The sequence below is a fragment of the Pedobacter sp. 05T44 genome (genome assembly GCF_056395985.1).
The window spans coordinates 1-57,671 of the sequence record NZ_JBFTKO010000007.1 but is presented as its reverse complement, the minus strand read 5'-3'; the positions used below and the strand labels follow the sequence as shown (position 1 = coordinate 57,671).

Annotated in this window: 43 protein-coding genes (1 of these 43 running past the window's edge); 36 read left to right on the top strand and 7 right to left on the bottom strand. The window is 37.4% G+C overall.

Going from position 1 to position 57,671, the window contains the following annotated elements; all coding sequences use genetic code 11:
- Positions 1 to 1,222 carry the 5' portion of an MFS transporter gene (locus AC1DDK_RS13000; protein WP_288881022.1) on the bottom strand. Its footprint begins 77 nt before the window's first position, so only the first 1,222 of its 1,299 coding nucleotides appear in the window; the start codon lies at positions 1,220 to 1,222; its stop codon lies beyond the left edge, outside the window.
- A 282-nt stretch (positions 1,223 to 1,504) separates the two neighbouring features.
- Here AC1DDK_RS13000 and AC1DDK_RS12995 point away from each other — a divergent pair, with 282 nt between their 5' ends.
- Both AC1DDK_RS12995 and AC1DDK_RS12990 read left to right on the top strand, forming a co-directional pair.
- Positions 1,505 to 1,696 (top strand): hypothetical protein, encoded by a 192-nt coding sequence (locus tag AC1DDK_RS12995; protein WP_048906978.1) that lies wholly within the window; start codon positions 1,505 to 1,507, stop codon positions 1,694 to 1,696.
- Complete coding sequence (locus AC1DDK_RS12990; RefSeq protein WP_337716452.1) at positions 1,697 to 2,779, top strand: serine hydrolase domain-containing protein; 1,083 nt, start codon at positions 1,697 to 1,699, stop codon at positions 2,777 to 2,779.
- 14 nt (positions 2,780 to 2,793) lie between these two features.
- Here AC1DDK_RS12990 and trxA read toward each other — a convergent pair whose 3' ends face one another.
- Complete coding sequence (gene trxA / locus AC1DDK_RS12985; protein ID WP_337716454.1) at positions 2,794 to 3,090, bottom strand: thioredoxin; 297 nt, start codon at positions 3,088 to 3,090, stop codon at positions 2,794 to 2,796.
- A 138-nt stretch (positions 3,091 to 3,228) separates the two neighbouring features.
- Between trxA and AC1DDK_RS12980 the strand changes: the two genes are divergently transcribed.
- Positions 3,229 to 3,810 (top strand): DUF1684 domain-containing protein, encoded by a 582-nt coding sequence (locus AC1DDK_RS12980; RefSeq protein ID WP_337716456.1) that lies wholly within the window; start codon positions 3,229 to 3,231, stop codon positions 3,808 to 3,810.
- Between the two features lie 45 nt (positions 3,811 to 3,855).
- Here AC1DDK_RS12980 and AC1DDK_RS12975 read toward each other — a convergent pair whose 3' ends face one another.
- On the bottom strand, positions 3,856 to 4,377 hold the full coding sequence (locus tag AC1DDK_RS12975) for a hypothetical protein (RefSeq protein ID WP_048906975.1): 522 nt from the start codon (positions 4,375 to 4,377) through the stop codon (positions 3,856 to 3,858).
- A 299-nt stretch (positions 4,378 to 4,676) separates the two neighbouring features.
- Here AC1DDK_RS12975 and AC1DDK_RS12970 point away from each other — a divergent pair, with 299 nt between their 5' ends.
- From AC1DDK_RS12970 to AC1DDK_RS12930, 9 genes are all read left to right on the top strand, one after another.
- Positions 4,677 to 5,198 carry a DinB family protein gene (locus tag AC1DDK_RS12970; RefSeq protein WP_172659561.1) on the top strand — a complete coding sequence of 174 codons (522 nt, stop codon included), beginning with the start codon at positions 4,677 to 4,679 and terminating at the stop codon, positions 5,196 to 5,198.
- A gap of 17 nt (positions 5,199 to 5,215) precedes the next feature.
- Positions 5,216 to 5,818: an alpha-ketoglutarate-dependent dioxygenase AlkB family protein gene (locus AC1DDK_RS12965; RefSeq protein ID WP_172659562.1), complete on the top strand. Its 603-nt coding sequence runs from the start codon at positions 5,216 to 5,218 to the stop codon at positions 5,816 to 5,818.
- A 132-nt stretch (positions 5,819 to 5,950) separates the two neighbouring features.
- The gene (locus tag AC1DDK_RS12960) at positions 5,951 to 6,556 is read left to right on the top strand and encodes a TetR/AcrR family transcriptional regulator (RefSeq protein ID WP_048906972.1); all 606 of its coding nucleotides are present in this window, start codon (positions 5,951 to 5,953) and stop codon (positions 6,554 to 6,556) included.
- A 50-nt stretch (positions 6,557 to 6,606) separates the two neighbouring features.
- Positions 6,607 to 7,038: a DoxX family protein gene (locus AC1DDK_RS12955; protein ID WP_172659563.1), complete on the top strand. Its 432-nt coding sequence runs from the start codon at positions 6,607 to 6,609 to the stop codon at positions 7,036 to 7,038.
- Positions 7,039 to 7,085: 47 nt separating this feature from the next.
- Positions 7,086 to 7,685, top strand: a complete 600-nt coding sequence (locus tag AC1DDK_RS12950; RefSeq protein WP_172659564.1) for an LEA/WHy family protein — start codon at positions 7,086 to 7,088, stop codon at positions 7,683 to 7,685.
- A 122-nt stretch (positions 7,686 to 7,807) separates the two neighbouring features.
- The gene (locus AC1DDK_RS12945) at positions 7,808 to 10,246 is read left to right on the top strand and encodes a PIG-L family deacetylase (protein WP_288881006.1); all 2,439 of its coding nucleotides are present in this window, start codon (positions 7,808 to 7,810) and stop codon (positions 10,244 to 10,246) included.
- Positions 10,247 to 10,258: 12 nt separating this feature from the next.
- Positions 10,259 to 10,408, top strand: coding sequence for a hypothetical protein (locus AC1DDK_RS12940; RefSeq protein WP_172659566.1), 150 nt, complete (start codon positions 10,259 to 10,261; stop codon positions 10,406 to 10,408).
- On the top strand, positions 10,405 to 12,117 hold the full coding sequence (locus AC1DDK_RS12935; protein WP_172659567.1) for a sodium:solute symporter family protein: 1,713 nt from the start codon (positions 10,405 to 10,407) through the stop codon (positions 12,115 to 12,117). Before AC1DDK_RS12940 ends, AC1DDK_RS12935 begins: the two co-directional genes overlap by 4 nt.
- A gap of 1 nt (position 12,118) precedes the next feature.
- Positions 12,119 to 13,147: a sialidase family protein gene (locus AC1DDK_RS12930; protein ID WP_337716458.1), complete on the top strand. Its 1,029-nt coding sequence runs from the start codon at positions 12,119 to 12,121 to the stop codon at positions 13,145 to 13,147.
- A 67-nt stretch (positions 13,148 to 13,214) separates the two neighbouring features.
- On the opposite strand, the gene AC1DDK_RS12925 is transcribed toward AC1DDK_RS12930, so the two are convergent.
- Entirely contained in the window at positions 13,215 to 14,063 is an 849-nt protein-coding gene (locus AC1DDK_RS12925; RefSeq protein ID WP_246269407.1) for a DUF2911 domain-containing protein, read from the bottom strand.
- Between the two features lie 117 nt (positions 14,064 to 14,180).
- Here AC1DDK_RS12925 and AC1DDK_RS12920 point away from each other — a divergent pair, with 117 nt between their 5' ends.
- A complete protein-coding gene (locus tag AC1DDK_RS12920; protein ID WP_288881000.1) occupies positions 14,181 to 16,745 on the top strand; it encodes a M1 family metallopeptidase in 2,565 nt (854 codons plus the stop codon).
- A gap of 5 nt (positions 16,746 to 16,750) precedes the next feature.
- Here the strand turns inward: AC1DDK_RS12920 and AC1DDK_RS12915 are convergent, their stop codons facing one another.
- Entirely contained in the window at positions 16,751 to 17,533 is a 783-nt protein-coding gene (locus tag AC1DDK_RS12915) for a hypothetical protein (RefSeq protein WP_288880998.1), read from the bottom strand.
- Positions 17,534 to 17,812: 279 nt separating this feature from the next.
- Here AC1DDK_RS12915 and AC1DDK_RS12910 point away from each other — a divergent pair, with 279 nt between their 5' ends.
- From AC1DDK_RS12910 to AC1DDK_RS12825, 18 genes are all read left to right on the top strand, one after another.
- Positions 17,813 to 19,141, top strand: a complete 1,329-nt coding sequence (locus tag AC1DDK_RS12910; protein ID WP_288880995.1) for a cytochrome ubiquinol oxidase subunit I — start codon at positions 17,813 to 17,815, stop codon at positions 19,139 to 19,141.
- 4 nt (positions 19,142 to 19,145) lie between these two features.
- Positions 19,146 to 20,162 (top strand): cytochrome d ubiquinol oxidase subunit II, encoded by a 1,017-nt coding sequence (locus AC1DDK_RS12905; RefSeq protein ID WP_172659572.1) that lies wholly within the window; start codon positions 19,146 to 19,148, stop codon positions 20,160 to 20,162.
- Between the two features lie 141 nt (positions 20,163 to 20,303).
- Positions 20,304 to 21,164 (top strand): hypothetical protein, encoded by an 861-nt coding sequence (locus AC1DDK_RS12900; protein ID WP_337716460.1) that lies wholly within the window; start codon positions 20,304 to 20,306, stop codon positions 21,162 to 21,164.
- Positions 21,165 to 21,214: 50 nt separating this feature from the next.
- Positions 21,215 to 23,983, top strand: a complete 2,769-nt coding sequence (locus AC1DDK_RS12895) for an outer membrane beta-barrel protein (RefSeq protein WP_337716462.1) — start codon at positions 21,215 to 21,217, stop codon at positions 23,981 to 23,983.
- A gap of 92 nt (positions 23,984 to 24,075) precedes the next feature.
- Positions 24,076 to 26,991 (top strand): ligand-binding sensor domain-containing protein, encoded by a 2,916-nt coding sequence (locus AC1DDK_RS12890; protein WP_337716465.1) that lies wholly within the window; start codon positions 24,076 to 24,078, stop codon positions 26,989 to 26,991.
- A gap of 219 nt (positions 26,992 to 27,210) precedes the next feature.
- A complete protein-coding gene (locus AC1DDK_RS12885) occupies positions 27,211 to 30,342 on the top strand; it encodes a SusC/RagA family TonB-linked outer membrane protein (RefSeq protein WP_172659576.1) in 3,132 nt (1,043 codons plus the stop codon).
- A gap of 11 nt (positions 30,343 to 30,353) precedes the next feature.
- A complete protein-coding gene (locus AC1DDK_RS12880) occupies positions 30,354 to 31,889 on the top strand; it encodes a RagB/SusD family nutrient uptake outer membrane protein (RefSeq protein ID WP_172659577.1) in 1,536 nt (511 codons plus the stop codon).
- 67 nt (positions 31,890 to 31,956) lie between these two features.
- Complete coding sequence (locus tag AC1DDK_RS12875) at positions 31,957 to 33,360, top strand: glycoside hydrolase family 30 protein (protein WP_288880982.1); 1,404 nt, start codon at positions 31,957 to 31,959, stop codon at positions 33,358 to 33,360.
- A 48-nt stretch (positions 33,361 to 33,408) separates the two neighbouring features.
- A complete protein-coding gene (locus AC1DDK_RS12870; RefSeq protein WP_288880980.1) occupies positions 33,409 to 35,178 on the top strand; it encodes a cellulase family glycosylhydrolase in 1,770 nt (589 codons plus the stop codon).
- A 14-nt stretch (positions 35,179 to 35,192) separates the two neighbouring features.
- Positions 35,193 to 36,362: a multiheme c-type cytochrome gene (locus tag AC1DDK_RS12865; RefSeq protein WP_337716467.1), complete on the top strand. Its 1,170-nt coding sequence runs from the start codon at positions 35,193 to 35,195 to the stop codon at positions 36,360 to 36,362.
- Between the two features lie 66 nt (positions 36,363 to 36,428).
- Positions 36,429 to 37,010, top strand: a complete 582-nt coding sequence (locus AC1DDK_RS12860) for a sigma-70 family RNA polymerase sigma factor (RefSeq protein ID WP_172659581.1) — start codon at positions 36,429 to 36,431, stop codon at positions 37,008 to 37,010.
- 72 nt (positions 37,011 to 37,082) lie between these two features.
- Entirely contained in the window at positions 37,083 to 38,135 is a 1,053-nt protein-coding gene (locus tag AC1DDK_RS12855) for a FecR family protein (protein WP_172659582.1), read from the top strand.
- A 159-nt stretch (positions 38,136 to 38,294) separates the two neighbouring features.
- Positions 38,295 to 41,858 carry a SusC/RagA family TonB-linked outer membrane protein gene (locus AC1DDK_RS12850; RefSeq protein WP_288880975.1) on the top strand — a complete coding sequence of 1,188 codons (3,564 nt, stop codon included), beginning with the start codon at positions 38,295 to 38,297 and terminating at the stop codon, positions 41,856 to 41,858.
- Positions 41,859 to 41,878: 20 nt separating this feature from the next.
- Positions 41,879 to 43,669, top strand: a complete 1,791-nt coding sequence (locus tag AC1DDK_RS12845) for a RagB/SusD family nutrient uptake outer membrane protein (protein ID WP_337716469.1) — start codon at positions 41,879 to 41,881, stop codon at positions 43,667 to 43,669.
- A 20-nt stretch (positions 43,670 to 43,689) separates the two neighbouring features.
- Complete coding sequence (locus AC1DDK_RS12840) at positions 43,690 to 44,811, top strand: acyltransferase family protein (protein WP_172659585.1); 1,122 nt, start codon at positions 43,690 to 43,692, stop codon at positions 44,809 to 44,811.
- 12 nt (positions 44,812 to 44,823) lie between these two features.
- The gene (locus tag AC1DDK_RS12835; protein ID WP_337716471.1) at positions 44,824 to 47,349 is read left to right on the top strand and encodes a family 20 glycosylhydrolase; all 2,526 of its coding nucleotides are present in this window, start codon (positions 44,824 to 44,826) and stop codon (positions 47,347 to 47,349) included.
- Between the two features lie 142 nt (positions 47,350 to 47,491).
- A complete protein-coding gene (locus tag AC1DDK_RS12830) occupies positions 47,492 to 49,858 on the top strand; it encodes a DUF1549 domain-containing protein (protein ID WP_337716473.1) in 2,367 nt (788 codons plus the stop codon).
- A gap of 37 nt (positions 49,859 to 49,895) precedes the next feature.
- Positions 49,896 to 51,314, top strand: coding sequence for a DUF1501 domain-containing protein (locus AC1DDK_RS12825; protein ID WP_172659588.1), 1,419 nt, complete (start codon positions 49,896 to 49,898; stop codon positions 51,312 to 51,314).
- A gap of 79 nt (positions 51,315 to 51,393) precedes the next feature.
- Here the strand turns inward: AC1DDK_RS12825 and AC1DDK_RS12820 are convergent, their stop codons facing one another.
- On the bottom strand, positions 51,394 to 51,723 hold the full coding sequence (locus tag AC1DDK_RS12820; protein ID WP_048906949.1) for a DUF3276 family protein: 330 nt from the start codon (positions 51,721 to 51,723) through the stop codon (positions 51,394 to 51,396).
- 69 nt (positions 51,724 to 51,792) lie between these two features.
- Positions 51,793 to 53,583: an ABC transporter ATP-binding protein gene (locus AC1DDK_RS12815; protein ID WP_172659589.1), complete on the bottom strand. Its 1,791-nt coding sequence runs from the start codon at positions 53,581 to 53,583 to the stop codon at positions 51,793 to 51,795.
- A 111-nt stretch (positions 53,584 to 53,694) separates the two neighbouring features.
- Between AC1DDK_RS12815 and AC1DDK_RS12810 the strand changes: the two genes are divergently transcribed.
- The 5 genes from AC1DDK_RS12810 to AC1DDK_RS12790 all read left to right on the top strand — a co-directional run.
- A complete protein-coding gene (locus AC1DDK_RS12810; RefSeq protein WP_048906948.1) occupies positions 53,695 to 54,783 on the top strand; it encodes a Glu/Leu/Phe/Val family dehydrogenase in 1,089 nt (362 codons plus the stop codon).
- A 90-nt stretch (positions 54,784 to 54,873) separates the two neighbouring features.
- Entirely contained in the window at positions 54,874 to 55,767 is an 894-nt protein-coding gene (gene nusB / locus AC1DDK_RS12805) for a transcription antitermination factor NusB (RefSeq protein WP_246269409.1), read from the top strand.
- A 6-nt stretch (positions 55,768 to 55,773) separates the two neighbouring features.
- A complete protein-coding gene (locus AC1DDK_RS12800; RefSeq protein ID WP_172659591.1) occupies positions 55,774 to 56,244 on the top strand; it encodes a DUF1573 domain-containing protein in 471 nt (156 codons plus the stop codon).
- Positions 56,245 to 56,264: 20 nt separating this feature from the next.
- Entirely contained in the window at positions 56,265 to 56,597 is a 333-nt protein-coding gene (gene yajC / locus AC1DDK_RS12795; RefSeq protein WP_172659592.1) for a preprotein translocase subunit YajC, read from the top strand.
- A 242-nt stretch (positions 56,598 to 56,839) separates the two neighbouring features.
- Positions 56,840 to 57,671, top strand: an 832-nt coding sequence (locus AC1DDK_RS12790; RefSeq protein WP_477633944.1) for a YbbR-like domain-containing protein, incomplete at its 3' end; no start/stop codon positions are given.

Sequence of the window (57,671 nt, the reverse complement as noted above, 5' to 3'; positions counted from 1 at the left end):
AGATGGTGATGTACCAGTAGTAATATTCTTCATGGTTCCAATCTTTTAATTGCAAAGCGATATATTCGGCTGATCCCCCGAAGATGGCAACAGTTAGCGCATAGGGTAATCCAACACCAAGGGCTCTAACCTGGGCTGGAAATAGTTCGGCTTTTACTACTGCGTTGATACTGGTATAGCCACTAACAATAATTAATGCAATCATTAAAAGAAAAAACGCCTGCCACTGTGAGGTGGTGTGACTTAGCGTTGTAAGCAATGGAACTGTGCATATGGTGCCTAATACACCAAAAGCAATGAGGAGTGGTCGCCTTCCTATTTTGTCGGACAATGCTCCGAATAAAGGCTGCAAACATGCAAAGATGAGTAGTGTTAAAAACGACATCAATGTAGATTGTTCTTTTGTCATGTGTACAGTATTGACAAGGAACTTTTGCATATAAGTTGTGTAGGTATAGAAGGCGAGGGTACCGCCTAGTGTTAATCCTATTACGGTAATTACTGCTTTGGGATGTTTTAATAATTCTTTTATAGTTCCTTTCTTTTCATTTCCGCGTTGCTTTTGGTTCTCGAATGCTTTTGTCTCATCGAGGTTTTTCCTAAGATAAAGTGCAACAATGGAAAGGATGGCACCGAATACAAATGGAATACGCCAACCCCATTCCTGAAGTTGAGTTTCAGATAGTAGTACTCTTTGCAGGATTAATTGAATAGCGAGGGCTAGTAATTGGCCCCCTATTAAAGTTACATATTGAAAACTTGAGTAAAATCCGCGTCTGTTTTTGGTGGCCATTTCACTTAAATAGGTCGCAGATACGCCATACTCGCCACCAACACTTAAGCCTTGAAGCAATCTTGCGGTTAACAAAAGGATGGGTGCTATAATGCCAATGGTTTTATAGGTCGGCGTTAGGGCGATTAGAAAAGAACCCAGCGACATCAATAATACAGAAAGTGTCATGGATTGTTTACGACCAACGCGATCGGCAACGCGACCAAAAATATAGCCTCCAAGTGGGCGCATTAAAAAACCTAAAGCAAATATCCCTGCGGTATTTATTAACTGTACAGTGGGGTTTCCTTCAGGAAAAAAGGAGGCGGAAAAATAAATTGCAAAAGCAGAGTAGGCATACCAGTCGTACCATTCTACAAGATTACCTATGGAGCCACCAAAAATGGCTTTTAGTCTTCTTGCCGAGATTTTATCATCATTTCCTTCCATAGGTTTTATAGTTAAATGCAATTTATAGAGTTTGATCTTTATATAGGCAAAAATGGATCAACTAAAAATTTTTAAAGGCGTATACAATATTTTGTTTCTAAATGCGTCTTTATATGGAGAGCGTTAATTTAGATATACAGGAATGGTCGGTAGGATCATTCCTGTTTTCTTTTTATAGCCTATCTAGTTGTAATATAATTGTAACTATATTCCATGGTTATTTGATGAACGAATTAATTTGTATCTTGTATTGTTTATTTTTTATCTGTAAAGCAGTACGTTATGAATCAAAAAGAAATCAAAGACGAGTATGTTAACGCAGTTAACAAGATCGAAACCATTCTTAAATTCGATAAACATGTTTATCCTACAGCGACCGATTTTATTGGTCACCTTTTAAAACTATCTAAAAGCCATCATTTTGAAGTTTTAACAAAAGACGGCTCTAAACTGGAAGATGCTATTAATGGGTAAATGCCTTTGACAAGAGCTATAAACCTGGTAATACTTCTGTTCCTTGCAAACTGTGCTTCCGGACAAATTAAAAAAGTTCAGGAGGTAGTTGATTCCTGTGTAAAACAGCGAAACTTTAACGGCGCAGTGCTAATTGCAAGGAGTGGGAAAATTGAGTATTTAAAATATACGGGAATAGCAGATAGGGTTAATGATATCAGGTATTCCGAAAATACAAGATTTCACATTTGGTCGTTAACCAAAACATTCACGGCTGTACTGATCATGCAGCTCTATGAACAAAAAAGAATAAATTTAGATTCAACAATCTCTGTATATTATCCTGAATATAAGGGCGAAGCTGCAAGAAAAGTTACTATCAGGAATTTACTTACCTATAGTAGTGGAAGGTTTCATAGGGATATTAGTTCTCCGGAAATGATACATGAGGCTTATGATAAAACAATCTGGCCTCTGGATACTTTTATAAATAAATTCCTTTCAGAAAAATTAATAGATACGCCAGGTACTAAATTCAATTATAATAATGGCGACTTCATTATCCTGGGTAAAATAATAGAGAATATTTATGGAAAAAGTTACCAGCAGGTGCTAAAAGAAAAAATATTATTGCCTTTAAAAATGTTTCATACAGATTACCTTCATCATGAGGACATCATAAAAGGCATAGATCATGGTTATTCAAATAGAGATTCAAGTGTAACAGATCTTTATATGCCAACAAATTATTATATGGATAATTTCTATTCTGCGGGAGCTATGTACTCAACGCCGCAGGATTTGCTGTTGTTTGATCAGGCAATTTTTAATCATAAAATATTAAAACCTGAGACGGTGGATGTAATGCTTAAGGGGGATGAAAAGCTTGGAGATGTTGCTTTTGGATTTTGGGTATACCCTAAGAAATTCGGAAATGTAAATACCATATTTGCTGAAAGGCAGGGAGCAGGGTACGGACATAATGCGAACTGGGTACACCTTGTTGATAAAGATCTTACTTTTATTTTCTTATCCAATACGAACACGACTGATCTTAATAAGATGCGCCTAAAAGTAATTGCTGCTTATTTGGGCCAGAAATAGATGGTGTTTGGTGCCTAAGCGTATTGGTTGATGATCTGCTGTAATTGCGTTGCCTGAACAACTCCAGATTGCCTCCAAAGAATTTTACCTTGTTTAAAGAGTATAAAAGTAGGTACACCTTGCACACCGTATGCGGCAGCAGCGGCTTGATTCTTGTCCACATCTATTTTTAGAATGGTTGCAGTCTCTCCAACTTGTTTTTTTAATGTGTCCAGAATGGGCGCCATAACTTTGCATGGGCCACACCATGTAGCATAAAAATCGACAAGTACCGGTTTATCACCTTTAATGATTTCTGAGAATGTAGCCATAGTATTACTAGTTTAATGTTATGTTATTCTAAGCAACAAACAGAATGCCACATACCTGAGTGGGATTTCTAATATATAAATTGATAGCTTTGTAAACTAGATTTTAATGATATGATTAGATACTGCTTTATACTGTTTATGATGATTCAACTGAACAGTTTTGCACAAGATTATAAAACACAGATTGCAACGCACCGCGAAAATTACAAGGCAGATTTTTTGAAGGATACCCGTTCACCGCTAAAGGAAGGTGATCTAAAGAATTTACATTTTTTTGAAGCCGATAGTAACTATAGGATAAAAGCGAATGTAGAGCTTTTAATGAACGAAACATCATTCCAAATGCCAACCTACACAGGTACTAGCAGGGAATATATACGTTATGCAATTCTTAGTTTTAAATTAAATGGCGAACCCCAGAAGCTTACTATATATAAAAGCATTTCTTTATCGAAAATTGCCGAATATAAGGATCATTTATTTCTGCCATTTACTGATGAAACCAACTCGGAGGAATCATACGGTGGTGGAAGGTATATTGACCTAAGCAGCCAGGATATTTCAGGAAATTTTATTGAGGTCGATTTCAATAAGGCCTACAGCCCTTATTGTGCTTATAGCGATGGCTATCAATGTCCTAAACCTCCGGCAGAAAATGACCTGAAACTTAAGGTTAAAGCTGGTGAAATGATATATACCGGAGATAAAAAACATAAATAATTTCTTTTGATAGAATTAAAAATCAGAGTTAGTTGATTTAATCAACTAACTCTGATAAGCATAAACCATATTTAGATTTGCTGTCTGCTTATCTTTAATACGCTTTAAATGATCTTGGAATAGTTCGTGCTCAGTTTGTGAGGCAGTTGCTAGCGCCGCTTGTTTGTAGTGCTCTTTTGCTGTAGCGAAGTCTTGTAATTCCTCAGCATTTAAGCCAAGGCTCTCATGAATGTGAGCTTTACAAACTCCTGGAACAGTTAATGCCTTTTTAGCTATGTTTTGAGCTAATTTATGCATTTTTAATGTGATCAACAGCTTTAGATAATGTTCATAAACATCAGGGAAATCAGCCTCCAGTTCTATGCACTTTTTATAATAGTAGCCGGCAGTTTGGTAATTTTTGAACTGATAATAATAAAAACTACCCAATTGATAATATGCTCTGGCATACTCCGGATCTGAATTAACGATTTCATGAAAAAAGTGAAGCGCTTTTGGCAGCTCGCCATAATGAAGTTCTTCTATTGCCTGCAGATACTTTTCTTCTACAGTGTATAAAATGTCCATAAGGATATATGTATGATTTGCTAAGGATTAAATAGCCATAGCAAATTGATTATAATAAAATAAATGATTTTTGTTTAGGTCTTAGCGTATTCTAGTTAAAACTAAAATCCATACCCAAGTCCATGAGCCAAGGAGACCGGCTAATGTTATTCTTTTGGATATATTTAAGACGTAGCATGATTTTATTTTTTTACAAATGTAGTTAATTTTTTTATTTAAAAACAGACTGCCATAGGGTTGTCAGTGGAGGTGGTTTTCTTTGTATAAGAAATGAGATTAACCACTAAAAACCCTACATTATGACTACGATTAACACAACCGCAGAAACAGTTTTGACGCCTTTATTTATTAACTCTAATGCTTTGTTAGACCATTGGCAAGGCCACCGCAGACTTACAAGACGTGTGATTGAGGCTTTTCCGGAAGATAAATTATTTAATTATTCTGTTGGAGGGATGCGTCCGTTTGCCGGTTTAATAAGTGAAATTACCAGCATGTCTGGTCCGGGGGTGAAAGGCATTGCTACCGACGAGTGGACAACCATTAATGAAATGGATCATCACACAGGAAAAACTGAAGTGAATTCCAAGGAAGCGCTGTTAAAGGAATGGGATAGGATAACAGATGAGATCAATACTTACTGGGCACAGATTCCAGAAGAGAAATTTCAGGAGGTAGTATTGGCATTTGGTCAATATGAAGGAGAGGCGTATGGTATTATCCTTTATTTTATCGATAACGAAATTCATCATCGTGCGCAGGCCACTGTGTATTTGCGTAGTCTAGGTATAGAGCCGCCTGCATTTTGGAACAGAGATTAATTGCCTAAATTGCATCCATGGAAAAAATCTATGGTGATCATGTAAATCTATTAACAATACCCGGGGAAGCATTTTTTCATCCGGGTTTTTTTATGGAGGATGATAGTTATATGTATCTGGATAAGTTAACTGAGGAAACCGAATGGAAACAGGAGCCCATAAAGATTTTCGGAAAAACCGTTCTTCAGCCTCGTTTTACCGCCTTTTATGGGGATGAGGATGTTAGCTATACTTATTCTGGTATTACCATGAATGCTTTGCCGTGGACATCGACCTTACAGAGAATAAAAGAAAATATTGAAACAGCTTTTGATACTAAATTTAATGCCTGCCTGTTGAACCACTATCGCGATGGTAAGGACTATATGGGCTGGCATAGAGATAATGAAAGGAATCTGGGTAAATTTCCTGTGATTGCTTCTGTTAGCTTTGGGGCATCAAGAATTTTTCAATTCAGAAATTACAAAGATAAACTGCCAATCGTTTCTATTGAATTAACCCACGGCAGCTTGCTGATTATGAAAGGAGAGACCCAGCATTATTGGGAGCACAGGCTTCCGAAGACGGTAATTGAAACCCAACCTAGAATTAATTTGACTTTTAGAACGATTAAAACTTAGTGGCTTTAGTTATTCGCTTTATACGCATTGGAAAAAAATATTGTTGTAATTAAGTCAGAAAAACATTTCAAGTTTTAATTGTATCTTAAACCCATTACTTTTGTTAACACTGTTAACTAAAATTAAACTAGTATGGGAATCGCAGAACGTAAGATCAGACAAAAGGAAGAGTTCAGGGCTAGCATACTTGAAGCTGCCTGGCTACAAGTGCTAACTGATGGCTGGCAATCTTTATCTATTCGTAAAATTGCCGACGCCATCGAATACAGTATTCCGGTTATCTACAATCATTTCGAGAATAAGGAGGCTATTCTTTTGGAATTTACTAAAGAGGGATTTCAAAAACTCGCAGATGCGCTGCTTGAAGTAAAGAATAAATATACTGAGCCATCAGAACAACTGGAGGCCATTGCTCATGCTTACTGGGATTTTGCTTTTGAACACAAGGAATACTATCAGTTGATGTTTGGCCTTGGGATACCTGCATGTGAAATGGTAAATCAAATTGCCGAAATGAAATACATGACTGGTATTATGATCACAACTATTCAGGAAGCAATTGCTTCGAGCAATAATACCGAAACCAACTATTTTCTAAAGTACCATACTTATCTCTCAATACTGCATGGTTTGGTTTCAATAGAGATGATCCAGAAAGTAGGAAAGCCCGATCCGGAGAAGAAATTAATCCTTCAGGATGCAATTTCGGGATTTATTAAATCACTTACAATTAAATAATCACCAAAATTTATATATTTAGCATCAACTGAAAAACTGAAAGTTTAAACATGAGAAAACTATTTAACACTAATTTCAACAATGAGGGCGTACATTTTATGCTGCTTATTACACGTATTGCTATTGCTGCATTTATGCTTACGCATGGTCTTCAAAAATTACCATGGCTTTTGGCAGGAGGTGAGATTCAGTTTGCAGATCCTATAGGTCTTGGTCAAACAGCTTCTCTGGTATTAACCGTGTTTGCTGAAGTTGTATGTTCCGTTTTAGTTTTGTTAGGTCTGGGAACCAGATTTGCAGTAATACCTCTGATTATACTTATGCTTGTGGCTAGTCTTATTATTCATGCACCAGATGCATTTGAGAAGAAAGAACTTGCATTTCATTACCTGCTTACTTACTTGTTTTTACTTGTTGCTGGCTCAGGTAAGTATAGCATTGATCATTTAATAAGCCGCAATATGAATGGCCGCAGACGGTAGTAAAAAAAGATTTGTATAATTTTACTGAATAATCCGTTATAGCTGTTATGAAAAAGATATTATTAGTTTGCCTGATGGCGATAGGGGTAGCTGGTTGTGGTATAAACAAACAGGCACGACAAATAAAAGCACTTGAAAGATGTAAATATAGGATCACTTCGGCTGATGAGATTACTCTGGCAGGAGCTGATGTGAAAAAGATGATCAGCAATCAGGATATTAATTTGGGTAGCCTTCCGGGACTTGCTCTGGGATTATTGAGAAAAGATGTTCCATTAAGAGCTCGGTTGAACCTGGAAGTAAAAAATCCTTCCGGTGATGATGCTTCTATTAATCAGTTTGAGTACAAAATATTGATTAACAGACAAGAACTTGCTGCCGGTTTTGTAAATCAGGAAGTAAATGTTGCTGCGGGACAGGCTACGGTAGTCCCGGTTGATATGGAAGTAAATATCTATCCGTTTATCTCCGATAGCAAGGTAATGAGGGAAATCACTGAGTTTATTCAATCTGGAAAGAATGGACCCGAAAAGAAAGGGATACTTACACTTAAAATCAGACCAAGTATTAAAGTTGCCGGTGGATTAGTGAAATATCCGGGCTTTATTACTATTGATAAAGAAGTAAGCAGCAAAATTCTCCTATAAGAACCGTAGTATTTTTGCATGATTGTTACGGAGTTTAGTTTTTAATAACACTTCGGATTAATGTTTTTTAATTATTTTCGGGCTATCTTGAGGTTACATAAAATGTAATCTAAGATATGTATATGAAGTTACGTTTATGCTTACTCCTGCTTACTGCGCTGGTTCCTTCGTTAATTAAAGCCCAAAATATGCAGCAACTTAATGCTGCTGAGATTAAACAAGGCCTTGAAGGATTAAATGTTGTTGGCAGTGTTTTATATATTGCTGCACATCCTGATGATGAAAATACCCGCTTACTAGGCTATCTGGCTAAAGAGAAAAAAGTTAGAGCCGGTTATTTATCATTAACCAGGGGCGACGGCGGACAAAATCTTATAGGTAATGAACAGGCTGAATTACTTGGGTTGATCCGTACTCAGGAATTGCTGGCCGCCAGACGTACAGATGGTGCTGAACAATTCTTTACAAGAGCAAACGACTTCGGATTTTCGAAGAATTCTGATGAGAGTTTTAAGATCTGGGATAAATCAAAAATACTTGCCGATGTAGTTTGGGTGATTCGTAAGTTTCAGCCTGACGTGATCATTACCCGCTTTCCTGAAGATTCACGCGCAGGTCACGGACACCATTCTGGTTCTGCAATATTGGCTCATGAAGCTTTTGTAGCGGCTGCTGATCCTAAGCAATTTCCTGAACAGCTTGCTTTTGTAAAGCCATGGCAGGCAAAACGCATTCTTTGGAATACCTTTAATTTTGGAGGTAATAATACCACTTCAGATGATCAGCTGAAAATTGATGTGGGCGGTTATAATGCTCTGTTGGGTAAAAGCTATGGAGAGATTGCTGCCGAAAGTAGATCTAATCATAGAAGCCAGGGCTTTGGTTCTTCCAGACAACGTGGATCAGCTATAGAGTTTTTTAGTTATGTAGCTGGTGAGAAGGCGTCTAAAGATATATTTGAGGGCGTAGATTTTACCCTTAATCGGAATCCTGGAAATGGAGAGATACAAAAACTTGTTTCTGAAATTAATGCTGAATACGATGTTGCCGATCCATCTAAATCGGTAATAAAACTTTTAAAGCTTAAGCAACTGGTAAAAGGAAAGCCCTTTAAACAAGATTTGCTGGACGACTTGATCCTGGCTTGTGCGGGAATCTGGTTTGAAAGTGCTGCGGTAAGTTCATCTTATGCTTTAGATGCTCCTGTTGACGTTAGAATACAGGCTATTGCAAGGGCTAAACAAGGTTTCCCCTTAAAGATGAGTATTGAGGAAATTAATAGCAAAGCTTCTTTTGATTTGCCGCCTAATCAATTTGTTTCTCAGGATAAAACTATATCAACTTCAGGTATAAAAATTACTCAGCCTTACTGGCTGGAAAAGAGACATACTTTAGGTTCGTATGTAGTTGATTCATTGTCAAAGATTGGGCTTGCAGAAAATCCAATAGGCTTAAGCGGTTTATTCCGGATCAAAATAGGTGATCAGGTGATTGAAAAGAAACGACCTGTAGTTTATAAATATACGGACCAGGTACGTGGTGAAATTTATAAACCTTTAGTAATTGCGCCCCCTGTAACTGCTACTATGGGTGAAAAGGCATTTGTTTTTATTAATAATGAGCCTAAAAGAATAGCTATTCAGCTCAGAAGTTTTAAGGATAATGCAGTAGGAGTATTGAAGCCCGCAATTCCAATGGGATGGAAGGTTGCTCCTGAAAATATTAGCTTTAACCTGGCTAAAAAAGGTGAAGAACAGACCGTTGAATTTACAATTACCCCAGCAGGGAGTACCATTAACGGTAATTTAGTTTTAAATGTTGTTGTTGATGGCAAAACATACAATCGTGCTTTGCATGTAATAGACTATGAGCATATTCCTACTCAAACACTTTTTCCATTTGCTGAGGCAAAGGTGGATAAGGTAGACTTAAAGTTGGCAGGAAAACGCATAGGTTATATAGCAGGAGCGGGAGATTTAGTTCCGGAGTCATTAAAACAGATTGGTTACGAGGTAATTAACCTAACCGCAGGACAGGTTGTGAATGGAGATCTTTCAGGATTCGATGCAATAATTGCTGGTGTTAGGTTATATAATGTAAGTGAACAGATTAAAAGCATGCAGCCCAAACTGATGAAGTATGTAAATGATGGTGGGACTTTACTGATTCAGTATAATGTAAATGGCCCTTTGCGACTAGATAACTTAGGTCCATACCCTTTTGGCCTGTCTCGAGATAGGGTAACAGAGGAAGATGCCAAAGTTACAATACTAAAATCTGATGATCCTGCTTTGAACTATCCGAATAAAATTACAGATAAAGATTTTGAAGGCTGGGTACAGGAGCGAGGATTGTATTTTGTTACCGATGTTGATCAAAAGTACAGGACCCTTTTGAGCATGCATGATGATGGTGAAGGTGAGAAGACAGGGTCTTTAATTATTGCAGATTATGGCAAGGGTAGATTTGTTTATACTGGTTTATCATTTTTCAGACAACTGCCCGCAGGCGTGCCGGGTGCTTATAGACTCTTTGTGAATTTAATATCAGTTAAGAAGTAATATAATAACAGCATGGCAGAACATGACAACCCGGTACCAGAGAAACCAGAGCAAGAGTTGCCGCCTTTTGTTAAAACCTGGAAACAGTTTTACCGGTTACTGATAGGCTGGCTTGTATTTCTGATCCTGATTTTTTACGCATTTACAAAATACTTCGAATGAGTGTTATAGATTGGGCAGTATTAATTCTTACACTCGTTGTAATTGTAGTTTACGGCATTTATAAAAGCCGTGGGGCTCAAAACATTCAGGGCTATTTACTGGGTAACCAATCTTTGCCTTGGTACCATGTTTGTCTGTCAGTTATGGCTACCCAAGCCAGTGCAATTACTTTTTTATCTGCACCTGGTTTGGCGTATTCTTCGGGGATGAGCTTTGTACAGTTTTATTTTGGTGTACCATTGGCAATGATCGTTTTGTGTATCACGTTTGTGCCTATTTTTCATCGTTTAAAGGTATATACCGCTTACGAGTATCTTGAACAGCGGTTCGACCTTAAAACAAGGGCTTTAACCGCATTTCTTTTTCTTGTGCAAAGAGGACTTTCTACTGGTATTACCATTTATGCCCCTTCAATTATCCTTTCTACTATTTTAAATATCAATACTACTTACACTACTTTGTTTATTGGAAGCTTAGTGGTGTTCTATACTGTTTATGGGGGTACAAAAGCAGTTTCCTATACGCAGATGCTTCAAATGAGCATTATATTTTGTGGTTTGTTTGCTGCGGGTATTATGGTAGTTCATTTACTACCTGCAGATATTGGCTTTGTGAAAGCGATAAATATAGCTGGTAAAATGGGTAGGGCAAATGCGATAGACTTCACCTTTGATCCGAATAATCAATACACTGTATGGACAGGTTTACTGGGAGGTTTCTTTCTACAATTATCGTATTTTGGAACTGATCAGAGTCAGGTTGGCCGTTATTTATCTGGCGCATCTGTTAGTCAGAGCAGACTGGGCTTATTGATGAATGGCCTTGTTAAAATACCTATGCAGTTCCTGATATTGCTGATAGGCGTATTGGTTTTTACTTTTTATCAATATAATAAACCACCCATATTCTTTAACAGTTTTGAGCTGAACAAGCTGGAGAATAGTAAATATAATCCTGAACTGAATAAAATAAAGGCCGACTATGATGTGGCTTTTAAAGAAAAGCAAGTTGAGGTTAATAAAATGAATGTTGCTTTGGACAAAGATGATAAATCGTTGATTGACCGGCAGAGAAAGGCATTGCAACAGGCAGACGAGAAGGAGAAGTCGATAAGAAAACAAGCTACTGACTTAATGGTTAAGAATGATGAGCATGCAAATACAAAAGATAATAACTATATATTTCTAAGTTTTGTAACTCAATATTTGCCACAGGGACTTATAGGATTATTGATTGCGATCATATTTCTCGCTTCAATGGGATCTACTGCCAGTGCCCTAAATTCATTGGCATCCACAACAGTGATTGATATTTATAAGCGTCTGATTAAGAAAGATGCTTCAGATCATGAATACTTGCAGGCTTCCAGACTTGCAACAGTATTTTGGGGTGTGATTTGCATTGTTATGGCACTTTACGCAAGTAAGATAGGTAATTTGCTGGAGGCTGTGAACATACTTGGTTCTTATATTTATGGTACCATACTTGGTGTTTTTCTAGTTGCTTTTTATGTACGGCATGTAAATGGTAGGGCTGTGTTTTTTGCAGCTTTAGCAACGGAACTGGTGATTATAATTATTGGTAAACTTGATCTTGTTGCTTACCTATGGCTAAATGTGATTGGGTGTTTATTGGTAGTTCTTTTGTCGGTAATTATTCAGAGTATGATGAAGAAAACAGGAATTGCCGGGGAGAAAAATAATATTTAATATGATACGAAGTTTTTTAACTGCTTTTGTTTTAACTGTTTCTACTGTTACGGTATTTGGACAGCATGCATGGAAAAAGGTAACTGATGAACTGATATTTAACAATCCCCCATTTGATCAATGCCATGCATCTACATTGGTTGAAATTGATGGAGGAAAATTAATGGCTGCATGGTTTGGTGGTAGTCATGAAGGAAGTAAAGATGTAAGGATCTGGCTATCTATAAATGAACAGGGAAAATGGACTAGCCCTGTTGCCGTTGCCGATGGTAAAGTGAATGGTGAATGGTCTTCTCCTTTATGGAATCCGGTATTATTTAAAACAAAGAAGGGAAAACTTTTTTTGTTCTATAAAGAAGGGCCCTCGCCAAGAGAATGGTGGGGAATGGTGCGAACTTCTGATGATAATGGCAAAACATGGTCTGCTAAAACCCGTTTGCCGGAAGGGGTGTTGGGACCAATAAAAAATAAACCTATTGAGTTAGCTGACGGGACAATTTTGTCTCCATCAAGTACTGAAACTGATGATAAGTGGAGTGTGCATATAGAACGGTCTGGAGATGGAGGTAAAACATGGGCGATTATACCTGTTGATGCAGATAGTAGATTTGATGTAATCCAGCCAAGTATATTGATTCATGGGGGAAATAAACTTCAGATATTATGTCGAAGTAAACAGGGGGTCGTTGTTGAATCGTGGTCGGAAGATAGTGGGAAAACATGGGGTAAATTAAGCGCTACCACTTTGATGAATCCTAATTCAGGAACTGATGCTCAAACATTGAAAGACGGTAAGCATATGATTGTTTATAATCCAACTGTTCCAGGTAAGGAATGGTTTAATGGGCGATATAAATTAAACGTCGCTTTGTCGGAAGATGGGGAAAAATGGAATGATATTCTAAAGCTCGAAGATGGCGATACTAAAAAGGAGTTCAGTTATCCGTCAATAATTCAGACTAAAGATGGCAAGGTTCATATCAGCTATACATTTGATAGAAGGAATATTAAGCACATAGTGCTTGAATAATTTGATAAATATAAGACAGGATGCTGATTTATGGTATCCTGTCTTATATTTATGTTTTTGGATAATATTATTTTTTAGTCTCAGCTAATAAGCCAGTATGTAATCTAATATATTCAGGATTTTTAATCTCAGTGGCTAATTTTATGCCTTCCTCTGCAGTGGCTGCTGCAGCTTTCTTATCTCCTGATTTTAATTGAACACGTCCTTTTAGTAATTTAACCCATGGCGCTTTAGGATCTGCAGTTTCAGCAGCGGTAGCCCATTCAAGTGCTTTGCTTAAGTCTTTTCCAGTTTCAAGGTAATAGTATGCAGCCTGAAAGTAAGGTTTTTTCTCTCCTTTCATTGCCTCATCAATACCTGCCATCACTTTGGCGTCAAAATCAGTAGATAAATCAACCGTTAAAGCAGTATTTTCCCACATTAACTGCAATTTGGCAGTATTTGGATAAACATCGGCAAATTGAATAGTAAATGTTTCTACTTTCTCCTTAAGTTTAGTTGGCTTAACCTTTATGCGCAATATATCATCACTTTCTTTATACTCATAGGCACCCCATTGTTTTGATCCTTTGTTTATGATTACGGTCCATTCACTCTCTCCTGGAATGGTAAATAATTCATATTCTCCGGCAGCAAGATCTTTTCCTCCAATTTTAACGGCCTCTGTAAAAGCGATGGTAGTAGCAGAATTAGCACCGGTTCTCCATACAGAACCATATGGTTCTAATCCGCCAAAGATTTTACGTCCCTTAGTGTTTGGACGAGAATAACTGATAGTTACTTTACCCAGACCAAAATCCTGAGAAATGGTTTGCCCTGAGCTTGGTTGAGGCATTTTTACACCTTGTGCCTTAAGCTCAGATTGTAATGATACCGTTAGCGCAATAAGCAGTACTGTTGTTAATGTCTTTTTCATGATCATAAATTTGTTTTAGGTGATCAGTCAGTTTGAACAGAGCTGATCTAAGTTTTGTTGACGCTAAATTACCACTTATTTGATGCTTTAATTCAACAAAATCTTAAATTCGTTGCTATGGTCAATTTGCGTAATACAATAGCAATTTTAGCGCTCTTTCTTATTTCTTGTTCTGGTGCGAAATATTTCTCAGAGCCAATATTGGAGACGGGAGTCTCCAAAAAGCTGGCTATTTATCGCAAATTGACTTTAAGTAATATCAACTACAAAATCGGACTGGATATTCCTAAGAATAGGAGTGAGATTATAAATGCTACAGAAGAAATAGCATTTCAACTTAGATCGACTAAATATCCATTGCAGCTGGATTTTAGAGAGGATGCTAAAAAGATAAAAAGTCTGGAAGTAAACGGTGTTTCTGTAGCGGTGGATCATAGGGAAGAACACTTGATTATAGATTCTAAATACCTAAAGCAAGGAGAGAATATAATAGGTTTGAGTTTTGAGGCTGGTGAGGCTGCACTTAACAGGAACAGTGATTATTTATATACTTTGTTTGTTCCGGATAGAGCGCGGACAGTTTTTCCTTGCTTTGATCAGCCTGATTTAAAAGCAACATATAACCTCACTTTAAAAATTCCGGCGGATTGGAATGCTTTGGCTAATGCTGGGTTAAAAGATTCTGTTGTTACAAACGACTGTAAAACCTACCGATTTAATACATCAGATACCTTAAGTACTTATTTATTTGCTTTTGCGGTAGGAAAGTTTACACTTGCAAATGGTAAAGTCGGAAACATGCTGACCGATTTTCTATACCGAGAAACTGACTCGTTAATTATAAAAAACAGCTTGAATGAAGTGTTTAACATTCATTCGAAGTCATTGAGTTATCTGGAACAGTGGACTGGAATTCCTTATCCTTTTCAAAAATTTGGTTTTGTGGCTATTCCGGATTTTCAGTTTGGAGGTATGGAACATGTAGGTGCAATTCAGTATAAGTCGTCGGCCTTATTTCTCGATGAAGGTGCTACTAAGGATCAACTAAATGGTCGCAATAACTTAATTGCTCATGAAACTGCTCATATGTGGTTCGGAGATTTGGTTACCATGAACTGGTTTACAGATGTTTGGATGAAAGAAGTTTTTGCAAATTTTATGGCTGATAAGAGTGCGGAAAATATTACTGGGAAAGAAGCATTTGATCTTAAGTTTTTGATAGATCATTTCCCTGCAGCTTATGGGGTAGATCGTACTACGGGTTCAAATCCAATAAGACAAGATTTAGATAATTTAAAAGATGCAGGAACACTTTATGGAAATATCATTTACCATAAAGCTCCAATAATGATGAGACAGTTGGAGCGTTTAATGGGAAAGGAGAAATTTCAATTAGGTGTGCAGGAATACCTGAAGAAATTTGCGAATAAAAATGCTTCCTGGCCAGAGCTAATTACAATCCTTGATAAACATTCGGAGCATGATTTAAATAAATGGAATAAGGTCTGGGTAAATGAGGCGGGAAGACCTTTGGTTGACTATACGGTTAAAGCTGTAGGTAATAAAATTAGTAAGTTCATAATTAAGCAGAAGCCAGAGTATGGGGCAAATAGGATTTGGCCACAATTAATAGAAGTAACTCTTTATTATCCTGGTTATAGTAAAGAATTAACAGTGAGCCTCAATAATAAAGAAGTTAGATTAAAAGCTGCTGAAGGAATGGATGTGCCATCTTTTGTTCTGTTTAACTCATCAGGACAGGGGTATGGTCTTTGGCCATTGGATAAAAAAATGTTTAATGAGATATATTTGGTTGATAAGCCTTTGAGCAGGGCTGCTGCCTATATTTCATTGTATGAGAATATGTTAAGTGGGAGGTATATTAAACCATCGGACCTGTTAAATCTGTTTGTAAAAGGGCTGGATCAGGAAAAAGAAGAGCTAAACCTCAAACTGATGACCAATTATATCAGTAGTATTTATTGGGGACTCATTTCAGCCTCCGAACGTACTGGCGTATCCACATCATTGGAGAGCAATTTGTGGAACAGTATGCAGAAGCAAAGTTTGCCTAATAACAAGAAGGTGCTTTTTAAAACCTACCAAGACATATATCTATCGGCTAACGCCGGTGAAAAGTTGCACCGAATTTGGGAAAGTCAGAAAATTCCTGCAGGATTAAAGCTGACAGAAGATGATTATACCTCATTGGCCTTTTCACTTGTATTGAGAGATGGTGATAGTTCGATTCTGGGTAAGCAGCTTAAGCGAATAAGTAATGGGGACAGACGAAAAAGATTTGAATTTATTATGCCAGCTGTATCTTCTGCAGAAACAAAACGGGATGCCTTTTTTAAGAGTCTTGAACTAAAATCGAATAGAGAAAAGGAATCAAATGTGGGGGCTGCCTTATATTATCTTCATCACCCACTAAGACAAACTAGTTCGTTTAAATATTTAGCGAAGAGTCTGGATATGTTGGCTGAAATACAAAAAACAGGAGATATCTTTTTTCCTCAAAACTGGCTTCAATCTACATTTGGGTATTATCAGAGCGCGGAGGCCCTAAAAATTGTTCAAGACTTTTTGGAAAAGAACCCCCGCTATAATCCAAAGTTGAAGGCCAAAATTCTTCAGTGTTCTGATAATTTATTTAGAGCACAAAAATTATTAAAAGAATAAGGTCATTATTTAAGTTCGGTATAGGTGATCTTAAAAGTTTGCTTACTTTGAAGTATTGTAAACTGTTTAGGGTAATCAACACTATCGTATTGATAACTGAAATCGGTATTTTCCAGCGGTTTATGTGTATTTGAATAGCTTAGCCTGTTGTTTGTATCGGCACAAAAAAAGCTGTAGCCCATTTCCAGAAATAGCAATTGAGCATGCTGTACATTCTTGAAGATTCCATTTTTTTCGTCATGGGTATATTTAATGGGAGATGCATCATTAGGAGAACCTTTTACGATAATACCTGATACATTTCCAGCTGAGCTATATGACCATGTACTTTCTTTATATGGATAAGAGGGGCCGTCGCCTGATGCTTGAATAGAAATCAGTTGTTCTTTAGTATTTCTCGTCAACATCAGGGAACCGGTAGGTGTATCTACTTTACCATCTATATCGAAAAATGTAACCTTTAAATCTGTATTGGCTGTTTTTCTAAAATAAATAGATTTAAAAGGTATTTTGCTTTTGTATTTAAGACATTCAAAGGGTAATTGATCTCGGTAAGTTATTTTAACACTGTAGCCATCGGAACTATTAACTTCTGAAATAAGAGCTGAGTTTTCGACGTATTTAAGGTTAATAATCAGATTTTCCGATTCCAGTTTTATGGGGATAAATTGTTTTTTAACAGGATCTGTAATAATCGGTTTATCTGTTTCTACAGGTTTTTCTTCTTTTCTAGGTTTAGCCTTTTTACAAGAGGCAATTAAATATAATTCCAACAATTGTAAGGACATATCTAAACTTTAATGTATTCATCATTATCTTTTGAAATGTTAGCGATCAACAGGTATCAAACATATTTATAAATATCTCTTTTAACAAATTTATTTTCTTTTTAGTTTGTTTTTTAGTTCTTTTAAAGAAATATAATTCTTTTTAAAGAATTGTAAGCGTATTGAAATATTGATAAAAGTATTGCTTGAAATACGGTCTGAAATTGGGTTCCTGTGCTTAAAACACGTACTTTTGCTTGACTATTTCTTTTAGCGACTAACGTTTATTAAACCCTAACTATGGACGATTTTTTAGCTGCCCGACTCCAGATGGCCTTCTCTCTTGGCTTTCACATTGTTTTTGCATGTATTGGTATGGTGATGCCCTTTTTTATGTCAGTAGCTCATTTTTACTGGCTAAAAACAAAAAAGGTTGTCTATAAGGACGTTACAAAAGCCTGGAGCAAGGGTGTTGCAATATTTTTTGCAACGGGAGCAGTTTCGGGAACGGTATTATCTTTTGAACTAGGACTCCTGTGGCCAACATTTATGGAGCACGCAGGTCCTATATTTGGAATGCCGTTTTCTTTAGAGGGGACGGCATTTTTTATTGAAGCGATAGCCCTTGGGTTTTATTTATATGGATGGGACAAGTTAAATCCGTGGTTTCACTGGGTGACTGGTGTTGTTGTAGGAATAAGTGGGTTATTGTCAGGAATTCTTGTGGTTGCTGCAAATGCCTGGATGAACAGCCCCGCCGGTTTTGACTTTGTGGATGGTAAGTATTTAAACATAGATCCTATAAAGGCAATGTTTAATGATGCCTGGTTTTCTCAGGCGCTCCATATGTCGGTTGCTGCATTTGTATCTACCGGATTTGCCGTAGCAGGTGTACACGCCCTGATGATTCTTAGAGGGAAAAATGTGCTCTTTCACAGTAAAGCTTTTAAAATAGCAGCAGTATTTGGAACAGTTGCAGCTTGCTTGCAACCTATCAGTGGTGATATTTCTGCTAAGGATGTTGCTCATCGCCAGCCAGCAAAACTCGCAGCTATGGAGGCTCATTTTCATACAGAAAGAAATGCGCCATTAATTATTGGAGGAATACCAGATACAGCGAATAAAAAAGTTGATTACGCAATTAAAATTCCTGGTCTGCTTAGTTTTATGACTACAGGGAATTTTAGTGGGGAAGTTAAAGGTCTCGACGTGATCCCAAAAGAAGACCAACCTCCGGTAGCGGTAACACATTATGCCTTTCAGATTATGGTTGGACTTGGAATGGCAATGGTGTTCATTGCTTTATTGTACTTTATAGCCCTTTGGAAAAAGAGACAATGGCTTAATAGTAACTGGCTATTAAAGCTTTTTATAATTGCAACTCCTATGGGATTTATAGCTTTGGAGGCAGGGTGGACGGTAACAGAGGTTGGACGACAACCCTGGATTATCAACGGTGTTATGCGGACTGTGGATGCTGCAACGCCAATGCCTGGAATTGCTTATTCCTTCTATCTCTTTACTGGTGTATACATTTCGTTGGCAATTATAGTGAGTTTATTGCTGTACCGTCAGATTACGATGGTTGGTAAATTATATGATTCTACTTCCAAACTACCTAAAAATTAATATTATGATCTATGTTGTTATTGTTTTCCTGTGGACATCAATTCTATTATATATCTTATTAGGTGGTGCAGATTTTGGAGCGGGAATTATAGAATTGTTTACCTCCAAAGGTAATCGATCCAAAACGCGTAAAACTATGTATGAAGCTATTGGCCCTATATGGGAGGCAAATCATATGTGGTTAATTATTGCTATTGTTATCCTTTTTGTTGGGTTCCCTAAAATTTATACTACAGTTTCAATCTATCTGCATATTCCATTAGTATGTATGTTACTTGGCATTATTGCCCGTGGAACTGCCTTCGTATTTAGAAACTATGATGCCGTTAAGGATGATATGCAAAAAGTATATACCCCAATTTTTATTTATTCAAGCTTAATCACCCCATTTTTCCTTGGAATAATTGCTGCCAGTTCCGTATCAGGTCAAATAGATGTTCAGGCACAAGATTTTCTTTCCGCCTATGTTTTTAGCTGGCTAAACTGGTTCTCTGTTTCGGTTGGGGTATTTACAGTTAGTATATGTGGTTTTTTGGCCACTATTTTTATCATAGGGCAGGCGGCTGACGATGACAGAAGCTTCTTTATCGGAAAAGCAAGGCGAACAATCTATACGGTTATGTTTTGTGGAGCACTAGTTTTTGTTGCTGCTTATCATGAAAACATCCCATTAGCAAGTTGGATTTTTGGAGACACTTTGGGTTTGACCGCCATTATTGCTGCAAGTATTTCATTGATTATTATGTTTTTCTTACTTCAGCGGAAGAAGCCTATATTGCTTCGTTTGCTTGCAGGATTTCAGGTTGCTATGATCTTATTTGCTGCCACATACAGCCATTTTCCAGACATCGTACTCCTTAAAAATGGGGCGAATTTATCGTTACTTACCCATCAGGGACAAGCAAAGGCGATAGATACATTAGGCTACGCCTTATTGATTGGCAGTATATTTATTCTGCCCGCCCTGGGTTATCTGATCTACATATTTCAACAAAAAAAGGAAGTACAGGAAGCCCATTAATTTGTATTGAGGTGGAATGCTATTGTAAAATTGATTGTAACAAGAATATTAACCGCTAAACTTGCTCATTAGGATTAAACCTAAGCGAGTTTAGTGAGTCATAATTCCAAAGCTATAGTTAATGACAAACTTTCACCAAATATGAAATCAATATTCTTAAAAATCACAGTAAATACTTTATTGCTCGCTGGTTTTTGCATGACAGTGCAAGCACAAAAACTTAAAGATGTGCAGGAAGGCAGTATAACTGCTCCGACTAACATAAAAGTTGATGGAAGAAATACAGAATGGAACGATACCTTTCAGGCCGAAAATAAACGGACCAGTATTTTATATACAATAAGTAACGATGATAAGAACTTATACCTTGTAATTAAATCAACTGATATAGCAAATAATTCAAAGATTCTTGCCGGTGGAATTACGCTTGCTATAAATACTGAAGGAAAAAAGAAAGAAAAGGAAAGCATTACACTTACATATCCATTGATTAACAGACCCGCACAAGGTGGTGGACAGGGAGGTGGACGGCGCCAAATGGGTGCCATAATGGGTGGAGGCGGAGGGGTAACGCAAACTCCTGAACAAAGAGATTCTATGATGGCTGTAATGCAAAAAAGGCAATTAAGTCAGGTCAAGGAAATTAAGATCAGCGGGTTTAAAAAAACAACCGATACCCTTATTTCCGTTTATAACGATTTAGGTATAAAGGCATTTGCTAGTATAGGGAATGACAAAGCATTCTTCTACGAATTGGCAATCCCATTTGAAGAGTTGGGCATTTCGAAAGATGCACCAAAGGAATTTGCATATAATATAAAATTGAATGGTTTACAATTTCAGAGACCAGATGGCGGTGACGGCGACGGAGGAGGAAGAGGCGGTTTTGGTGGTAATAGAGGCGGCGGTGGCGGTGGCAACTTCGGCCCTAGACGTTCTGGAATTGATTTTCAAGCATTAACCAGCCCAACAGATTTTTGGGGAAAATATATCCTTAAATAAGCTGTATACATAGATACTACTCACACACAAATAAACCACACAAACAAAAAATGAATTATTTATATAATGCATTGAGACCTGCTATTGTATTATTTCTACTGGTATTCAGTTCTGTAGTACTTTATGCACAGGGGCAACAAAATCCTCCTCCACCCTTGCCTACGCGTGAGATAAGTGGAATTGTAAAGGATTCTACAGACCTCGGAGTAATTGGCGCAACTGTTAGTTTAACTTCCGACAAGGATACCCTAAAAACCAGTACTAATAATGATGGTGTATTTGTTTTTAGAAATGTAAAGTCAGCAACTTACATTATTGTAGTTCAGAGTATTGGGTATGTTAATACCCCAGCAATGCGTTTTAAACAAAACGACACAAGCCCAAGGATTGTGATGGATCCAATAGTTCTTAAGGAAGAGCATAATACTTTGAATGAAGTAGTTATTAATGGAACTCCTTCAATTACCTATAAAACAGATACAGTTGAATACAAGGCCAGCGATTACATTGTCCGAAAGAATGCTACTGTAGACGAACTGCTCAAAAAGATGGAAGGTATGGAGGTAGGTACTGATGGAAGTTTAGTCCATCAGGGAGAAGCAGTTACTAAGGCCAAATTGAATGGAAAGGAATATCTTGGAGGTGACATCGCAAATGCAATTAAAAATCTTCCTGCTGAAATCGTTGATAAAATTCAGATTGTTGATGACTATGGTGATCAGGCGGCCCGTACAGGCGTAAAGGATGGTGATCCTGAAAAAATACTGAATATTACTACAAGAACAGATAAGTCTGTTGGAAATATGGTGAATCTGAACACCGCTGGAGGCAGTAAGGAAAGAAAGGAAGCCGGATTATTTGCTACGCGGATTAACGGAAATCAACAGATTGGTATAAACGGTAATTATAAAGATGCAATTAATCTTAATGCATTAAGTGGCACGACAAAGAATGCAAATGCCAGATTTAGTTTGCGTGATAAAATCGGGAAAAAAATAGACTATAATTTGGGCTATCAATTTCAAAATTCCAATGGAGACAATTTGAATGAGACCGAATCCCTAAGTATTTTAAATAATGGGCAATTGCACTCCAACAGTTCAAATACAGGCTTGCAAAAATCAAATAATCATAATTTTAAGCTTGAATTTGAAGTAAACCTGGACTCAAGTAATTACCTTAAAGTTGTCCCGACTTTCCAGTCTAATTCTACCGATAATAATGGCTCCTCCACCTTAAGCCAAAGAGGGAGTAGTCTTTCAATGGGGCTGGATCAGGACCGCCGCATAACAAATTCAAATTCCAGCACAGCGCCTCAATTTGGTATTTCCGCTTTTTATCAGCATCTGTTTAAAAAATACAGAAGGAATTTTTCAACCCAGATAGATTTGAATAAAAATAATCAGGATAATGAGCAGGAAAGATACAATTTCACAACTTTTTATACTGAAGCGGCGCAAGACGGGAAAGATTCTATAATTAATCAGATCATAGCACGTAAGAATCGACGTGATAATTATCGCGGGAGTATGACTTATGTGGAGCCTCTTGGAGTCAATACTCAATTCGAGGTGAATGCCCAGATAAATTACAATGGTTATGACAATACCGCGACGACAAGGGATATTTTAGATGGCGGCGTTTCAGATATTATAGATTCATTAAGCAACATTTATAATTATTCCTTTACACAGGGCCGGGTGGCGTTGAATTTTAGATATGGAATGACTAATGCTTCTAAAGTTCGTTTTTCTGTTGGTTTAACAGGTGTGCCAGCTTTATTATCCGGAACTAAAGTAAGTCTGGGTACGACAACAAACCGGACCAGTTTTAACCTGATCCCTATTGCAAGATTTGAATATCATTGGAGCAGACAGCAAAGAATATCCTTGAACTATTCAGGGAATGCAGTAGAACCAACATTTGATCAGATACAACCGGTAAGGGATGTTACAAATCCAAATAATCCGGTTATTGGTAATCCAGACCTGATAGCCACTTTTGTGCATACTTTAAGAGGTGATTATAATAATTATATTGCAAACTCCAAGCTCAATCTTTCACTAAACGTAAATGGGGCATATACGGAAAACGCTGTAATCAGAAATGTGGCAACTGTTGACAATCCAGATCCAAACCTCCCTGGCAGTAAAATTAATGAAACACGCTTTTTGAATGTTAGTGGAGTGTATAGACTAACCGGTAATTACAACATCAGTAAGCAACTCAACAACAGAAAGTATAATTTGCAACTTAATGGTACGGTGAGTTATAATCATAGCCTGAGTATGCGGGACGGTATCTTGAATACTACTGATATTACTTCTTTCGATCAGCGCTTTGGCCCAAAAATTAATCCTACGGAGTGGTTCGAAATCAATCCGAACATCGGATACAAAAATGAAAAATCTAATTCAACGCTTCGTTCCGGTAATAATGAAATTAACACGCTTTCTCTTAATTTAGATGGAAGAGTATATTTATGGGATGTATGGATGTTGGGTTACAATGGCAGTAAGCAGTTCATAAATGGTATAGTCGGAAATACAAATAATAGCCCTTTAGTGATAAATGCGAGTTTGGAACGTCAACTGTTTAACCGGAGAGGCCAGATCACTTTTCAGGCATTTGACATTTTAAATCAGAATAATTTTCTAAGAACACAGCAACCAGATGATGGCGGTTATATAAATACAAGAGTAAATCCCATCAGTAGATACTTTATGCTTAAACTGAGTATGAGACTGCAAAAATGGTCTGGTTCTCAAGGACGTGGTGGTAGAGGCATTATGCGTCGCGGAGACGGAAGCTTTATGTAGGACTTGATTTTTTAGGTGAGACACCTATGTTGATCAAAAATCCGTATTTTGGGTAGCTAACCAAATGCGGATTTTTTTGTCTGTTGTAATTTATGAGGAAAACTCTACTAATCATCCTAATTCTATATTGTTTTACCCATTTTGAAGGTCTGGGCCAAATTGGCACACCTCAAATACTTAACTATAATAATGACCAGTATAAAGCCGGAATGCAGAATTGGGATATTGCTCAAGACAAGAACGGTATTTTATATTTTGGCAATAATGAAGGTTTACTGAGGTTTGATGGCAGGTTCTGGAATCTTATTAAATTGCCAAATTTTACTTCTGTAAGATCTGTTGAAATAGATTCGAAAGATAGGATCTTTATTGGGGGACAGGATGAAGCCGGATATTTTTATCCAGAGAAAAATGGAATATTGAAATATCATTCAATTATCCCTCTCATCCCCGAAAAATACCGAAGTTTTGCCGATATATGGAATGTTGCTATTATAGATGATGCAGTAGTTTTCAGAACAACCAGCGTTATTCTTTATTATAAAGATGGGGTTGTAAAAACCTATAAACCAGATATAGAATGGCAATTTGCAGGTAAGAGTAATCATCAGTTTTTTGCTCATTCTAAAGGGCATGGATTAATGATTTATGACGGTGAGATCTGGAAACCATATTGTTCAGATCCAGTGTTGCTAAAATCTGCGGTGACTTCCATAATAGAATACAATAAAGACACCATGCTGGTCGCCACGTTAAAAAATGGACTTTTTTTAATGCACAACGGAAAACTTACACCTAAACCAACAGCCCTGGATCAGATATTTTATAACGACAGGATTTATGGTGCTGATAGGATAGACAGTAATAAGTACGTAATTGGAACTACCTCTGCAGGGGTTCTAATTATTAACAAACAGGGGAAGGTTTTACAAAAATATACCTATAAGGATGGTTTACAGAATAACAATGTAAGAGGCTTTATTACTGATAGGAGCAAAAACCTTTGGTTAGCACTGAATGATGGGATTGATTATGTTGCCATTAACAGCGCAGTAAAAAGCATATTTCCTGATAAGAATAAACAGATAACAAGCTATGCTATACGTAATTTCAATGGGAAATTATATATCGGAACATCTAATGGCTTATATGTAACAGAAATTGAAGATGGTATTGCTGATTTAAGTTTGTCGACCAAAGCATTTACGGAAGTTAAAAACTCTAAAGGGCAGGTCTGGAATCTTAGCGAAATCAACAACAAACTTTTAATGGGGCATGAGGATGGCTTTTTTGAAATTGAAAATGATGTTGCCCATCAAATATATAATCGGCCGGGAACATGGTTGTTTGAACCAACTTCAGAGGTTTATCCTTCACAGGATATTATAGCTGGCACCTATCTGGGTCTTCAGAAAATAAGTTATAGAAATGGAAGTTTTACCAATCAGGGCAAAATTGAAGGGCGTACAGAATCCTTAAGGTTTATCGCATTTGATGTCAACAATAATTTATGGGCATCGCATCCATATCACGGGGTATATAAAATTGAATTGTCTGAAGATTTTAAAAGAATAAAAAAATATACCATCTATACAGATAAGCAAGGGCTGCCTTCACATTTGTATAATTACATTTTTAAAATAAAGAATCGGGTTGTGGTCGCAACTAAAAATGGTGTATATGAATATGATGCGGCAAAAGATAATTTTAAGCCTTTTGTCTTACTTAGCGAAGCATTAAAGCAAATGCGAATCCAATATCTTAAAGAAGATTCTAAAGGAAACTTATGGTTTGTCTCAGATAAAAAAGTTGGAATATTAGATTTTGGACATCCAACAACTACAAAATCATTTACAATACATTATTTTCCTCAGCTAGATGGTAAAATAGTTGGTGGATTTGAGTCTATTTATTATCTGAATGATGAGAATGTTTTTATAGGTGCCAATAAGGGTGCTTATCATTTAAATTATGCCAAGTATTTGGAGAATATCCCAAAACCTAATGTTTTACTAGGTACAGTAAAGCTTTTTGGTAAAAAGGATAGTACAATCTTTGGTGGTTATTTCCTGAATAAAGATAAAATGGTAAAAACTCAGGATTTATCCTCTGTTTTAAAACTTGCGAATGTGTACAGTTCTCTTCATTTTGAATATTCATCTACACTATTTGAGCATCAGGCAAATATTGAATTCGGTTATCAACTTGTTGGCTTTGATAAAGAATGGTCGTCCTGGACGCAAAAAAGTGAAAAAGATTATACTAACCTCCCTGCCGGGAAGTATACATTTAATGTTAGAGCCAGAAATAGTTTTGGCAACGAGTCTGAAGTTGTGGGGTATACTTTTGAAATTTTGCCTGCCTGGTATCAAACGATATGGATGTATATGTTCTATGTATTGCTCCTGGGCGTAATTATCTATATGTTCTTTAAGTGGCAAAAGAAGAAACATATCAAAGCCCAGACCAGATTAAGCTATCTTCATCAGCTTGAAATGGATCGTAGCGAAAAAGAAATCGTCCGTTTAGAATACGAAAAACTGGAAGCCGATGTAAATTATAAAAATAGAGAGCTATCTAATATGACTATGCATCTGGTCCAGAGAGGCAAGGTGCTGGCTAAAATAAAAGAGGTGATTTCTGCTGTAATTAAAAATCACGATATCAACGACAGTTCCCCCAGCTTCCGACACTTGATCCGACTCATAAGAGATGTTGAAAAGAGTGATCAGGACTGGGAAAACTTCTCAATCCATTTTAATACTGTTAATACTAATTTCTTTAATAAGCTAAAAGATCAGTTTCCGGAGCTCACACCTAATGAGCTTAAATTATGTGCTTATCTTAAAATGAACCTTTCTACCAAGGAAATTGCTCAGCTCATGAACATTACAATAAAAGCAGTGGAGGTAGGAAGGTATCGGTTAAGGAAGAAACTGCATATTCAGTCTGAAACTAATCTATATGATTTCCTTATCCAGATATCAAGAACTGCTGAGGGCTCCTGATTAAAATAACTGTATTGTAAATCAGGAGTTTAGTTGCTCGCTGTAGTGGCGATGTAGTGGCGCTTGTATGGCGATAATGCCTTTGAATTTCTTTTTGTAGGGGTAGTGTAGTGGTATGGAAATATTATAAAAACCGTTTCCAGGTATAGATTTGAGTTAGCTGAAACCGCCAGGTGGAAGCCAAATTAACCAATTATAAACTAAACTAAATCTTATTGTATGAAAAGAAGTCTTACACTTATTTTCTTCGTTTGCTGTCTTCTTATGTCCCCATTTGCCTCAATGGCACAGGAAGTAACAGCAACGGGTAAGGTAACAGACAAGAGCGATGGAAAACCATTGCCAGGAGTTACCATAACATTACAAGGCACCACAAAAGCAACGCTCACAGACGCCAGCGGAAATTTTAGGATCGCGGTTCCCTCTGCAGGGTCAAAACTAATCATCAGCCAATTGGGGATGGTTTCACAAACAATAACCGTAACTAATAGCTCCTCTGTTAACATTGCATTAGAGACAGACGTTACTGCATTAGGAGAGGTAGTAGTAGTAGGTTATGGAACTCAGAAAAAGAGTAACGTTACTGGGTCAATTTCAAGTGTAAAAGCTAAGGACCTGGAAAGCATGCCGATAAATAGGGTCGAACAGGCTTTACAGGGCAGAACTTCCGGAGTAACCATAGCAACAAATAACGGGCAACCGGGAAGTGCAGCCACGGTAAGGATTAGGGGGTATACTACCTTTGCAAAAGATGGTAACAACAATCCTCTATGGGTGGTTGACGGAGTGATTGTAGATAATGGAGGTATTGGATACCTAAATCAATCTGATATCGAATCTATAGAAGTTTTAAAAGATGCAGCATCGCAAGCTATTTATGGAGCCCGTGCTGCAAATGGTGTTATCATAGTAACTACTAAGCGAGGTAAATCCGGACTTCTTCAAATTAACTATAATGGATTTTACGGTACTTCTGCAGCTGCAAAAACTTTGGATCTGTTAAATGCATCGGAGTATGCTACACTTAGAAATGAAGCGGCAAAAAATACAGACCCTAATGCAACTTTACCATTTGCGAATCCCGCAGCATTAGGCAAGGGAACCGATTGGCAGGATATCATATTTAACAATGATGCGAGGAGACAAACCCATGAATTTAGTATCGCAGGCGGCGGAGAGAAATCTACATTTTATTCATCTTTCGGATACATAAAGCAGGAAGGTATAGTTGCAAGTCCGATTTCAAAATGGAACAGAGCGAATATTCGTTTAAATTCTACTCATAAGCTTGCAAAATGGTTAACTGTTGGAGAGAATTTAGGATATAGCCATTCTGTAAATAGCAGCTTAGGTAATACAAATAATGAATTTGGAGGGCCTTTGAGTTCTGCTATTGGTTTAGATCCAACCACTCCGGCGATTGAAACCAACCCGGATCTTATTTCAAAACCACCATATACAACACCAAATGTTTTAAGAGATAAAAGTGGAAACCCATTTGGATTATCACCTTGGGTTGGCCAGGAATTAATTAATCCCCTTGCTTATATTCAAACAAAACTTGGGAATTATGGCTGGGATCATAACATAATTGGAAATGCGTTTGCAGAACTACAGCCTATTAAAGATTTAGTTTTTAGATCAACGTTAGGAACCAAGATTGCATTTTATGGCGATGATGCATTTAATCCGGTTGCCTATTTAAACTCATCCAATATCAGAACTAAAAACTCATTTGTACGTAATTGGAACAATGTTTTGAATTACAATTTTGAAAACACGTTGAGTTATTCAAAAACGTTTGGAAAGCATAATGCGAATATTATAGTTGGTCAGGGAATTTATCTTGATGAAAATGTCAAAACTTTAAATGTGACATTCAACAATATTATTGCAAATAACTTTGAAGAAGCAAATTTAAATTATAAACCAGTTAGTGCAGACAGAACTGCAGATGGAAACGATGGGACAGTTCATAAAGTTAACTCTTTATTTTCTCGTATATCTTATAATTATGACGAAAAATACCTCTTTACCGGTATTATCAGAAGAGATGGTTCATCGCGTTTTGGTGATAACAATAAGTTCGGATACTTCCCTTCATTTTCATTAGGATGGGTGCCTACTAAAGAGAATTTCTGGAAGGAAAATAACGTTATAAATTTCTTTAAAATCCGTGGGGGTTACGGTGTAACAGGTAATGATCAAATTTCCAATTTTGCTTACAATGCCCTGGTTTCAAGTGGACGGAACTATACTTTTGGAACTACAGATGTCAGCTCAATAGGATGGAGCCCGGCAGCCCCTTCTAATCCGGATTTGAAATGGGAAGAAACCCGCCAGACAACATTAGGTTTTGATGCCACTATATTCACCAACTTTACTTTGGCCTTTGACGTTTATAAAAAGAAAACAGTTGGAGTACTTCAGTATCCAACACCCCCAAGCTATCTAGGTGTAGCTGGAGCCCCAGCCCAAAACATTGGAGATATGGAAAATAAGGGTTTGGAACTTGAACTTGGATATCGTAAAACATTCGGAGAATTTAACCTTGGCGTAAATGGAAATGTTTCCTTCTTAAAAAACAAAGTAACTAAACTTGCCACAGGTAAATTATTTATTGAAGATGAAGCCCAAAGCTTTCAGGGTATGGGCAATATTACCCGAACAGGAATAGGGCACTCTTTCAATGAATTCTATGGTTACGAAACACTTGGCATTTTTCAAAATCAAGCGGAAATTGATAGTTATGTCGGACCAGGGGGAACTAAGCTGCAGCCTAATGCAAAACCCGGAGATGTTAAGTTCGCGAATTTAAATGGCGATAATCAGATTGAGGCAGCAGATAGGACATATCTGGGAAGCCCGATTCCAAAATATACTTATGGCCTAACAATAAATATGGCCTATAAGAACTTTGATTTTGTAGTGTTTGGAAGTGGAGCAGGTGGCAATATGATATTTCAAGGCTTACGTCGTTTAGATGTAACATTTGCTAACTGGCAAACTGACATCCTAAATCGTTGGACGCCTACAAATCCTTCGACTACCATACCAAGAGTTGTTGAAAAGGACGACAACAAAAACAACACTAATTTCACAAGAAGATATCTTGAAAAAGGAGATTATTTCAGATTAAAAACATTACAGCTTGGATATAACATTCCTAAAAATGTAATTCAAAAAATTGGTGCGCAAAAAGTACGTGTTTATGTAATGAGTGAAAACCTTTTTACCATAACTAAGTACACAGGGTATGATCCTGAAATTGGAGGAACTGTATTTGGAGTTGATAAAGGAATCTATCCGCAGGCACGTTCGTTTATGGTTGGATTAAATGTTGGATTTTAATAAACATCAAAATGAAAAATAAATTAACATATATAGCTGCTCTTTTTATTGGAGCGCAATTCATGGGATCATGTAAAAAGGATCTGGATGTAAATCCCAGAGAAAGAATACTTGAATCTAATTATTATAAAACTCCTGAACAGGCTTTTAGTAGTTTGATCTCGGTGTATGATCAATTTGGAAACCAGTCTGGTGGCTATTTAACCAAGCTAAATATTTTTTCTTCCGGGTCTGATGATCACTACGCTGGAGGTGATTCCCCATCTGATCTTGGTGATCTGCAGGCAATGAATAACTATACAGTAAGTTCATTATCCGGAGCACCAAGTTATCTGTGGGGTAAAGGCTTTACCGGGGTTTATAGGGCCAATATATTTTTACAAAAGGTAGAGGAGATTCAAATGGATGCCAGTACCAAAAACAGATATATTGCAGAAGCAAAAGCTTTAAGAGCTATCTTTTATTTCGACCTGGTTCGGATATTTAAGAACATACCCCTTATTTTAAAACCCGTTGAAACGAGTGATTGGTATAATGTCCTACAGGTTCCTCCTGCTGATGTATACAAACAAATTGAATTGGATTTAAAAGAAGCTATCCCCAATCTTCCGTTAACGGTTCCAAGAAACACTGAAGGTGGAAGGTTAACCCAGGGAGCGGCTCATGCAGTACTCGGTAAGGTATACCTTTGGCAGGAAAAATTTGCTGATGCCGCTACTGAATTTGCAGATGTAAACGGTCCTTCGCCCGGTACTACGCCTAGTAAATATGGTTATGTGCTAATGAGCAAGTTTGAGGACTTGTATAAACTCGCTAATAAATTCAATTCCGAATCCATTCTTGAGATTTCCTATAACAGCACTTCAAATATGGGCTGGGGTAATGTTGGTAGTGGCGAAGGTAATGTAGCTGGGATTATGTCGGGCCCTCGGAACTACAATATTCTAATTCCTGACAAAGCTCCGGATTATGTTTCCGGATGGAGTGTTATGCCATTTACTAAAGAGTTCTTTGCACTCATTCACTTCGATCCTCGTAATAAACCAACAGTTGCAAATTTAGATAGTCTTGAAAAGGCCGGTATTGTAACTTATAAACACGCCAACGATAATACTGGTTATTTTGTTGAAAAGTATGCTGGCAGAGTATCCACCAAAGCCAATAGCGGACAGCTTGAACTTAACTTCCCTTATAATCTTTATGAAATACGTTTGGCCGACACTTACTTAATGGAAGCTGAAGCTGTATTGAAAAGTGGAGGAGCTGTTGGAGCAGGAAGCAGAGCTTATGCTGCTTTAAATGCAGTAAGAGCCAGAGTTGGATTGAAACCAGTGGACGTTACCATGGATAATATAATAAAAGAAAGACGTATTGAACTAGCAGCTGAAGGACAGCGCTGGTTTGATCTTGTGCGTTGGGGACTTGCACCTGCTAAACTGGCCTTTAAAGGTTTTGTGGCCGGAAAAAATGAAACATTACCTATTCCAAATGGTGAACTAAATAATACAAAGATAGTTCAGAGTAAAGAGTGGGGTGGTACTAAATAATGCGCTAAGAGGTGGATAAGACATCCACCTCTTATTTCTGTTTTCTAATATACATCACTTAATAATTATGAGATCAAAAAAGCTCAGTTCAATTCTAGGGCTGGTTATTACATTTGTTTCATTTGTCGCAAATGCTCAAAATGATGTGAGCCTATGGCTTACAAAAGCAGATAAATCAGTTCTATTTACCAAACAGAAAAGAATATTGAAATTTGCGGGCATAAAAAATAACAATCCAACCATTGTAGTTGATGAGAAAGAGTCTTTCCAATCAATTGATGGTTTTGGCTATGCGTTAACTGGAGGAAGCGCCCAACATCTCATTAAAATGAGCCCTAAAGCAAGGGCAGCTTTGTTAAAGGAATTATTTGCTACTGATGGTAATAATATTGGGGTTAGCTATATACGACTGACCATCGGTGCCTCAGATCTAAATGAGAAAGTATTTTCATATAATGATTTAGCTGAGGGAGAAACAGATTTGGAGCAAACCAAATTTGAATTGGGTCCCGATCGAATAGATGTAATTCCTGTAATGAAAGAAATACTTTCTATCAATCCAAATATCAAAATAATGGGGTCGCCCTGGTCGCCACCGCTATGGATGAAAACATCTTATGATGCAAGAGGGGGGATGTTAAAACCTGAATTTTATGAAGCTTATGCAAAATACTTTGTCAGGTATATTCAGGATATGGGTAAAGAAGGAATTCATATAGATGCTGTTACTATTCAAAATGAACCACTTCATCCTGGCAATAACCCAAGCCTGCTGATGGTGGCACCTGACCAGGCAATCTTTATTAAGAATAACCTTGGACCCGCTTTCCAGAAAGCCGGTTTAAAGACAAAGATTATTATATATGACCATAATGCGGATCGTCCTGATTATCCAATTACGATTCTAAATGATCCTGATGCCAGGAAATACATTGATGGGTCTGCTTTTCATCTTTACGGCGGAGAAATTGAGGCATTAACAGATGTGCACAATGCCTATCCTGACAAGAATATTTATTTTACAGAACAAATGGTTATTGAAGATCCAAACGAAAATAGGATCAACATTTTATCACCAATTAAAAGACTCATTATAGGAGCTACCAGAAACTGGAGCAGAAATGTTTTAGAATGGAATTTAGCAGCAGATCCTGAAAATAAACCTTTTACGGATAGAGGAGGATGCCCGATGTGCCAGGGCGCAGTTACGATAGATGAAGATAAAGTGACAAGGAACCTAGCCTATTATTCGATAGCGCATGCATCTAAATTTGTTCGCCCTGGTTCTCTGCGAATTGCTTCCAGCGAGCCCAAAGAGCTTTCTAATGTTGCATTTAAAACTCCTGACGGAAAAAAAGTACTAATAATTGCCAATAGTGGAAAGAATGCACAAACATTTAATATTAGCTTTAATGGTAAATTACTAAGCGATACGATTGGCAATGGTGATGTTGCAACCTATATCTGGTAATATATCCTCAAAATAACTTTAACACACAATTTAACTTATACTCTTTTTATGTTTCAAAAATTAACATTAGTCAGGCTATTTTTTATAATAGCGGTATCTGTTTTGTATTCCACGTCTGGCTTGGCACAGGGCTTTTTAAGGGCAGATGGAAAGAAGATTGTAAATGAAAAGGGCGAGAATGTATTATTAAGAGGAGTTGGTCTTGGGGGATGGATGCTCCAGGAGGGTTACATGTTAAAAATAAATAAAGAAGGTCAGCAATATCGTATTCGGGAAAGAATTGAAGAGTTAATGGGGGCGAAACAAACCCAGGAATTTTATGATCTGTGGCTTGCCAATCATACCAGAAAGATTGATGTAGATTCAATGAAAGCATGGGGCTTTAACTCAATCAGGTTACCAATGCATTATAACCTTTATACATTACCTATTGAAAAAGAATCTGTGAAGGGACAAAATACCTGGCTAGACAAGGGATTTGCGATGACAGACTCTTTACTTTCATGGTGCAAGGCAAATCAGATGTATTTAATTTTGGATCTTCATGCAGCACCTGGTGGACAGGGAAATGATTTAAATATTTCAGATCGAGACCCTTCAAAACCGTCACTATGGGATAGTCCTGCTAATCAGGAAAAAACGATAGCTTTATGGAGGAAGTTAGCAGAGCGATATGTCAATGAACCCTGGATTGGAGCATATGATATCATAAACGAACCTAACTGGGGATTTGAGGACCTTGCAAAAGACAAGAATGGAATAAATGAAAAAAAGAATGAGCCATTAAAGAAATTAATGGTTGATATCACAAAAGCAATAAGAGAGGTTGATAAAAAACACATTATTATAATTGAAGGTAATGGCTGGGGAAATAATTATAATGGCATTCTTCCTCCTTGGGACAATAATATGGTTCTAAGCTTTCATAAATACTGGAGCTATAATGATCAGGCATCGGCGGAAAATATGATCAAGACAAGAGATCAGTATAATATTCCTGTTTGGTTAGGTGAGACAGGAGAGAATTCAAATGTTTGGTTTACCGAGGCCATTCGCTTATTTGAAACTAATAATATTGGTTGGGCATGGTGGCCGCTAAAGAAAGTTGGGGCCAACAATCCAATGGAAATAAAATCTAACCTGAACTATAATGATGTTGTAAGTTATATAAATGGAAATGGAAATAAACCTAAAGAAAGTAATGTTTATAGTGGTTTAATGGAGCTTGCTACTTACGCAAGACTTGAAAATACAATTATCCATTATGATGTAATTGACGCAATGATCCGTCAGCCTTTTTCTGCAGAAACCAAGCCATTTAAAAAGCATATTATTGGAAAAACTACTACTGTGAATGCAGTTGATTACGATTTGGGCAGAAACGGCGCTGCCTATTTTGATAAAGATACGGCAGACTATCACGTCTCTACCGGAAAATATACTGCAGGAAACAAAGGAAGAATTTATAGAAATGATGGGGTGGATATTGCAAAAGACAGTGCCAAATATGAATCTTATTACGTTAATAATATTGAATCAGGAGAGTGGCTTCAGTATACTGTTGATCTAGAAAAAAAAGGAATATATACTATTAAATTAAATGTCGCTTCAGATAATACGAAGGGAAGGATTTCTTTAGCTTCTGACGGAGCCTTAATCGCAAAAGAAATCACGGTATCCAACACAGGCGGATTAACAACTTTTAAAACAATAGAAATAAAGAATATTCCACTCAAAGCAGGGAAACAAAGTATAAAGGTTTTGGCAGATACAGGTTATTTTAATTTTAATTACCTTCAATTTATTAGACAAATGTAATTGCAAATTAAATTATGAAGCGTAAAGGACGTTTACTCCTTGTGTTCAGTACTATAGCTATTTTGGTGATTCTATTCTCCCAATGTATGGATACCTCCAAAAATATGAAAGCAACAGAAACATCCATTGCAGGTGCAAAAACATGTGTCCAATGTCATAAAGATATTTCCAATTCTTATTTAAATGATGTTCATTATGCTGCTTCAAGCCCGGTAGAGAATAATAATCAGATCAAACTTGGTACTGATTACGTTTATGAGTATGATAAAAACTTAAAAGTTGCCATAGAAAAAAGAGATAGTGGTACCTATCAGGTTGTTTATTTTAATGGAAAAGAAGATCTGGCTAAAAGATTTGATATTGCTATTGGGGCAGGTAAAAATGCTTATACCTATGCCTCATGGAGAGGGAATATATTAAGACAACTTCCACTCTCTTTTTTTAATCAAATAAATGGATGGGCTAACAGTCCGGGTCTGCGAACAAGCAACCCGGATTTTGGAAGGATAATAGACTCACGATGCTTAGAATGTCATAGCTCCTTTATAGAAAGTAACAAGGCAAATAATGGCAGTTTAATTGTTTCGCACGAAATGTTGAAATCTTCTCTTGTTTATGGAATTGATTGTGAGCGCTGCCATGGGCCAGCAGGTAAACATGTTGAATTCCATTTAAAAAATCCTGATGAGAAGGAAGCTAAATTTATGGTGCTTTATAAAACACTTACAAGGAAACAAAGAGTTGATGCATGTGGCATTTGTCATTCCGGTAATGATGCAGAGTTACTGAAATCTACATTTTCTTTTAAGCCAGGAGAAGATATTAAACAATATTACGCGCATGTTTCATCGGCTCAGGAATCCCAACTCGATGTTCACGGCCAGCAAAACCAGATGCTTGAGGGGAGTAAATGTTTTACTAAAAGTAATTCGCTCGAATGTTCAACGTGCCATAGCCCGCATGATCAGAACAAAGGAAGCTTAACATTGTATTCAAAAAAATGTATAAGTTGTCATGCTACCATAAAGCATACACAAAAAACATTGGAAAACGCTATGGTAAAAACCAATTGTATTGATTGCCATATGCCTTTAAAACCTTCCAAGGCAATTAGCTTCCAACAGGCCGGCATGTCAGACGTAAGTCCGTATATGCTCAGGTCACACCGTATAGCAATATATTAAGTGTAAAAATTTTGTGTCACTGTTTGAATTATATTGTTAAATTTGTTTTAAGCAGACATTAAATTCATGGATTACAGGCTCTTATCTGATGACGAATTAATTGTTCTTTTCAAAGGAAGTTGCCAGCATGCGTTTAAGGAGATGTATTTGCGGTACTGGCAAAAGGTATATCAGGTTGCCTATAAGAAAGTACACCATAAAGAGCTTGCCGAAGAGTTAACCCAAAATCTCTTTGTGGAACTATGGAGACGAAGAGAAACAGTAACAATAAATTCATTAGGGGCTTATCTTTTCGGGAGTTTAAAATATTGTATAATCAATCACTACAAATCATTATTAGTTCAGGAAAACTATCACAATTACGTAAAGGCTTCTGCGAATTACGGAGTAGTAAACAATACCGACTATCTATTGATGCTTAATGAACTATCTGATGCACTGGCCAGAGGGATTGCTCTGCTTCCAAAAAAAACTGCCGAAGTGTTCAGAATGAGCCGAATTGAACACCGCTCGGTTAAGGATATATCTGAGCAGCTTCATATATCCGAAAAAGCAGTTGAATATCACATTACCCAATCGCTTAAATCAATTCGGTTTTACCTTAAAGAGTACCTGTTTCTATTGGTTGCTTTTATTATGTTTCTATAAGTTTCATTTTTTTTTAAAATTATTTTAGGGATAAGGGCTACTTAGCTTACATATAGTTTAAAAGCTATAAAAATGAGCAGAGAAGCATTTCATCTATTACTGGAAAGATACCTGCAGAACAGGTGTACAGATGAAGAAAAGGAAATTATCGAAAAATGGTATGGAATGCTTGATAAGCATGATATGGAAGATATTGCCCCAACCCAAATAAATGCATTGGAGCAGAAACTGTGGGACAGAATACATGAAAGTGCCATCACAGAAGATGAAACTCCTGTTCGTAAACTTAAACCTCAGCGCCAAACATCCAGAACTTTAATAACTGCTGTTGCTGCCGTAATTGCAGGCTTTGTAATTATTACCGCCTATGTATTCTTTAGAGTTGACAGTAAAAAACCTGAATTCATGGTTGCCTCAATTGCAAACAATATTAATTCTGTTTCAAATAATACTGCTATGCCCATGGTAGTAAATTTGGAAGACGGAAGTTCTGTTACCCTGCAACCAAAATCTTTATTGAAGTACCCTAAACATTTTTCCAAAACTGTTCGTGAAGTCACACTTGAGGGAGAAGGCTTTTTTGAGATCAGTAAAAACCCATCCAAACCATTCCTTGTATACAACAGCAATGTAATTACAAGAGTTGTAGGAACCAGCTTTATTGTAAAAACAAATAGTACAGCAAGCGAAACTGAAGTAACAGTTAAAACAGGAAAAGTAATTGTTTCTCCAAACTCCGGGACCCTTTCCTTTAAAATTGGTGACCTCTTAAAATCAGGTAAAGGGGTGATACTTACCCCAAATCAGAAAACTGTTTATAGTGCCTCCGAAAATACATTTGCAACCACACTTGTTGATAAACCTTTACCGATAGCAAAAAATAATAAGCAACCTATAAAAGAGAGCTATTCTTTCAATGACAGCCGTGTTGCCGATGTCCTAAATCAGCTTCAAAAATCATATGGGATTGAATTTGTTGTGGAAGACAAAGAATTGTACAACTATACATTTACGGGCGACCTCTCTGAACAAGATTTATACAGTCAGTTAGATTTTCTATGTGAATCAATTCAGGCAACCTATCAGGTAAAAGAGACTAAAATAATTATCAAAGAAAAAAATTAAAACCTAAAAATCAACCAGAACTAAAAACCTAACCAGCTTATGAAGAAAAGAGAATTTTACTAACCAAATGATAAAAAAAAACTGACAATGTTGCGGGACATTGCCAGTTAAAAATTCTGTACGAAAAGTTTCATATTAACGAACAAAACTCCTAAAGTTATGAAAAAAAAGCGATTTGTTGCTTTAATAAAAACAGCAATGAGGATATCTATAGCCCAAATATTTCTTGTAGTTCTATTCACATGTGGCGCAGCGGCAAAAAATGCTGGCGCTCAGGGAATATTGAATAAAGAAATTTCCATCAGCATTAATGATGCTAAGGTAACCGAGATATTAAATGAAATTCAAAACCAAACAAAAGTTAAATTTATTTATAGTCCATCGGTAATTAAGTCTGAGCGAAAAACATCAGCAAACTATACCAAAAAACGGCTTGGAGATATCCTTGACGAGACATTAAATCCACTAAGTATCTTCTATAAGGTAATTGATAACAGAATTATTCTGTACGATAAAGATATGTCTAAGAAGACTAATGAGCCAAATACCAATAAGCCCCCTGTTCCAGTCAAAGGTAAGGTAACTTCAACAAAAGGAGAAACATTACCCGGGGTAAGTGTAAAAGTAAAAGGTACTACAACAGCTACTATTACAGATATAAATGGAAATTTTGCCATTAGTGTGCCTGATGCTAATGCTGTTTTGGTTTTTTCTTATATCGGTTTTACGTCAAAAGAAGTTCCGGTTAATGGCCAGAGCACTTTAAATGTTCAGCTTATCGAAGAAGAAACTTCATTAGGTGAAGTTGTTGTTCTGGGATACTCAACACAAAAGAAAAAGGACCTTACCGGGGCCGTTTCTGTGGTGAATGTTGCCGACATGATTAAACAACCCAGCCCATCCATAAATAATCTGTTGCAAGGACAGGCCTCTGGGGTTACCATTTTGGGTTCCGGACAACCTGGAGAAGAGCCTCAGGTGCGTATCAGGGGAGTAAATACTTTTGGCAATAACAACCCACTTTACGTGGTTGATGGTGTTCCAACGCTCAATGTAGCCGATATTAATCCGAATGATATAGAATCGATGCAGGTGTTAAAAGATGCAGGATCAGCTTCAATATACGGATCACGTGCGGCAAATGGAGTTATTGTAATCAGTACTAAAAAAGGTAAGGATAAAGTAAAGGTACAATATGATGCTTATTATGGTACACAGCGACCTAAAACAGGAAACGTTTGGAATATTTTGTCGCCACAGGAGATGGCAAATCTGAAAAGACTTGCTGAAGCAAATACTGGAGAAACTGAATTTGATGATCCACTATATGGAAATGGTCCAACCTATGTATTGCCCGATTATATCTATCCACTAGGGGCTAAAGAGGGAGATCCATCTGTAAACCCATCCTTATATAATGTAAAACCGTTATTTACTTCTGATGAAGAGTATAATAACTTTTACAGAATTAATAGAGCAAACAAAGCAGGAACGAACTGGTATGATGAAATATTTAACCCGGCACCAATAACCAGTCAGAACATCTCTGTAAGTGGCGGTTCAGATCAGGGGAGTTATCTTTTCTCTGCAAATTATTTCAATCAGAAAGGAACATTGGATAGAACTTATCTAAAAAGATATACAGTGCGTTCTAATACTCAATATAACATTGGAAAATATGTCAGGGTTGGAGAGAACTTAGCTTATACCATTACAAATAATCCTAAAATAGACGGGCTTAGTGGTGACAATGCTATAGGGCATGCTTTTAGAGAGCAACCTATTATCCCTGTATATGATATTATGGGGAATTTCGCAGGTGGTTATGGTGGGAAATTAGGCGATGCCTATAATCCGGTAGCCATGCTGTATCGTACTAAAGATAATAAGGCAACAGACAACAGGTTATTTGGAAATATCTTTGCAGAAGCAGATATTTTGCCTTTTTTAACACTTAGAACTGCATTTGGTGCCGATTCATTTTCAGGTGCATCAAGATCATTTGTTTTTCCTCAATATGAAAATGCAGAGAATACAACTAGTAACAGTTATGCCGAATCTTCAAATACTGGATTAGAATACACCTGGACAAATACCTTATCATTTAACAAAACTTTTAACCTGCATAGTTTAAAGGTATTGGTAGGAACTGAGTACAACAAGAACCGGTATAGCACCATGAGTGGAAGTAACAAAGGTTATTTCTCATTTGATCCCGATTATACAAACCTTTCGAATGGTAGCGGCCCAATGGAAACTGTTAGTGAAAGAACTGCTGATGCTTTGTTCTCACTAATAGGGCGTGTTGATTATGCATTTAATGACAAATATCTTATCGGAGCTACTATCCGTAGAGATGGTTCATCTAAATTCCTGAAAAACACATATGGAGTTTTTCCTGCAGTAAGTGGTGCCTGGAGGATCTCAAAAGAAAGTTTTTTATCCGATGTGAAATGGATTACGGATCTAAAAATAAGAGGTGGCTGGGGTATTATGGGTAACCAGGTAAATGTTTCCGGTGCCAACTCCTTTACAACATTTGGCAGTTCAATTGGCCAGTCTTATTATGCAATAGGTGGCGGAAATGCTGTAGTTGCAGGATTCTTTCAAAACCAAACCGGAAATCCGGATGCAAAATGGGAGAAAAATGTAAACTCAAACTTTGGTTTTGATGCAACATTATTTGGTGGCGGTATAGAGATCTCTGCTGATTATTACCAGAAAAATGTTCGTGATCTTTTGTACAATCCAGAAATGATTGGAACTGTTGGTGCTGCTACTGTGCCATTTGTTAACATAGCTCAAATGAAAAATGATGGGTTCGATATTTCGTTAACAGGACATAAAGATGTAGGAAGCGATCTTAAACTTAATGCGACGGCTACAATTACCACCTACCGTAATGAGATAAAAAAAGTATCTGGAGATGTAGATTATTACGATGTAGATTCAAGAAGATTTGATGGTAGTCGTATTATTCGTAATGCTGTAGGACACTCGGTTAGTGAATTCTTTGGTTATAAAATAGCGGGATTCTGGAATTCAGACAATGAAATTGAAGCTGCAAATACAAAAGCTCAAGCTGTTACTGGTGATCCAAATACTGTTTATCAGGATGATGTTAAAGTCGGCAGGTTTAAATACGCAGATGTAAATGGCGACGGAATGATTACGGCCGATGACAGAACCTTTTTAGGTAATGCAAATCCGGATTTCAGTTACGGGCTTAATCTGGGTGCTAGTTTTAAAAACTTCGACTTTAGTGCTTTCTTTTATGGTGTTCAAGGCAATTCAATTTGGAATCAGGTAAAATGGTGGACAGATTTTGTGCCTTCTTTTGGCGGAGCAAAAAGCCACACAGCTCTTTATGACTCATGGACACCCTCGCATCAGAATGCAAAGGCACCAATACAGGAAACAACCCAATCTTTTAGCACAAACAGTGTCCCTAATTCTTATTTCGTAGAAAAAGGATCTTACCTGAGACTTAAAAACGTGCAAATTGGTTATACACTCGCTGCAAATAAGCTTCAAAAGCTGGGTGTTAACAGGCTAAGGGTTTATATCTCTGCGGCCAATTTGTTCACAGTAACAAAATATTCAGGAGTAGATCCGGAAGTTGGAACCTCAAGTGAAACAGGACAGCAAACAGCCTACGGGGTTGATGACGGTTCTTATCCAAGTCAACGGACTTTTTTACTGGGTTTAAATTTACAGTTTTAATTACCTAACGGTTTAAGGAAATGAAAAGATCAACATATATATTACTAGCTGTGCTGTTATTTACAGGACAACTATTTTATTCTTGTAAAAAGGCTTTAATACAGCCACCTCTTGGCTCATTATCAGAAGAGCTTGTTGCTAACAAAAATGGTGTAAATGGACTGCTAATTGGCGCTTATGCCGCTTTAGATGGTATGCAAGGTGGCGATGTTGCATTGGGTGGGGGCGATGCCTGGCAAGCCTCTCCTACGAACTGGGTTTTTGGCTCTGTGGTAGGTGGTGACGCTTCTAAAGGAAGCGACGGTGCAGATCAGCCGGCTATTGATCCAATTGCCAATTTTTACTCAGGAGCAACCAATGCTTTTTATGATGGCAAATGGAAAGCACTATATGAAGGTGTTACACGTACAAATAATGTTTTAAAGCTGATGGCAAAAGCTACAGATCTGAGCGAAGCAGAGCGTAAAAGTATTGGCGCCCAGGCACGTTTTTTACGTGGTCACTATTATTTCGAATTAAAAAAGATGTGGAATATGGTTCCCTGGATTGATGAAACCACAACTAACTTTAATCAACCTAACAATGTGGATATATGGCCGCAAATTACTGATGATCTGAAGTATGCTTATGAAAATTTACTTCCAGCTCAATCTGAAATAGGGAGGGCAAATAAATGGGCAGCGGGTGCATATCTTGCCAAGGCTTACTTGTACCAGTATAAATATGACCTGGCCAAACCAGTATTTGATGCGGTTATTACACAAGGTCAAACCAGCTCAGGCCTAAAATATGATCTGAATAAAAATTTTGAAGACAACTGGTTGCCAAGCAGAGAAAATAATCCGGAAGCAGTTTTTGTGATCCAAATGGCTGCAAACGCAGATCCAACAGGACCTTCAAATGCCAACAATGGCGACATGCTTAATTTCCCTTATGGGGATGGAAGCCCTTTTAGCTGCTGCGGATTTTTCCAGCCTTCAATAGATTTGGTAAACCATTTTAGAACAAACCCCGCTACAGGATTACCATATTTAACAAACTTTAATAGTTTCCCTGTAAAAACAGATATGGGAGTAGAGGCTGGCCAAAATTTCACGCCAGATGAAGGAACACTTGATCCACGTTTGGATTGGACTGCCGGTCGTCGCGGCATACCTTATCACGACTGGGGAATTTACCCTGGTAAACCATGGGCAAGAGATCAAAGTTATGGCGGTCCATATGGACCAAAAAAGAACGTTTATTGGAGTGAAAATGCAGATAGCGATGGAGACCAGGGCACCTGGGCACCGGGAACGGCTGTTAACTATTCAATTATCCGTTTTGCGGATGTACTTTTAATGGCTGCCGAATGTGAGGCACAAATTGGAAGTTTAGGTAAAGCTCAGGAATACGTAAACAGGGTTAGGGCAAGAGCCGCGGATCATGAAAGCTGGCTTTTTAAATATAAAGATGATGAAGACCCTTCTGCCGGATTCTCTGATGAACCGGCAGCCAATTACAAAATCAATGAATATCCGGCAGGAAACTTCACAAGTCAAGGTAAAGACTATGCCTTAAGAGCGATCTATTATGAAAGGAAAATAGAGCTGGCAATGGAAGGTCACCGATTCTTTGATTTGGTGCGATGGGGTATAGCCGATCAGGAATTAAATGCCTATTTTAGCTATCAGGGAAAAATTACGTCTGACGTGAGGAACGGTAAGTTTGTTAAGGGCAAGAATAATTATTACCCAATACCACAGCGCCAGATAGACTTAAGCCAATCTAATGGTGCGCCGGTTTTAAAACAGAACCCAGGATATAATTAATCTGAACATAACCTAAAACAATGAACCAACCACAACGTTTTTTATCACTCGATGTATTTCGGGGTATGACAGTCTGTTTCATGATTATCGTGAACACACCCGGTAGCGGAGCAGAACCTTTTGCCATGCTGAACCACGCCGCTTGGCACGGTTTTACACCAACCGATCTGGTATTCCCATCGTTCTTATTTGCTGTAGGAAATGCCATGAGTTTCTCTATGAAAAAATTTGCCCAGATGGAGAACTCAGCAGTGCTTGCAAAAATATTTAAGCGTACACTGCTTATATTTCTTATAGGATATCTAATGTATTGGTTTCCTTTTTTTAGTTACAACGAAGGTGGAGGCATTAGTTTCTCGCCCATAGCAAATACGCGAATTTTAGGTGTTTTGCAGCGAATAGCGCTTTGTTATGGTATTGCATCGTTGCTAATCCATTACCTGAGCACCAGAAGCGTAATCATTATCAGCTTATTGTTTTTGATTGGCTATTGGGTGGCCTTATTGTTATTTGGGGATGCGGCGGATCCGTTTAGTATGACGGGAAATGCTGGCCAATATCTTGATCTATATGTGCTGGGAGATAAGCATATGTACCATGGCGAAGGTATAGCTTTTGATCCTGAAGGGATATTGAGCACCATACCTTCTTGTGTGAACGTGATTATCGGATATTTTGCTGGTAAATTCATACAGGAAAAAGGAAAAGGATTTGAAACAATTTCGAAACTATTACTTGCCGGTGGCCTGTTGATATTAATAGCAATATGCCTGAATCCGGTATTTCCTATAAACAAAAAGCTATGGACAAGTTCTTTTGTATTGGTTACCTGTGGCTTGGATCTGGTAATTATCGGCGCGCTGATTTATGTTATAGAAGTAAAATCCTATACGAAATGGACAGGTTTCTTTACGGTTTTTGGGAAAAACCCGTTATTCATTTACATAGTTTCAGAGGTGTTGTTAACCATCATAGGGGTGATCATTCCTGGTTTAGATTTCAGGGGATGGGTTAGCACAAGGTTTTTTCAGGTTATCGCACCTGGTCCTGTTGGTTCATTGCTTTTTGCAATTTGTTTTATGCTCACCTGCTGGCTGGTAGGCTATATACTCGATAAAAGGAAAATATACATACGCGTTTAGTTATCAAACAAAATGAAGAAATTCTGTATTCTAATTGCACTACTTTTTAGTGGTTTAATAAATGCTTATGCACAATCGGCATCGCCGTTTAAGATTAGTGACCTCCACATTACAAGGGAGGTCTTGAACAATATTGATGATAAAACCTTATCAGTACTAACAATTACTAATAATGGCAAACAAACATTACCTGCCGGAGGCTGGAGCATTTATTTTAACTCCAGACCTATGCAAGTTACCGGTATCGACAGTCTTAGTGCCGGAATAAAACATATAAATGGAGACTTATTTCGTTTGTATCCCTTAAAAGGTTTTGCGGCTTTAAAATCTGGTGCATCAAAAAAGATCAAAGTGCTTTCAACGGAGGTAAAAAATATTACTGACCTCTCATCAGGTTTTTATCTGGTGTGGGACAAAACCCCTTCTAAAGGATATAATATCAAGCATACAGATATAAATCCGACTCAGCAGGTTGAAAAAGTAGAGGCTGAGGTGGCGGCTCAAGTATTTAGCCGGAACAAATCTATACAGGATATTCCTCTAGATAAACTGCCCAAAGTTTTTCCAACTCCTGTATCTTATAAAGAACAAGAGGGGGCATTTAAATTGACCCCAGAAGTTTCGATAATAACTGAAATTGAGTTTGATAATGAGGCCAATCTATTTGCCGATGAATTATCGGCTATACTCGGTAAAAGACCTTCTTTTGTTCAGTCGCCTGTTAAAAACATTATTGTAATTAAAAAAGGAAACATAAGCGGTAGTGAGTCCTATAGACTAAGCGTTACACCAGAAAGTATAGTTGTTACAGCTGCCGAACCGGCAGGCGCATTTTATGGTATACAATCTTTAAAGACTTTATTCCCTTCCACATCTTGGGGAGCTATCCAAAAGGAAATTGCAGTACCTGCAGTCGAAATTGAGGACGCTCCCCGGTTTGGATTCAGGGGATTCATGATGGACGTAGGACGAAATTTTCAAGCTAAAAAGGAGGTGCTGAAAGTTTTGGACGTGATGGCACTTTATAAAATGAACGTGCTTCACTTCCATTTAAATGATGATGAAGGATGGCGATTGGAGATTCAAGGCTTGCCTGAACTTACAACAATTGGCTCGCAACGTGGTCATACGATTGATGACAGTAAGAATATTCTCCCATCGTACGGATCTGGATCTGAAATAGGTGTGAATTCCGGAAGCGGATTTTATACACGCTCCGATTTTATTGAAATCCTTAAATATGCTACTGCAAGGCATATCCGCGTGATACCTGAGATTGAAACCCCCGGCCATGCAAGAGCCGCCATTAAGTCTATGGATGCCAGGTACGAAAGATTAATGAAAGCAGGTAAAAAGGAAGAAGCCGGACAGTATCTGTTGCGAGATTTGAATGATAAATCAATATATGAATCGGTTCAGGGATGGAATGATAATGTAATTAATGTGGCGCTACCATCAGCGTACAACTTTCTTGAAAAAGTGGTCGATGAAATACGCATTATGTACACAGAAGCCAATGCTCCACTGGCAACAATACATTTTGGTGGTGATGAAGTCCCGGCTGGAGTATGGGAAAAATCTCCTGCTGTTGCAAACTTGTTAAAAACCGATACTTCAATTAAAGGGGTAGATGAAATGTGGCATTACTATTTCAGCAAAGTCAATAATATGCTTAAGGCAAAGCAGTTGTATTTGTCGGGCTGGGAAGAAATAGGACTACGAAAAGCACTGGTAAATGGAGAAAAGAAGATGGTGCTTGATGATCGTTTTGCTAATGAGAATTTCCACGCCGATGTATGGAATAACTTAAGTGGTAATGAGGATCTTGCCTATAAATTAGCCAATGAAGGATATAAAGTTGTACTAACGTGTGTTACAAACCTTTATCTGGATCTGGCAACCAACAAAAGTTTTAACGAAACCGGCCAGTATTGGGGTGGTTATGTTGATGTAGAGAAACCTTATTATTTTGTTCCTTATGAACTGTTTAAAAATTTGAAGGAAGATGAAAGTGGTAACCCTATTGATAAAAAGAAATTAGAGGGGAAAACTACGCTTACTGAATTTGGAAAATCAAACATTGTGGGCATACAATCGCCTTTGTGGAGTGAAATCATTAAAACCCCTGAAAGATTTGAGTATATGCTTTTGCCAAAGTTATTTGGTGTAGCTGAAAGAGCTTGGGCAAAAAATCCCGAATGGGCAATTGAAAAAGATACCTTAAAAAGTAAAGTATTGTATAATAAGGACTGGTCTGAATTTGTGAATATTATTGGCAAAAGAGAAATACCAAGGTTAAATCATTATTCAGGTGGTTATAATTACCGTATTCCAACCCCTGGGGTATCAATAGAAAGCGGGCGGGTGAGTGCAAATTTACAATTGCCAGGGTTTGTAATTCGGTATACTACAGATGGAACAGAGCCAACAATAAATAGTACTATCTACAAATCAGCTATTGATACAAAAGGAATAATACAATTAAAAGTGTTTAATAGCGAAGGCAAATTCGGCCGTTCGGTTAAAGTGCAAAATTAATAGGAAAGACAAGACAGTACAGGTTGCTTGTTAATGATTATAATTAGATATTTATTCAAGTTATGAGATTTTTCAAAAGGCAGAATAACTATTCTGCCTTTTGAAAAATTCATTTTTTTGAAACCAAATATAAAATCTAATTATGTTACAGCACATAGCATTCTGGCTTTGGGATTTTTTAGGCCATCTGCATCCTTTGGCAGTCCATTTTCCTGTGGCGCTGCTTTTATTTGCTGCTATACTGGAGCTATTCACTTTAAAAAACTTTAATTCAAAACTACGTTCAGGTATTGATGCCCTCCTTATTGCGGGATCACTTGGCGCTATAATATCTGCAGCTTTGGGGTGGTTACTGTATCAGGATGGTGATTATAGCGGCGATGTTTTAACGTTGCACCAATGGATAGGATTTGCAACTGCAGCGCTTGGTGTTTTAACGCTTTTTTTTCTTTATCAAATCCGCAAAAAAGATAAGTTTAAGCAAGTTAAAGTTTATCGGGGTTTATTATTTTCGACAGCAATTGGTGTTTCTGTAGCCGGCCACTTTGGAGCTAATTTAACGCATGGAAGCGATTTCCTGTCCAGCACATTGCCATGGAGCAAGGATTATGAAACAAAGGGCTCAGATAATTTTAGGCTTGTTGCATTAAAGGGTGATACAGCTAAGCTTACAAAAAAGCAGGAAGTAGAATTAAACACTGAGGTAAGAGCTATACTTGCACATAATTGTTATAAGTGCCATGGCTCAGACAAAGTAAAAGGAGATTTGAGGCTTGATGGGAAACACGTAGCTTTTAAAGGTGGCGAGAATGGGCCTGTTATTGTGCCTGGTAATCCTCAGGAAAGTGAAATATTTAAGCGTATTTCTTTACCTGCAGATCATAAAGATGTAATGCCTTCTAAAGGGAAAAAGCTGGCTGAAAAGGATATTGAAATAGTCCGTTTTTGGATAGAAAAAGGAGCCCCATGGCCAGATGATGGCACAAAGCAAAACGTTTTTAGAGTAGCAAAACTTGAACCGCGTAATCCTGTTCTTCCTGCTCCCTCAAATAATTTATCTAATCCTGTTGATTTATGGACTAACCAGTATTTTGCTAAAAATAAGATTAAATGGCCCTCATTAGTTGATGACCGTACTTATTTAAGGAGGATTTATCTTGATATCATTGGTCTATTACCTGGCCCGGCCGATTTGGAATCATTTTCAAAAGATGCAAGACCAGATAAAAGAGCCTTGTGGGTTAAAAAATTACTGAGTCTTGATAACGATTATGCTTTGCATTGGCTAAGTTTCTGGAATGATGCTTTAAGAAACGATTATTCAGGAACCGGATATATTACAGGAGGTCGTTTCAACATTACTGATTGGTTGTTCAAATCATTAAAAACGAATAAACCTTATGATCAGTTTGTAAAAGAATTAATTAGCCCTTCCGAAGAGTCAAAAGGGTTTATAGAAGGTATAAAATGGCGTGGAGTTGTCAATGCCAGTCAAAGAACAGAAATGCAGGCGGCTCAAAATGTTTCGCAGGTATTTTTAGGTCTTAATCTGAAATGCGCTTCTTGTCACAATAGTTTTATCAGCGATTTAAAGCTGGATGATGCCTATGCTTTCGCAAATATTTTTGCAGATACAACGCTGGAAATTAATCGTTGTGATAAACCAACCGGAAAATATGTAGATGCAAGGATGCTTTGGAAAGAACTTGGTACTATAGACAACAAAGCCCCCGTTAAGGAGAAAAGGAAACAGCTAGCCGAAAATTTAATTAAACCTGAAGACGGACGACTTTATCGTACTATCGTAAACCGGATTTGGTCGCAACTTATGGGACGTGGTTTGGTTGAACCAGTTGATGTTATGGACAATGAGCCATGGAGTCAGGATTTACTAGATTGGATGGCATTTAATTTTGTTGCCAGCAAGGCTGATTTAAAAGAGCTGATTTATCAGATTACCACATCCAATACTTATCAACTGCCGTCAGTAGGCTTTAAAGAGGTAGCTCAGGTTAGTAACCCGAATTATAAGTTTAAAGGAATGGTACGTAAAAGAATGTCGGCCGAGCAGTTTACTGATGCTGTAAGCAGTGTTATAACTCCTGTTTTTGTTGATTCAAACATCAAATATAACCCTCAAATTAGACCATCCTTTATTCGGGCTTCTTTGGTGGCCAACAATAGTTTCCTTACGGCCTTAGGCAGACCAAACAGAGAAACAGTAGCTACCAGCCGAGATTCACAAGCCAATTTGCTGCAAGCCCTTGAACTTACCAATGGCTGGAGGTTTAATTCTGTGCTTAAAATTGGTGCCGAGCATTGGAAAGCAAATTACAAAAATACCGATTTGCTTATTAAAGATATTTACTTAAAAACTTTAGGTAGGGAGCCGGTTGAGAAGGAAATTAAAATAGCCAAACAGGCTCTTGGCAAATCTCCTGGTGTTGATGCTATTCAGGATTTATTCTGGGCGATGGTACTGCTGCCCGAATTTCAAATAATCTATTAACCCGAATTATGCTTAAATTAATTATAATCTTAAAAAGATGAATTGGAATAGACGAGATTTTTTGAAGAATACAAGCGCAGCAACTTTAGCTGCTATGGCTGCTGGCATTCCTCTTACCAATTTGCTGTCCTCATGCAATTCAAAAAGTAACCATGCAACTGCAGATACTGTTATTTTATTATGGATGGCAGGAGGGATGGCTCACACCGATACTTTTGATCCAAAGAAATATACGCCCTTTTCCAAAGGCATGCAGGCTAATAGTGTATTGAGCACCTTTAAATCTGTACCTACCATTTTAGATGGGATTAATTTTTCTGAAGGATTGCAATCTATTGGAAATGTAATGGATAAAGGAACATTGATCCGATCGTATGTAGCTGCAGATATGGGACATATATTACATTCGCGCCATCAATATCATTGGCATACCTGCTATAAACCCCCGCAATCCGTTTCGGCCCCTCATCTTGGGTCTTGGATCGCAAAAGAGTTAGGCCCATTAAATCCGGTAATTCCTGCTTTTATAGATATAGGACAACGGTTTACCCTTGGTGAGGCAGAAGAACTGAAAGCTTTTCATACTGCGGGGTTTTTAGGTAATGAATTTGGTCCGTTTCTAATACCCGACCCTTCTGCCGGATTAGAAAGTGTGCAGCCACCAGTTGGCATGTCCTCAAGCAGATTTGAAAAACGAAACAAACTGTATTATGATCTCATCAGTAAAAGTCCAATGGGTGAATATGGCAGTGATTATCAAAAGGAATCCTTAAAAAGATCCATGGAGCAAGCGTATATCCTCTTAAAATCTCCCGAGGCCAAAGCTTTTGACCTGAGCCAGGAGCCCAAAGAAATATATGATATCTACAATACAGGAAAGTTTGGACTAGGCTGCCTTATGGCTCGTCGACTTACAGAGCAAGGTGCCCGTTTTATTAGTGTAACTACCGAATATGAGCCATTTAAAGGCTGGGATACCCACGACAATGGTTATACTCGCCTGATAGATATGAAGAAGCAAATAGACGGCCCTGTAGCGCAGTTAATTAAAGATTTAGAGAAGAGCGGACGATTAGATAGAACCCTGGTTATTTTAGCAAGCGAATTTAGCAGAGACATGATGGTTGAAGGGCGTCCTGATGCAAAAGTACAGGAGCAGGTAGAGCAGCCTGATATTATACAGGATATAAAAAACTACGGTATGCACCGTCATTTTACAGATGGCTGTTCAATGCTAATGTTTGGTGGAGGTATAAAAAAGGGAAGCGTATATGGCAAAACAGCAGACGAAAGACCATGTAAAACGATAGAAAATCCTATAGTTATAGATCAAATCCATCAAAGCATTTATCATGCGCTTGGCATTGCTCCAGATACTAATTATTTAGTCGAAAAAAGGCCGTTTTATACTACGCCCGACGGGTTAGGTAAGCCCGTAATGGATCTGTTTTCCTGAAATTCATCGGTTCAGAAGTTAACCGAATAAAAAACGCCCTGTTTGTTTATTGCAAACAGGGCGTTTTTCTATTATTTTGTTAAAATGAAAAGTCGTCGTTTTGAACCCTTGTTCCAGCACCTTCGTGGTTCTCAGAGTATTCATAACGTTTTTCTACCACTTCCTGATGACTTTTAATATAATCAACAGTTTCATTTAATCCTTCAGCAAATTTCTCGAAATCCTCTTTGTATAAAAAGATTTTGTGTTTTACAAAAACACCATCTTCCAGTCTTTTTTTACTTTCGGTTAAGGTTAAGTAGTAATCTCCTGATCTTGTTGCTTTTACGTCGAAAAAATAAGTTCTTTTACCAGCTCTTACTTTCTTTGAAAAAACCTCTTCTCTCTCTTTGTTGTCAAATTCTCCCATGGTTGCTATAGCTCTTGGTTTTGGTTCGGGTAAATATAAAGGAATAATTACTAAAGTTCAAAATAGAAATTACACAGATTGACTTTCTTCTTCAAGTAATTGGTTCTGATACATTTCTGCATATGCGCCACCTTTTTGCAATAACTCGTTATGAGTACCCTGCTCAATGATTTGACCATCATCAAGAACCAGAATTTTATCAGCATTTTTTATAGTAGAAATCCGGTGAGCAATAAGAATACTTGTCTTGTCATTCATTATTCTACCTAAATTATTCAGGATCTCTTCTTCGGTTCTTGTATCGACAGCCGAAAGGCAGTCGTCAAATATGAGGATCTTCGGTTCTTTGATCAGTGCACGGGCTATGGAAACGCGTTGTTTCTGTCCGCCAGACAAGGTGATTCCTCTTTCACCAAGCATAGTCTCAAATTTAAGCTCAAAATCGATAATGTTGTGATAAACGGCAGCATTCTTTGCAGCTGTTTCAACTTCTTGGTCATTAACCGTATCAAGACCAAAAGCGATGTTATTTTTAATTGTATCAGAAAATAAAAACACTTCCTGAGGTACAAAACCTATCTGGTTGCGATAATCTTGCAAATTAAGGTCTTTTAAGCCCTTGTCGTCAATTATTATCTTACCGCCGTCCACATCATACATCCGCATCAATAAATTAGCCAGCGTTGATTTTCCAGAGCCTGTTCGGCCAATAATTGCTACGAACTGTCCTTGTTCAATTTCAAAGCTTACATTTTTTAAGGCTTCTATGCCGGTATCTGGATAAGTGAAACTTACATTCTCAAATCTGATATTTCCATTTATTACTCTTTTTTCCTGCGTATTAGAATTAATATCGGGCTTAAGCTGTAAAAATTCATTAATTCTTTTTTGCGATGCGGAAGCCCTCTGGATAAGAGTAGTTACCCAGCCAAGCATGGAAACAGGGAAGGTTAACTGGTTAACATATACAATAAACTCTGCAATGTTTCCTGCAGTTATGGAACCATTGATCACTTGCTTTCCGCCAACATAAATAGTAAGGATAGTACTTAAACCCACAAGCAGAAGCATGGTAGGATAAAATAGCGCCTGCACTTTAACAAGGCTCATCGCGCTGTTCTTATAACCTTCACTTTCGGCCGCAAACACTTTTTTTGTATGTGTTTCACGAACATATGATTTTATGACCCTTATACCCGAAAATCTTTCCTGTACAAAACTAGATAGATTGGAAAGCTGCTCCTGAATGAGTTCACTTTTCCGATTGATCATTGTATTCACAAAATAAATTATGATAACCAATGCCGGCAGTGGCAACAAACAAAAGATAGCCAGTGTGGCGTTAACAGAGAACATGGCATAAATGACCAGCAAAAAGAGAACACCCGTATTTATGGCGTACATAATTGCCGGCCCAACATACATCCTTACTCTGTTTACATCTTCAGTAGCCCGGTTCATCAGGTCGCCTGTATTGTTTCTGCGATAAAAACCCAGACTTAGTTCCTGATAGTGTGCATAAATCTCGTTTTTCATATCATATTCAATGTGCCTGGACATGAGTATGATCGTTTGGCGCATAAAAAATAGAAACAGTCCCCTTAGCAGGTAAAGCACCAAAACAAGTGCGCCAAAGTACAGCAAACTATAAGAGAAAATATCGTAAATAACCTCTCGGCGCTCAAATCCGTAAAACAAACCATAAATCTGGATGTTCTCCGTAATTAAATTGAACGCATGGCCAATAACCTGAGCCGGGATTACACCAAAAATATTTGATATAATCACGAAGAAAACTCCTGGAATAATCCACCATTTATATTTATAAAAGTACTTGTTTAAAAACCGGAGGTGTTTCATGAGGAGGTAAAGTTAGCCAAATGAAGATAAATTTTTTAAAGACTTTAGTTAAAACAATGTAAATAATGTTTTTTTGACTAGTTTTGCGGCTTATCTGATAAACAAAATTATATGTCTGGTAATAGTTCTATCGTAAATTCAGTTTTAGATCAAATTGGTGCCTCTGGGCATAAAAAGGTTGTTTATTGTAATGATCCCGATACCGGTTTAAAAGCGATTATTGCTATTCATGATACTACATTGGGCCCTGCAATAGGAGGTACAAGAATGTGGAATTATGCTACCGAAGCTGAAGCACTTGAAGATGTGCTCAGATTATCAAGGGCAATGACATATAAAGCGGCTATCACCGGCCTTAATTTAGGGGGTGGTAATGCTGTAATCATTGGTGATTCTTATAAAGGAAAATCAGAAGCCATGATGCGCAGCTATGGCCGATTCATCAAAAATCTAAACGGAGAATTTATTACTGCTGAAGATGTTGGTACCAATACAAGAGATATGGAATATATCCAAATGGAAACCAAACATGTTACAGGAGTTCCTGAGTCATTAGGAGGAGCAGGTAATCCGGCACCAACTACAGCAAAAGGGGTTTTCCTGGGTATTAAAGCCTGTGTTAAAGAGGTTTTTGGTACTGATATGCTTGCTGGTCGTTCAGTTGTGGTACAAGGTATAGGTAACGTTGGAGAGCACTTGGTTGAGTTACTAAGAGCAGAAAATGTAGAGGTTTACATTAGTGATATTAATGAAGATCGTTTGCAACATGTAGCACGTACCTATAAGGCCAAACCAATTTCTGCAGATAAAATTTTTGGATTAAATGCCGATATTTATGCTCCATGTGCGCTTGGGGCTACGGTAAATTCTAAAACCATTGAAAAAATGAAGTTTGCTATTATTGCGGGTTCTGCTAACAACCAATTAGCTGATGAACAATTGCATGGTAAGCTTCTGTTAGATAAAGGAATTTTATTTGCTCCTGATTATCTGATCAATGCCGGTGGTTTAATCAGTTGTTACTCTGAGCTTACAGGATATGGTAAAAAACGTACAATGCAGCTTACAGAGAACATTTACAATGCTACACGCGATGTAATTAAAATGTCTAAAAAGGATAATATTCCAACAATATGGGCAGCTAACCGCATTGCAGAACAAAGAATAATAGATATAAAGAAAATAAAATCATCATTTTAATAAACAGGTAATTTACCACTCGTTCTTACATTCATGTTAAACAGAAGGCACTTAAGAATTAAAGCTTTGCAAAATATATTTGCTTGGCACATGACAGACAAAAGAGATTTAGCTTCAGCAAAGAAGGCTCTTATGCACAGTATTGATAATGTATATGAAATGTACATATGGATGCTTTCACTTTTAGTAGAGGTTACGGAATATACCGGTGTTGATGCAACAGAACGTGCTAACAAGCACCTGCCTACTGCAGAAGATCTTAATCCGAACTTAAAATTGCAAAACAATAAATTTGCAGTTACTTTAAAGAACAATCCGGACTTCGTTGCTGCTGTAAATAAATACAAAATCAACTGGATGGCGGATCCTGAATTTGTAAAAGCAATTTTTAACTCTTTGAAAGTTACTCCGGAATACACTGCTTATTTAGCAGATGAAGTAAATGATCTGGAAGAATCTAAAACCATTATCAAATACATTTTTAGAAAAATTATTCTTAAAAGCCACAATATTATACAGGCATTTGAAGATAAATTTATCAATTGGTCTGTTGACAAAGAGGTAATGCAGGGAATGGTTGCTAAAACCATCAAAAATTTTACATCAGAAGACGCATTTGCAAACAAACTTACGCCGATCAGTCAGGATTGGGACGAGGATAGCAAATTTGTTGAAGATTTATTTATCTATACCCTTAGGAATGATAAAGATTATCAGGCGCTTATTGCAGAACGTACAAAAAACTGGGAGTCTGAGCGTATTGCCTTAATGGATACAATATTGATGAAGATGGCAATTTGTGAACTGCTAAATTTCCCGTCAATACCTGTTAAGGTAACTATAAATGAATATCTGGATTTATCAAAAGATTACAGTACACCGAAAAGTAATTCATTTATTAACGGTATCTTGGATAAAATTATGGGCGATCTTAAAAGAACCAACAGTATTAAGAAAATTGGTCGCGGACTTATAGAAGAATAAAAATTTATGAAGAAAATTTTGTTACTGGCAGCAGTTGCGTTAACGTTAGCATCGTGCCAATCAAAAACTGACAAAAATGTTGATGCAGCTTCAACTGTTACAGACACTGCTGCAATTACAGCAAGCGCCGACTCTGCTAAAGCGGAGGCAATCCGTCATACCGACGGACCAGTATTAACTTTTGAAACTAATAATTATTACTTCGGTAAAATAGAGAAAGGTGAAAAAGTCTCTTATAGTTTCAAATTCCGGAATACGGGCAAAATGCCGTTAATAATTACAGATGCTATTGCAACTTGTGGCTGTACCGTTCCTGAAATACCAAAGGCGCCAATTAAACCGGGACAAGCCGGAGAGCTTAACGTTGTATTTAACAGTGCAGGTAAAACAGGCAGACAAGATAAAATAGTTTCAGTTAAATCTAACGCACTAAATAGTGCAATTGAACTACACTTAACAGGAGAAATTAAAGAATAATTAATTTATATAACAATAGTATGATATCAACAATAATATTGCAGGCAGCTGGTGGTAGTAGCATGTTAAGTACTTTAGTACCAATGGTATTAATCATGGTAGTATTTTATTTTTTCATGATCAGACCACAAGTTAAAAAAGCCAAAGACCATAAAAAATTGGTTGAAGATTTGAAAAAAGGAGATAAAATAGTTACTACTGCTGGTATACATGGTAGAATTGTAGACATGAACGATACTACCTTCCTTATCGAAGTTGAAGGTGGTACAAAAATCCGTTTTGATAAAACTGCAATCTCTTTAGACGCAACAAAAGCAGCGGCTCCTAAAGCTGCAGAAGCTCCAAAGGCATAATTTGATGGTCATCATCCTGATTTATTCAGGATCTCGCACCTGTATAATGGCTTTACTCTTGAGTGGTCCTGAAATAAATTCAGAGTTACGAGGAGTATAAAATAAAAGGTCTGTACCAACAAGGTGCAGACCTTTTATTATGCATGTGGTCTTACTAATAGATTATTCGTATTTTTACAGCGATGCCCTTTATAAAACTCACAAAAATAGAGCGGAAGCGATTCCTCGTTTTAGTCACCTGTTTGCTTCTTGCAGTAGCAGCGTGGTTGTTAATGGCGTTAAATAATAAGTACGTTTATACTGCTAAAACCGTATTGGTTTATAAGAATTTCCCTCAAAAACGTGCCTTTCATGCACTTCAGTCAGATACTGTTGATTTGCAGGTTGAGGGAACAGGCTGGCAATTATTATTTGCACGCTTAAGGGTTAAACCCCAGTCAATAGCCATCAATCTGGAAAAATTAAATAATCGCAATTTCATTCTTTTTTCTGAGCAATTGTTTAATGTCAACAGGCAGCTGGAAACTTCGCAAAAGATAATTTCCGTAAAACCGGATACACTTTATTTTGACTTTTCTGAAAGAACCGTTAAAAGAGTGCCAGTAAAATTGGTGTCTAATTTTAGTTTTGCAAAGCAATACGGTATTTCAGAAGATATTGAGATCATCCCTAAATATGTGACATTATCCGGACCGGAAGAAGAGCTTAAAAAAATTAAAGATTGGCCAACCGATTCTTTAAAGTTTACAGATGCTCAAAATACAACTGTTTCAAGAATTGCTATGACGCAGAATAAGATGAAGAATGTAAGTATTTTTCCCACAAGTGCAGAGGTAAAGGTACCTATTGATGAGTTCACAGAAAAAACAATTGATCTGTCGCTGAGAATCATAAATAATAAAGATTATTACAACATTAAACTATACCCGAAGAAGGTTAAAATCACTTTTTTGGTCGCTTTGTCAAAATACCAGCAGATCAATGAGAACTTTATAGATGCTGTTGTAGATTTGGATGAATGGAGAGATTTAAAACACAATCAGCTAAGAGTTAAAATAACCCGCTTTCCGGATT

Coding starts and splice junctions, on each gene's coding strand:
- AC1DDK_RS12995 (WP_048906978.1), top strand. CDS start 1,505: ATGAATCAAAAAGAAATCAAAGACGAGTATGTTAACGCAGTTAACAAG.
- AC1DDK_RS12980 (WP_337716456.1), top strand. CDS start 3,229: ATGATGATTCAACTGAACAGTTTTGCACAAGATTATAAAACACAGATT.
- AC1DDK_RS12890 (WP_337716465.1), top strand. CDS start 24,076: ATGAGGAAAACTCTACTAATCATCCTAATTCTATATTGTTTTACCCAT.
- AC1DDK_RS12935 (WP_172659567.1), top strand. CDS start 10,405: ATGAGTGTTATAGATTGGGCAGTATTAATTCTTACACTCGTTGTAATT.
- AC1DDK_RS12970 (WP_172659561.1), top strand. CDS start 4,677: ATGACTACGATTAACACAACCGCAGAAACAGTTTTGACGCCTTTATTT.
- AC1DDK_RS12830 (WP_337716473.1), top strand. CDS start 47,492: ATGTTACAGCACATAGCATTCTGGCTTTGGGATTTTTTAGGCCATCTG.
- AC1DDK_RS12900 (WP_337716460.1), top strand. CDS start 20,304: ATGAAATCAATATTCTTAAAAATCACAGTAAATACTTTATTGCTCGCT.
- AC1DDK_RS12925 (WP_246269407.1), bottom strand. CDS start 14,063: ATGAAAAAGACATTAACAACAGTACTGCTTATTGCGCTAACGGTATCA.
- yajC (WP_172659592.1), top strand. CDS start 56,265: ATGATATCAACAATAATATTGCAGGCAGCTGGTGGTAGTAGCATGTTA.
- AC1DDK_RS12955 (WP_172659563.1), top strand. CDS start 6,607: ATGAGAAAACTATTTAACACTAATTTCAACAATGAGGGCGTACATTTT.
- AC1DDK_RS12960 (WP_048906972.1), top strand. CDS start 5,951: ATGGGAATCGCAGAACGTAAGATCAGACAAAAGGAAGAGTTCAGGGCT.
- AC1DDK_RS12915 (WP_288880998.1), bottom strand. CDS start 17,533: ATGTCCTTACAATTGTTGGAATTATATTTAATTGCCTCTTGTAAAAAG.
- AC1DDK_RS12835 (WP_337716471.1), top strand. CDS start 44,824: ATGAAGAAATTCTGTATTCTAATTGCACTACTTTTTAGTGGTTTAATA.
- AC1DDK_RS12990 (WP_337716452.1), top strand. CDS start 1,697: ATGCCTTTGACAAGAGCTATAAACCTGGTAATACTTCTGTTCCTTGCA.
- AC1DDK_RS12875 (WP_288880982.1), top strand. CDS start 31,957: ATGAGATCAAAAAAGCTCAGTTCAATTCTAGGGCTGGTTATTACATTT.
- nusB (WP_246269409.1), top strand. CDS start 54,874: ATGACAGACAAAAGAGATTTAGCTTCAGCAAAGAAGGCTCTTATGCAC.
- AC1DDK_RS12975 (WP_048906975.1), bottom strand. CDS start 4,377: ATGGACATTTTATACACTGTAGAAGAAAAGTATCTGCAGGCAATAGAA.
- AC1DDK_RS12950 (WP_172659564.1), top strand. CDS start 7,086: ATGAAAAAGATATTATTAGTTTGCCTGATGGCGATAGGGGTAGCTGGT.
- AC1DDK_RS12885 (WP_172659576.1), top strand. CDS start 27,211: ATGAAAAGAAGTCTTACACTTATTTTCTTCGTTTGCTGTCTTCTTATG.
- AC1DDK_RS12965 (WP_172659562.1), top strand. CDS start 5,216: ATGGAAAAAATCTATGGTGATCATGTAAATCTATTAACAATACCCGGG.
- AC1DDK_RS12865 (WP_337716467.1), top strand. CDS start 35,193: ATGAAGCGTAAAGGACGTTTACTCCTTGTGTTCAGTACTATAGCTATT.
- AC1DDK_RS12895 (WP_337716462.1), top strand. CDS start 21,215: ATGAATTATTTATATAATGCATTGAGACCTGCTATTGTATTATTTCTA.
- AC1DDK_RS12850 (WP_288880975.1), top strand. CDS start 38,295: ATGAAAAAAAAGCGATTTGTTGCTTTAATAAAAACAGCAATGAGGATA.
- AC1DDK_RS12930 (WP_337716458.1), top strand. CDS start 12,119: ATGATACGAAGTTTTTTAACTGCTTTTGTTTTAACTGTTTCTACTGTT.
- AC1DDK_RS12945 (WP_288881006.1), top strand. CDS start 7,808: ATGAAGTTACGTTTATGCTTACTCCTGCTTACTGCGCTGGTTCCTTCG.
- AC1DDK_RS12815 (WP_172659589.1), bottom strand. CDS start 53,583: ATGAAACACCTCCGGTTTTTAAACAAGTACTTTTATAAATATAAATGG.
- AC1DDK_RS12940 (WP_172659566.1), top strand. CDS start 10,259: ATGGCAGAACATGACAACCCGGTACCAGAGAAACCAGAGCAAGAGTTG.
- AC1DDK_RS12840 (WP_172659585.1), top strand. CDS start 43,690: ATGAACCAACCACAACGTTTTTTATCACTCGATGTATTTCGGGGTATG.
- AC1DDK_RS12880 (WP_172659577.1), top strand. CDS start 30,354: ATGAAAAATAAATTAACATATATAGCTGCTCTTTTTATTGGAGCGCAA.
- AC1DDK_RS12820 (WP_048906949.1), bottom strand. CDS start 51,723: ATGGGAGAATTTGACAACAAAGAGAGAGAAGAGGTTTTTTCAAAGAAA.
- AC1DDK_RS12825 (WP_172659588.1), top strand. CDS start 49,896: ATGAATTGGAATAGACGAGATTTTTTGAAGAATACAAGCGCAGCAACT.
- AC1DDK_RS12920 (WP_288881000.1), top strand. CDS start 14,181: ATGGTCAATTTGCGTAATACAATAGCAATTTTAGCGCTCTTTCTTATT.
- AC1DDK_RS12845 (WP_337716469.1), top strand. CDS start 41,879: ATGAAAAGATCAACATATATATTACTAGCTGTGCTGTTATTTACAGGA.
- AC1DDK_RS12860 (WP_172659581.1), top strand. CDS start 36,429: ATGGATTACAGGCTCTTATCTGATGACGAATTAATTGTTCTTTTCAAA.
- AC1DDK_RS12870 (WP_288880980.1), top strand. CDS start 33,409: ATGTTTCAAAAATTAACATTAGTCAGGCTATTTTTTATAATAGCGGTA.
- AC1DDK_RS12905 (WP_172659572.1), top strand. CDS start 19,146: ATGATCTATGTTGTTATTGTTTTCCTGTGGACATCAATTCTATTATAT.
- AC1DDK_RS12855 (WP_172659582.1), top strand. CDS start 37,083: ATGAGCAGAGAAGCATTTCATCTATTACTGGAAAGATACCTGCAGAAC.
- AC1DDK_RS12910 (WP_288880995.1), top strand. CDS start 17,813: ATGGACGATTTTTTAGCTGCCCGACTCCAGATGGCCTTCTCTCTTGGC.
- AC1DDK_RS12800 (WP_172659591.1), top strand. CDS start 55,774: ATGAAGAAAATTTTGTTACTGGCAGCAGTTGCGTTAACGTTAGCATCG.
- trxA (WP_337716454.1), bottom strand. CDS start 3,090: ATGGCTACATTCTCAGAAATCATTAAAGGTGATAAACCGGTACTTGTC.
- AC1DDK_RS12810 (WP_048906948.1), top strand. CDS start 53,695: ATGTCTGGTAATAGTTCTATCGTAAATTCAGTTTTAGATCAAATTGGT.